Annotated in this window: 58 protein-coding genes and 2 tRNA genes (1 of these 60 cut by a window edge); 21 read left to right on the plus strand and 39 right to left on the minus strand. The window is 65.8% G+C overall.

What is annotated here, in order from left to right:
• The 3 genes from PMN64_RS05390 to PMN64_RS05400 form a co-directional block, all read left to right on the plus strand.
• The coding region (locus PMN64_RS05390; RefSeq protein WP_411779963.1) for a TCP-1/cpn60 chaperonin family protein at positions 1-516 on the plus strand (516 nt) is incomplete at its 5' end.
• A gap of 699 nt (positions 517-1,215) precedes the next feature.
• The gene (locus PMN64_RS05395) at positions 1,216-1,431 is read left to right on the plus strand and encodes a hypothetical protein (RefSeq protein WP_016840464.1); all 216 of its coding nucleotides are present in this window, start codon (positions 1,216-1,218) and stop codon (positions 1,429-1,431) included.
• Positions 1,432-1,471: 40 nt separating this feature from the next.
• The gene (locus tag PMN64_RS05400) at positions 1,472-1,669 is read left to right on the plus strand and encodes a hypothetical protein (protein ID WP_028339954.1); all 198 of its coding nucleotides are present in this window, start codon (positions 1,472-1,474) and stop codon (positions 1,667-1,669) included.
• Positions 1,670-1,686: 17 nt separating this feature from the next.
• Here the strand turns inward: PMN64_RS05400 and PMN64_RS05405 are convergent, their stop codons facing one another.
• The 6 genes from PMN64_RS05405 to PMN64_RS05430 form a co-directional block, all read right to left on the minus strand.
• Positions 1,687-2,466, minus strand: coding sequence for a Crp/Fnr family transcriptional regulator (locus PMN64_RS05405; protein WP_411779964.1), 780 nt, complete (start codon positions 2,464-2,466; stop codon positions 1,687-1,689).
• Between the two features lie 293 nt (positions 2,467-2,759).
• Positions 2,760-6,122 (minus strand): adenylate/guanylate cyclase domain-containing protein, encoded by a 3,363-nt coding sequence (locus tag PMN64_RS05410; RefSeq protein WP_411779965.1) that lies wholly within the window; start codon positions 6,120-6,122, stop codon positions 2,760-2,762.
• 227 nt (positions 6,123-6,349) lie between these two features.
• Positions 6,350-7,501, minus strand: coding sequence for an SPFH domain-containing protein (locus PMN64_RS05415; RefSeq protein ID WP_411779966.1), 1,152 nt, complete (start codon positions 7,499-7,501; stop codon positions 6,350-6,352).
• A 337-nt stretch (positions 7,502-7,838) separates the two neighbouring features.
• A tRNA-Val gene (locus tag PMN64_RS05420) sits at positions 7,839-7,905 on the minus strand.
• Positions 7,906-7,907: 2 nt separating this feature from the next.
• Positions 7,908-7,979: transfer RNA gene (locus PMN64_RS05425), tRNA-Phe, on the minus strand.
• 204 nt (positions 7,980-8,183) lie between these two features.
• The gene (locus PMN64_RS05430; RefSeq protein WP_411779967.1) at positions 8,184-9,023 is read right to left on the minus strand and encodes a LysR family transcriptional regulator; all 840 of its coding nucleotides are present in this window, start codon (positions 9,021-9,023) and stop codon (positions 8,184-8,186) included.
• Positions 9,024-9,146: 123 nt separating this feature from the next.
• On the opposite strand from PMN64_RS05430, the gene PMN64_RS05435 reads away from it, so the two are divergent.
• Entirely contained in the window at positions 9,147-9,740 is a 594-nt protein-coding gene (locus PMN64_RS05435) for a cysteine hydrolase family protein (protein ID WP_411779968.1), read from the plus strand.
• A 19-nt stretch (positions 9,741-9,759) separates the two neighbouring features.
• Here PMN64_RS05435 and PMN64_RS05440 read toward each other — a convergent pair whose 3' ends face one another.
• From PMN64_RS05440 to PMN64_RS05470, 7 genes are all read right to left on the minus strand, one after another.
• Positions 9,760-11,256 carry an AMP nucleosidase gene (locus PMN64_RS05440; protein ID WP_411779969.1) on the minus strand — a complete coding sequence of 499 codons (1,497 nt, stop codon included), beginning with the start codon at positions 11,254-11,256 and terminating at the stop codon, positions 9,760-9,762.
• Between the two features lie 129 nt (positions 11,257-11,385).
• Entirely contained in the window at positions 11,386-12,528 is a 1,143-nt protein-coding gene (locus PMN64_RS05445; protein ID WP_411779970.1) for a DUF2778 domain-containing protein, read from the minus strand.
• 425 nt (positions 12,529-12,953) lie between these two features.
• Complete coding sequence (locus PMN64_RS05450) at positions 12,954-13,649, minus strand: DUF899 family protein (RefSeq protein ID WP_411779971.1); 696 nt, start codon at positions 13,647-13,649, stop codon at positions 12,954-12,956.
• Between the two features lie 78 nt (positions 13,650-13,727).
• On the minus strand, positions 13,728-15,230 hold the full coding sequence (locus PMN64_RS05455; protein WP_411779972.1) for a glycosyltransferase family 39 protein: 1,503 nt from the start codon (positions 15,228-15,230) through the stop codon (positions 13,728-13,730).
• Between the two features lie 7 nt (positions 15,231-15,237).
• Positions 15,238-16,371: a glycosyltransferase gene (locus tag PMN64_RS05460; protein ID WP_411779973.1), complete on the minus strand. Its 1,134-nt coding sequence runs from the start codon at positions 16,369-16,371 to the stop codon at positions 15,238-15,240.
• Positions 16,372-16,619: 248 nt separating this feature from the next.
• A complete protein-coding gene (locus tag PMN64_RS05465; RefSeq protein ID WP_057018442.1) occupies positions 16,620-16,826 on the minus strand; it encodes a hypothetical protein in 207 nt (68 codons plus the stop codon).
• A 67-nt stretch (positions 16,827-16,893) separates the two neighbouring features.
• Complete coding sequence (locus tag PMN64_RS05470; protein ID WP_038388298.1) at positions 16,894-17,265, minus strand: hypothetical protein; 372 nt, start codon at positions 17,263-17,265, stop codon at positions 16,894-16,896.
• Between the two features lie 241 nt (positions 17,266-17,506).
• Here PMN64_RS05470 and PMN64_RS05475 point away from each other — a divergent pair, with 241 nt between their 5' ends.
• Entirely contained in the window at positions 17,507-18,340 is an 834-nt protein-coding gene (locus PMN64_RS05475; protein ID WP_304496019.1) for a DUF72 domain-containing protein, read from the plus strand.
• 10 nt (positions 18,341-18,350) lie between these two features.
• Positions 18,351-18,812 (plus strand): DUF488 family protein, encoded by a 462-nt coding sequence (locus PMN64_RS05480; protein ID WP_411779974.1) that lies wholly within the window; start codon positions 18,351-18,353, stop codon positions 18,810-18,812.
• Here the strand turns inward: PMN64_RS05480 and PMN64_RS05485 are convergent.
• The 6 genes from PMN64_RS05485 to PMN64_RS05510 all read right to left on the minus strand — a co-directional run bounded on the left by PMN64_RS05485 (position 18,809) and on the right by PMN64_RS05510 (position 24,786).
• On the minus strand, positions 18,809-19,726 hold the full coding sequence (locus PMN64_RS05485; RefSeq protein WP_411779975.1) for a PhzF family phenazine biosynthesis protein: 918 nt from the start codon (positions 19,724-19,726) through the stop codon (positions 18,809-18,811). The two genes, PMN64_RS05480 and PMN64_RS05485, sit on opposite strands and share 4 nt — an antisense overlap.
• Positions 19,727-19,865: 139 nt before the next feature.
• Positions 19,866-21,179: an adenylate/guanylate cyclase domain-containing protein gene (locus tag PMN64_RS05490; protein WP_411779976.1), complete on the minus strand. Its 1,314-nt coding sequence runs from the start codon at positions 21,177-21,179 to the stop codon at positions 19,866-19,868.
• 63 nt (positions 21,180-21,242) lie between these two features.
• Positions 21,243-22,406, minus strand: a complete 1,164-nt coding sequence (locus PMN64_RS05495) for an ABC transporter permease (RefSeq protein WP_229190555.1) — start codon at positions 22,404-22,406, stop codon at positions 21,243-21,245.
• Positions 22,407-22,424: 18 nt separating this feature from the next.
• A complete protein-coding gene (locus tag PMN64_RS05500; RefSeq protein ID WP_304496022.1) occupies positions 22,425-23,384 on the minus strand; it encodes an ABC transporter ATP-binding protein in 960 nt (319 codons plus the stop codon).
• Positions 23,381-24,166: an HlyD family secretion protein gene (locus tag PMN64_RS05505; protein WP_411779977.1), complete on the minus strand. Its 786-nt coding sequence runs from the start codon at positions 24,164-24,166 to the stop codon at positions 23,381-23,383. Before PMN64_RS05505 ends, PMN64_RS05500 begins: the two co-directional genes overlap by 4 nt.
• Positions 24,163-24,786: a TetR/AcrR family transcriptional regulator gene (locus PMN64_RS05510; RefSeq protein ID WP_310881229.1), complete on the minus strand. Its 624-nt coding sequence runs from the start codon at positions 24,784-24,786 to the stop codon at positions 24,163-24,165. The genes PMN64_RS05505 and PMN64_RS05510 overlap by 4 nt, the downstream gene beginning before the upstream one ends.
• Between PMN64_RS05510 and PMN64_RS05515 the strand changes: the two genes are divergently transcribed.
• Both PMN64_RS05515 and PMN64_RS05520 read left to right on the plus strand, forming a co-directional pair.
• Positions 24,698-24,904 (plus strand): hypothetical protein, encoded by a 207-nt coding sequence (locus tag PMN64_RS05515; protein WP_411780015.1) that lies wholly within the window; start codon positions 24,698-24,700, stop codon positions 24,902-24,904. The genes PMN64_RS05510 and PMN64_RS05515 overlap by 89 nt on opposite strands.
• Before the next feature lie 157 nt (positions 24,905-25,061).
• A complete protein-coding gene (locus PMN64_RS05520) occupies positions 25,062-26,039 on the plus strand; it encodes a hypothetical protein (RefSeq protein WP_411779978.1) in 978 nt (325 codons plus the stop codon).
• A gap of 29 nt (positions 26,040-26,068) precedes the next feature.
• Here PMN64_RS05520 and PMN64_RS05525 read toward each other — a convergent pair whose 3' ends face one another.
• Positions 26,069-26,479, minus strand: coding sequence for a DUF2000 family protein (locus PMN64_RS05525; RefSeq protein ID WP_411779979.1), 411 nt, complete (start codon positions 26,477-26,479; stop codon positions 26,069-26,071).
• A gap of 309 nt (positions 26,480-26,788) precedes the next feature.
• Between PMN64_RS05525 and PMN64_RS05530 the strand changes: the two genes are divergently transcribed.
• Entirely contained in the window at positions 26,789-28,006 is a 1,218-nt protein-coding gene (locus PMN64_RS05530; protein ID WP_411779980.1) for an NAD(P)/FAD-dependent oxidoreductase, read from the plus strand.
• 69 nt (positions 28,007-28,075) lie between these two features.
• On the opposite strand, the gene PMN64_RS05535 is transcribed toward PMN64_RS05530, so the two are convergent.
• From PMN64_RS05535 to PMN64_RS05575, 9 genes are all read right to left on the minus strand, one after another.
• The gene (locus PMN64_RS05535) at positions 28,076-28,483 is read right to left on the minus strand and encodes a DUF4189 domain-containing protein (protein ID WP_411779981.1); all 408 of its coding nucleotides are present in this window, start codon (positions 28,481-28,483) and stop codon (positions 28,076-28,078) included.
• 224 nt (positions 28,484-28,707) lie between these two features.
• Positions 28,708-30,312 (minus strand): NTP transferase domain-containing protein, encoded by a 1,605-nt coding sequence (locus tag PMN64_RS05540; protein WP_411779982.1) that lies wholly within the window; start codon positions 30,310-30,312, stop codon positions 28,708-28,710.
• On the minus strand, positions 30,309-31,010 hold the full coding sequence (locus PMN64_RS05545; protein ID WP_411779983.1) for an XdhC family protein: 702 nt from the start codon (positions 31,008-31,010) through the stop codon (positions 30,309-30,311). The genes PMN64_RS05540 and PMN64_RS05545 overlap by 4 nt, the downstream gene beginning before the upstream one ends.
• Before the next feature lie 2 nt (positions 31,011-31,012).
• Positions 31,013-31,336 carry an XdhC family protein gene (locus PMN64_RS05550; RefSeq protein ID WP_018272401.1) on the minus strand — a complete coding sequence of 108 codons (324 nt, stop codon included), beginning with the start codon at positions 31,334-31,336 and terminating at the stop codon, positions 31,013-31,015.
• Between the two features lie 28 nt (positions 31,337-31,364).
• Positions 31,365-32,567, minus strand: a complete 1,203-nt coding sequence (locus PMN64_RS05555; protein WP_411779984.1) for a vWA domain-containing protein — start codon at positions 32,565-32,567, stop codon at positions 31,365-31,367.
• A 120-nt stretch (positions 32,568-32,687) separates the two neighbouring features.
• The gene (locus PMN64_RS05560; protein WP_016840416.1) at positions 32,688-33,596 is read right to left on the minus strand and encodes an AAA family ATPase; all 909 of its coding nucleotides are present in this window, start codon (positions 33,594-33,596) and stop codon (positions 32,688-32,690) included.
• Between the two features lie 48 nt (positions 33,597-33,644).
• Entirely contained in the window at positions 33,645-34,451 is an 807-nt protein-coding gene (locus PMN64_RS05565) for an FAD binding domain-containing protein (protein WP_016840415.1), read from the minus strand.
• Between the two features lie 82 nt (positions 34,452-34,533).
• Complete coding sequence (locus tag PMN64_RS05570) at positions 34,534-35,019, minus strand: (2Fe-2S)-binding protein (protein WP_016840414.1); 486 nt, start codon at positions 35,017-35,019, stop codon at positions 34,534-34,536.
• Positions 35,020-35,186: 167 nt separating this feature from the next.
• Positions 35,187-35,633, minus strand: coding sequence for an SRPBCC family protein (locus tag PMN64_RS05575; RefSeq protein WP_375763128.1), 447 nt, complete (start codon positions 35,631-35,633; stop codon positions 35,187-35,189).
• A 209-nt stretch (positions 35,634-35,842) separates the two neighbouring features.
• Here PMN64_RS05575 and PMN64_RS05580 point away from each other — a divergent pair, with 209 nt between their 5' ends.
• The 3 genes from PMN64_RS05580 (at position 35,843) to PMN64_RS05590 (ending at position 38,568) form a co-directional block, all read left to right on the plus strand.
• A complete protein-coding gene (locus PMN64_RS05580; RefSeq protein WP_411779985.1) occupies positions 35,843-37,198 on the plus strand; it encodes a 3-carboxy-cis,cis-muconate cycloisomerase in 1,356 nt (451 codons plus the stop codon).
• A gap of 83 nt (positions 37,199-37,281) precedes the next feature.
• Entirely contained in the window at positions 37,282-38,064 is a 783-nt protein-coding gene (gene pcaD, locus PMN64_RS05585; RefSeq protein ID WP_069279692.1) for a 3-oxoadipate enol-lactonase, read from the plus strand.
• A 111-nt stretch (positions 38,065-38,175) separates the two neighbouring features.
• Positions 38,176-38,568, plus strand: coding sequence for a carboxymuconolactone decarboxylase family protein (locus tag PMN64_RS05590; RefSeq protein ID WP_028339924.1), 393 nt, complete (start codon positions 38,176-38,178; stop codon positions 38,566-38,568).
• On the opposite strand, the gene PMN64_RS05595 is transcribed toward PMN64_RS05590, so the two are convergent.
• Positions 38,548-39,075, minus strand: a complete 528-nt coding sequence (locus PMN64_RS05595; protein ID WP_028339923.1) for a hypothetical protein — start codon at positions 39,073-39,075, stop codon at positions 38,548-38,550. The genes PMN64_RS05590 and PMN64_RS05595 overlap by 21 nt on opposite strands.
• Positions 39,076-39,268: 193 nt before the next feature.
• Between PMN64_RS05595 and PMN64_RS05600 the strand changes: the two genes are divergently transcribed.
• A complete protein-coding gene (locus tag PMN64_RS05600; RefSeq protein ID WP_028339922.1) occupies positions 39,269-40,027 on the plus strand; it encodes a hypothetical protein in 759 nt (252 codons plus the stop codon).
• Positions 40,028-40,121: 94 nt separating this feature from the next.
• Here the strand turns inward: PMN64_RS05600 and PMN64_RS05605 are convergent, their stop codons facing one another.
• Entirely contained in the window at positions 40,122-40,268 is a 147-nt protein-coding gene (locus tag PMN64_RS05605) for a hypothetical protein (RefSeq protein ID WP_162832451.1), read from the minus strand.
• Between the two features lie 368 nt (positions 40,269-40,636).
• On the opposite strand from PMN64_RS05605, the gene PMN64_RS05610 reads away from it, so the two are divergent.
• The 6 genes from PMN64_RS05610 to PMN64_RS05635 all read left to right on the plus strand — a co-directional run bounded on the left by PMN64_RS05610 (position 40,637) and on the right by PMN64_RS05635 (position 46,928).
• A complete protein-coding gene (locus PMN64_RS05610) occupies positions 40,637-41,554 on the plus strand; it encodes an ABC transporter permease subunit (RefSeq protein ID WP_028339921.1) in 918 nt (305 codons plus the stop codon).
• Between the two features lie 10 nt (positions 41,555-41,564).
• The gene (livM, locus tag PMN64_RS05615; protein ID WP_028339920.1) at positions 41,565-42,890 is read left to right on the plus strand and encodes a high-affinity branched-chain amino acid ABC transporter permease LivM; all 1,326 of its coding nucleotides are present in this window, start codon (positions 41,565-41,567) and stop codon (positions 42,888-42,890) included.
• Entirely contained in the window at positions 42,887-43,720 is an 834-nt protein-coding gene (locus tag PMN64_RS05620) for an ABC transporter ATP-binding protein (protein ID WP_411779986.1), read from the plus strand. The genes livM and PMN64_RS05620 overlap by 4 nt, the downstream gene beginning before the upstream one ends.
• The gene (locus tag PMN64_RS05625; protein ID WP_018272406.1) at positions 43,717-44,466 is read left to right on the plus strand and encodes an ABC transporter ATP-binding protein; all 750 of its coding nucleotides are present in this window, start codon (positions 43,717-43,719) and stop codon (positions 44,464-44,466) included. The genes PMN64_RS05620 and PMN64_RS05625 overlap by 4 nt, the downstream gene beginning before the upstream one ends.
• Positions 44,467-44,633: 167 nt before the next feature.
• Positions 44,634-45,752, plus strand: coding sequence for a branched-chain amino acid ABC transporter substrate-binding protein (locus tag PMN64_RS05630; protein WP_411779987.1), 1,119 nt, complete (start codon positions 44,634-44,636; stop codon positions 45,750-45,752).
• A 180-nt stretch (positions 45,753-45,932) separates the two neighbouring features.
• Positions 45,933-46,928: a P1 family peptidase gene (locus tag PMN64_RS05635; protein WP_411779988.1), complete on the plus strand. Its 996-nt coding sequence runs from the start codon at positions 45,933-45,935 to the stop codon at positions 46,926-46,928.
• A gap of 130 nt (positions 46,929-47,058) precedes the next feature.
• On the opposite strand, the gene PMN64_RS05640 is transcribed toward PMN64_RS05635, so the two are convergent.
• Positions 47,059-47,841 (minus strand): EF-hand domain-containing protein, encoded by a 783-nt coding sequence (locus PMN64_RS05640; protein WP_411779989.1) that lies wholly within the window; start codon positions 47,839-47,841, stop codon positions 47,059-47,061.
• Between the two features lie 252 nt (positions 47,842-48,093).
• Between PMN64_RS05640 and rpe the strand changes: the two genes are divergently transcribed.
• Positions 48,094-48,795, plus strand: a complete 702-nt coding sequence (rpe, locus tag PMN64_RS05645) for a ribulose-phosphate 3-epimerase (RefSeq protein ID WP_411779990.1) — start codon at positions 48,094-48,096, stop codon at positions 48,793-48,795.
• A gap of 13 nt (positions 48,796-48,808) precedes the next feature.
• On the opposite strand, the gene PMN64_RS05650 is transcribed toward rpe, so the two are convergent.
• The 7 genes from PMN64_RS05650 to PMN64_RS05680 all read right to left on the minus strand — a co-directional run bounded on the left by PMN64_RS05650 (position 48,809) and on the right by PMN64_RS05680 (position 54,560).
• On the minus strand, positions 48,809-50,287 hold the full coding sequence (locus PMN64_RS05650; protein WP_411779991.1) for a serine/threonine protein kinase: 1,479 nt from the start codon (positions 50,285-50,287) through the stop codon (positions 48,809-48,811).
• Between the two features lie 5 nt (positions 50,288-50,292).
• The gene (locus PMN64_RS05655) at positions 50,293-51,033 is read right to left on the minus strand and encodes a metallophosphoesterase family protein (protein ID WP_411779992.1); all 741 of its coding nucleotides are present in this window, start codon (positions 51,031-51,033) and stop codon (positions 50,293-50,295) included.
• 107 nt (positions 51,034-51,140) lie between these two features.
• Positions 51,141-51,734, minus strand: coding sequence for a TetR family transcriptional regulator (locus PMN64_RS05660; protein WP_304496038.1), 594 nt, complete (start codon positions 51,732-51,734; stop codon positions 51,141-51,143).
• Complete coding sequence (locus PMN64_RS05665) at positions 51,731-51,865, minus strand: hypothetical protein (RefSeq protein ID WP_016843141.1); 135 nt, start codon at positions 51,863-51,865, stop codon at positions 51,731-51,733. The genes PMN64_RS05660 and PMN64_RS05665 overlap by 4 nt, the downstream gene beginning before the upstream one ends.
• Before the next feature lie 625 nt (positions 51,866-52,490).
• On the minus strand, positions 52,491-53,099 hold the full coding sequence (locus tag PMN64_RS05670; protein WP_411779993.1) for a hypothetical protein: 609 nt from the start codon (positions 53,097-53,099) through the stop codon (positions 52,491-52,493).
• The gene (locus tag PMN64_RS05675) at positions 53,092-53,781 is read right to left on the minus strand and encodes a hypothetical protein (RefSeq protein ID WP_411779994.1); all 690 of its coding nucleotides are present in this window, start codon (positions 53,779-53,781) and stop codon (positions 53,092-53,094) included. The genes PMN64_RS05670 and PMN64_RS05675 overlap by 8 nt, the downstream gene beginning before the upstream one ends.
• Entirely contained in the window at positions 53,778-54,560 is a 783-nt protein-coding gene (locus tag PMN64_RS05680; protein ID WP_411779995.1) for a MotA/TolQ/ExbB proton channel family protein, read from the minus strand. The genes PMN64_RS05675 and PMN64_RS05680 overlap by 4 nt, the downstream gene beginning before the upstream one ends.
• 244 nt (positions 54,561-54,804) lie before the next feature.
• Here PMN64_RS05680 and PMN64_RS05685 point away from each other — a divergent pair, with 244 nt between their 5' ends.
• On the plus strand, positions 54,805-55,792 hold the 5' portion of the coding sequence (locus PMN64_RS05685; RefSeq protein ID WP_028339907.1) for a histidine kinase. Its footprint extends 383 nt past the window's final position; the window shows 988 of its 1,371 coding nt (coding positions 1-988); its start codon is at positions 54,805-54,807; its stop codon lies off the right edge, out of view.

The raw sequence follows: 55,792 nt of genomic DNA on the forward strand, positions 1-55,792 counted from the left end.
GTCGCGGTGATCCGCGTCGGCGGCGCGACCGAGGTCGAGGTGAAGGAGCGCAAGGATCGCGTTGATGACGCGATGCACGCGACCCGCGCGGCTGTCGAGGAAGGCATCGTCCCGGGCGGCGGCGTCGCCCTGCTCCGTGCGTCCGAGCAGCTCAAGGGCCTGCGCACCAAGAACGACGACCAGAAGACCGGCGTCGAGATCGTGCGCAAGGCGCTGTCGGCTCCCGCTCGCCAGATCGCGATCAACGCCGGTGAAGACGGTTCGGTCATCGTCGGCAAGATCCTGGAGAACAAGGCCTACAACTACGGCTTCGACTCCCAGACCGGCGACTATGCCGACCTCGTCAAGAAGGGCATCATCGACCCGACCAAGGTCGTCCGTACCGCGATCCAGAACGCTGCCTCGGTTGCCGCGCTCCTGATCACCACGGAAGCGATGGTTGCCGAGCTGCCGAAGAAGAACGCCGGCGGCCCCGCGATGCCTCCGGGCGGCGGCATGGGCGGCATGGACTTCTAAGGCGACGAAGTCGTCCCGGACGCGGTGCAGCGCAAAGCGGTGCACCGCAGAGCCGGGATCTCGCTCAGCGAAAACGGAATGCAGAACCCCGGCAGCGATGCCGGGGTTTTTGTTTGGGGCGAGCTGCAGCGCGGCCAATGCGGATACTTTGCACAACCTCACGCTGATGCAGGGGCCTCACGCGGCTCTCAGCATGCACGTTATGCACAACACTCTCCGTAAATATACGTTGGTCTGAGTTGACAATCTCAAAAAAAATTTCGTGCGAGAGTCGCAAACCGAACCGACACTGTCGCCTTCGTCCCGCACAGTAAGCTCGGGACGAGATCGAACTTCACTCTCAAAAATCTGAATCGAGCACGGAGCGTCAGCTCCCGTGACGCGGGCAAGCGTTGCGGAGAATGCTCTCACTTGCAAGGGAGGCTGTGCCGTGGGCGAAAGCGAAGAGGTTCTCTGCCAAGCCGCCTGAAGAAGCGGAATTGAAGTCACATCGAGGATTCGTTCAAGGAGGGACCTGGCCGGTTGGAAGAAGCCCAGTGACGAGCGTGCAGCCCCCACTGCCGATGCTCCGTCAAACGCCGCAGGTGCGCGATGCCCCCCTACTACCCCGCGCACCGATCTGGGGCCAATCCAACCGGCCGGACTATTTCTGCAAGGCAAAAGGCAAAAAGCAAAAGGCAATATGGGAGGGAGGCGCTCATGGGCATGGTGATGGTCAGATGTCCGCAAACCGGACACGCGATTTCCACCGGAATCAAGACCGATCGCGAGAGCTTTCGACGCAGTACCGTGTTCTTCGCGCGCACGCCCTGTCCGTTTTGCCGCGCGGATCACGCCTGGTTTGCGCGGGACGCCTGGGTCGACGAGCCGAGCATCCGCGTGCGGCGACGCCGCGGCGGCGGTTCGCCGGCCTGACAATGGCCACCACTTTTGACGACCGCGATGGAGGGACACCATGGCGCATGTGCAGATCTCGACGGAAACGTCAGCCTGGCTGCTGCAGGCCAAGGACTTTCTCGATGAGGCACGACGGCTGAAGCCGGGCCCGAAGCGCAATGAGTTGCGCGAGACCGCAAAGGTGCTGCGCGAGATTGCGGAGCTCGAAAGGGTATCCTCCCCCACACGGGAGCTTGATCGGCGGCCGGGAAGCTGATCGCACCAGGAACGGGCTTACACGGCGTCGTCCGCCTCGATTTCCGGGATGCGCGGATCGTTGGCCGGCGCCATTCCGCGCGTTCGAACCTTGTCGCCCGAGAAGATCTCCTCGGCCTCGAGACGCATGACGCGATGGCATTCGCACGCCGCGGCCAAGAGCCGCGCCTGGTCGATCTCGATCCGGCCTCGTTGATCCGACCTGATCGCACCGCGCTTGCGCAGATTGCCCATCAGCAAGGTCACCGTCGTTCGTCGTACGCCGAGGATTTGCGACAGCGCGTGCTGGGTCAGCGGGAGGACGTCGCTGTCGACGCGGTCGCGAAGCTGAAGCAGCCAGCGCGCCATCCGCGCCTCGACCGGGTGGAGCGCATTGCAGGCGGAGCCGAGCTGAAACTGGATCAGCATCGACCTGACGTGCTTCTGGATCGCCTGCCGAATCCCGGGACTGCGGCCGAAAGCGGCATGAAAGCGCGCCGCCGGGATCCGCGAGGCGGTACCAGCCGCACGAACGACGGCGGTAATGCCCGACGGCGAGGCTCCGAGAACCGAAAGACTGCCCACGGCCCCTTCGCATCCGACCACGCCGGTCGCGACCGTCTGCCCATCCGCCATGTCGATCATCAACAGGATCGCGCCGCTGTGAGGAAAGAAGACGTAGTCGATCTCGTCACCGGCGCGCGCCAGGACTGCATCCTGTTCGAGCGCGACAGTCTCAAGTTCCGGTTTCAGGAGGTCCAGATCCGCCGGCGACAATGTCGCGAGAAGGCGATTACGAGTTCCACTGGAAATGCTCACCTGCGGGAACGTCAACGGTCGCACAGCTTACTCACTCGAACACAGGATCAAAAACAAATTCCAAACGATTGACCGCAAGGCGGAATTCTCCGCGGCAGCGTCCTTAAAGTTAGATGCAAATGCGCCGCCGGACGCAATAGCAAAATGCGCATCGTCGCACCGTAGAACTTCGGGAACTCAACAGTTCCAGTTTCGCATCGCTCGCGCCGCGCGCGACATCCGAACCTTCTCTTTCACCACCTGCGCAGGCGTGGGGCGGACGCGGTGCGACCGCGCCGCTGCGACGGCACCCGTCAAGACGCGCGCGAGTGGCGATCCGGCCACCGATGCGCCTGCGTGAGCAATTCCTGCGCGTCCTTGATCTCGGCAAGATCGAGCGCCGGATCGAAGCCGGCGAGCACCGGCGCCAACAATTGAGATATCTCCTCTGCCCGGCCGCTGCGGCTGTAAAGACGTGCAAGTCCCAGCGCGCCGCGCAGCTCGAACGTCCTGGTCTGCTGCCTTCGCGCAATCTCGAGGGCACGGCGGAAGGCGTCCTCGGCGCCGGGCATGTCAGGGCTGTTGCGGCGCGACCGCAGTTCGCCCTGCACGCGGTACAGCTCGGTATCCAGCCAGTGCTGCCCGGACTGCTCCGTCGCGTCGATCAACCCATCGATGATGTCGAGCCCGGCATCGACATGCCCGGCCTCCGCATTCGCCACGGCAATCTGCAATCCCCAGAACGGTTCACAGAGGTAGCAGTCGTTCTCGTGAAGCAACGTCCAGCCACGCTGCATCTCCGCGAGACCTGCGGCCCGGTCGCCGGCACGCCACTTCTCCAGACCATTGAGATAGGTGCCCGCGGCGACATAGAGCGGCATCGTGTGGTCCTGCGCCAGGCCCAGGGCAAGGATCGTCTCGGTCTGGCGCAACCTGCTGCCGCACAGCCCGTCGAAGACTGCCTTGTGAACCAGCGCATTGGCGCGCGCGAGCGCGCGCTGTTTCCCGGCGACGTTCACCGCTGCGCCCGCGAGCTGCAGGGCCCGATCGATCTCGCCACGCGGCCAAAGCACCAGGGCGAGAAATCTCATGATGACGAACGGCAGGTCGAGTGTCGACGCCTTGAAGGTTGCCGGATCCGGCTCGGTCGCATAGGCCGCGAAGGCCTGCTCGAGATGGATGCCCGCATTCACGTACTCGCCCGCGAACCAGGAGGTCACCCCGCTGGCCCAGCGCGCGACGATTGTCGCCACCGGCGAGTCCGGATGCCGCTCCGCTGCGCCCATGATCGCCTCCGCCAACTCCCGCATCGGCGCGAGCTCGCCGTGGGTCAAGCAGGCGTTGAAGAGGCCCGACTGGATCGGCGCCAGCTCGATTGGATCATCGATGTCGGAGGCGAACTGCCGGGCGCGCGTCCAGGCGGCCACCGTCTCGGGGGCGCTGTGCCCAAGACTGCCCCGCAGCGCGCGGCCGTAGGCGATTTGCAGATGGAGCCGGCCGATCATCCGATCCGGCTCGTCGGGCAGTTCATCGGCGATGGCGACCGCCTTGCCGAGATGCGCGATCGCCTCGCAATAGGCCGAGCGCTTCAGTGCCTGCTGACCGGCCTTGCGCCACCACGCCAGCGCGGTCTCGCCGAGCCCCGCCTCGGTGAAATGGTAGGCAACGACTTCCGGCTCGATCTCGGCCATCTCGGCAAATTTGTCGCGCAACACATCGCCGATATGCTTGTGAAGCAATTGCCGGCGGCTCTTGAGCAAGCTCTCGTAAGCCGCTTCCTGAACCAACGCATGCTTGAAGCTGTAGCTTGCATCCGGCGGCACGCCTCGGCGCAGCAGCAACTCGGCCTCTTCGAGCTGGGCAAGCGCCGCGGCAAGCGTCAGATCATCGCGCCCGGCCACGCTGCGCAGCAGTGCATATGAGAACTCACGGCCGATCGCCGCACCGATCTGCGCCACCTCCTTGACCGGCGCCAGCCGGTCGAGCCGGGCCATCAGCGAGTCCTGCAGCGTCGCCGGGATCGCCAGCGGCGGCAGCGGATTGTCGAGGCGGTAGCGCCCGGCATTCTCGACCAGCAGCCCCGACTCCATGACCATCTTGGTCAGCTCCTCGACGAACAGCGGGACACCGTCCGTCCGCTCGACGATCTGCGTCATCATCTCGCCGGGCAGCAACCGGCCGACGGTCACCTGCTCGATCAGCGCGCGCGTGTCCTGCCGGTCGAGCCGATCGAGCCGCAGCAGGCTGACATTGGCGAGCCCCGCCCATGGCGGCTCGAACTCCGGCCTGAACGTCATGAGCATGAGGATCGGCAGCCCCCTGATCCGGTCGACCGCGAGGTCGAGCAATTCGAGCGACGTCGCATCGGCCCAATGCACGTCTTCGCAGACGACAAGCACCGGCTGCTGCCGGGCGAGGCCCTCGAGCTGGTCGAGCAGCGCTGCGAATGTCTGCCGCCGCTGCTGCGCCGGGCTGAGGCCGAGCGGCGGATAGCGCTCGCCGGTCGGGATCGACAGCAGCGCTGCGATCAGCGGTGTCACGGTGGGCACGTGCTGCGTGCCGAGCGCCAGCATGGCTTCGAGCTTGTCCAGCTTCTGCTCCGGCGCATCCTCCGACCTGATGCCGGCGGCACGCTCGAGCTGGGCGACAAACGGGTGCAGCGCGCTGTTGGTGTGATAGGGCGAGCATTGATACCGCACACGGCGGTGTGTCCCGGACGCCAGGCTGTCGGAGAGCATCGCCACGATGCGCGATTTGCCGATACCCGCTTCGCCCGATATCAGCACCGCCTGGCCCTGGCCCTGCCACGCCAGTTGCTGGCGCGACAACGCAAATTCGATCTCCGCCTTGCGGCCGACGAAGCCGATCGAGCGCGCGGTGCGCACCGCCTCGAAACGGCTTTCCGAGGCCGGCTCGCCTTCGACGGCCCACACCGCGATCGGCTCGGAGATGCCCTTGACCTCGCGGCGGCCGAGGTTGCGAAGCGTGAACAGATTGCCGAGCAGCCGGCGGGTCGAGGCCGCCACGACGACCACGCCCGGCTCCGCCAGGCTCTGCAGCCGCGCCGCGATGTTCGGCGCATCGCCGACCAGCGCCTGCTCTTCCGACGCGCCGCCGGAGACGAGGTCGCCGACCACGACGAGCCCGCTCGCGATCGCGATCCGAACCGCAACGCCCTCTTTCGCGCGGGTCTCGAGCTTGCCGATTGCAGCGATGACATCGAGGCCGGCACGCACCGCGCGCTCCGCATCATCCTCGTGGGCACGGGGATAGCCGAAATAAGCAAGGATCCCGTCGCCGATAAATCTGGCAACGGCGCCGTCATATGTCGTGATCACCTGCGCACAGGCTGCGCGATAGGCGCGGATCACCTCCCACATGTCCTCGGGATCGAGACGTGCCGACAAGGCCGTCGAGCCGACCAGGTCGCAGAACATCACGGTGAGATGGCGGCGCTCTGCATCGTGCGGAGAAACCGGCGCGGCGATCAGTTCGGCTCGACTGAAGTCGGCGATCGCACGCAGCATCTTGCGGCGATGGCCGAGCAGGACGCCGAGCCTGTCGAAGTCTTCATCCGTCAGTTCGGGAAGAACGCCTAGGTCGATGCCGTTCTCGGCAAAACGCAGCGCGTATTGCCCAAGTCCCAGCTTCTCGAGCCATTCCGCAATCTGCTGCATTGGCTTCACCGACGGGTTGACGGCTGGCCGAATGGACCACGGTGCACAAACGTTATCCCAATCTGCCCGGGGTGGCACCTCTGTTTTGCGGCGTGGCGCAGGACATGGCAATTGTGGCGTGGCGGTGCCCCGTTACAGCCGTCTGCACGCTAACATTCGTACGAGTGGCTGGCGGTCCGTCCCGGCGAGAAAAATCGAAGGGCCGCCCGTGGGCGGCCCTTCTTGTCTTACGCGCTCTCGGGCGCCTTGAGGCGGACCAGCTTGGTCAGGAGCGCATCGAGGCCCTGACCCTCGCCCGCATGCAGGTCGATGCGGCCGACCTTCTCGACCAGACGCTCGAGCGACTCCAGCTCCTTGAGCCGCAGCAGCAGAGGGTTCTCCTCCATCAGCCTGGCGGTGTTCAGGAGCGAACGCGTCGCCGCGGTCTCCTCCTGGCGGCGGATCAGGTTGGCCTTCGCCACCCGCTCCGCCTCCACCACCTTGTTGACCAGCTCGCGGATCTCGCCGGGCAGGATCACGTCCTTCACGCCGAGCTCGGTGACCTCGACACCGCTGTCCGCGACACGATCGCGGACGAAGTCACGAAGCTCCGTATCGAGCGCCGTCTTCGCAGACAGCACCTCGTCCAGCGTGCGGCCGGCCACCGCCTCGCGGATCGCGAACTGCACCAGGCGGTACAGCCACGCATCCACGTCGGGCACCGTGGCCACGACCCGCTCGGGATCGACGATCCGGCGGAACGCGGTCAGCGTCACGCGCAGCGCGATGCGATCCTTCGTCAGCATCTCCTGCGCCGTGATCTCGACCGCCTGGGGACGCAGGTCGAGGCGCCTGACCTCGATCTTGCGGCCCGCGATCCAGAACGCGTGCCGGCCGGGCGCGAGCCGCTCGACCAGCTTGCCCTCGACCGTGAGCAGACCGGCCTCGTGGTTCTCGACCACCGCCTCGGTGATGACATCGGCCCGGTTGGGCTGGATCATCGCGAGGTGGCGTGCCGTGACCCTGGGATCGCTGCTGACGTCGATGCGCTCGACCTCGACCGACGTCGCGACCTTCCAGTACACGCGCGTCTGCCAGGGCGTCATCAGTTGCACGGGACGGCCGTCGAGGCTGACGATCGCGATCTCGTTCGCGCGGGTTTCCACCGCCTCGAACAGCTCGTCGGCGAGATCAGGACGCGCGGCCTTGATCACCGCGAAGCGATCCGCTGGGAATTCGGTCCGCACGACGCTGAACAGCTCGGCCTTGAGCTGATGCAGGGGATCGAACAGGCGGTGACGTCCGGGCGCGAGCACCTGCTCGAGCCGGCCGTTGCGCGTCAGCAACGCGCGCTCGCCATCCTTCACCGTCAACTTGGTCGTCAGGAAGTGCCAGGTCATGACACGCCTCCATTGTTGCTCCGAGGCCCATGGGCCGAAGAGCGGGTTGCATTTTGCAAAGGACGTGAGGACGCGAACGCGGCTTCCTGTCAGCCAAGCGGGCCGTGGCTTGAGGCTTGCGCGATGACGGGCGCACGCGCGCGTTCGCGCGACGAAAGTCGCGCGGCCGAGCGGAGCCACCCGGCATCAGCGCAAGCGGTATCCACCGCGGCGCAAAGCCGGTCTCACAGTGTCGATGTTCGGACGAAATGCCTTGCGGCAGGACGGCCGGACTGCGACTGAAGCGCGCGTCCGGTCCCCTTCAGAGGTATCAGCTTTTCAGGCTGAAACGGAGCGCTTGGAGCGGGAATCGAACCCGCGACACGATGAGTGTCATTCACCTGCTCTAACCAACTGAGCTATCCTTTGTGAGAGACCGGATTCGAACCGATACCTTCGGGATTTCACCCCCGACGCTCGCCCATGAGCTTCATCTCGCGATCTTCATTTCGGCGGAACACGACACCGCAAAGCGGCTCGCGCCAGTCGGGATCTCAACGAGCCCGAACCCATGGCCGAAGCGAAGGAGCGGGCTAATAGACGAAGCACGTCCGGGTTGCAAGGGGGCTGCGTGTGATTTTTTCTTGACGGGGCGGAGCTGTGACCCAGGCGTCGCAGCACGTCCCGTCATTGCGAGGGCGCGTTACCCCCTCTGCGCAACGTCCTGGAAGCAGCCGCGCAGCCAGTCGATGGCGACGCGCGTTGCCGCGTCGCGCTTGAGATGGTTCTGCACCAGGAGCCAGACGTCGCGCCGCTTCGGCAGCAGCGTGGCGCGCAGACGGCGATCGGTCAGCAGGTCGGCACAGCTGTGCTCCGGCAACACGCCGACCGCGTGATGCGACTGGATGAGCGTGTGGATGATACGGACATTGTCGGTCACGCAGCGTGCGCGAAGTCGCTTCGTGCGCAGGAACTGCATTTCCGGAATCCCTCCGAGCTCGTCGGGATAGGCACACAGCATCGCTTCTCCCGCCGTTGTCGCAGCCGGCTCGAAGAAATACGACCTGACCTCGGCGAGCTTCGAGATCGCAAAGTCGCCCTTGTCGGGCTTGCGCAAGCGGATCGCGAGATCGGCCTCCCAGCGCGAGAATTTTACGTTGTCGCTCGACGTCAGAAACTGCAGCGTCAGGCCCGGATGGGCACGCAGGAATTCACTTGCCCGCGGCGCCAGCACCTCCTCGGCGATCGCACTGGTGGAGGCGATGCGCAGCCGCCCGACCGGACCAGGCAGGCTTTCGCCGATCCGGCCGATCTCCTCGGCATGCGCCGCCATCGCCTGGATATGCGCGAGCACCATGTCGCACTGCCGGGTCGGCTTGCGGACGCCATCGACGGCCTCGAACAGGCGCAAGCCGAGCGCGCGCTCGATACGCGCCAGCCTGCGCCCGACCGTGGTCTCGTCGATGCGCAGCCGCGCGCTGGCGCCGGCGTAGGTGCCCTCGTCCCTGACGGCCGCGATGATGCGAAGATCGTCCCAATTCATGGCGGCAGGCTACATCGCGCGCCGGCCGCCTGCAATAACGCAGCCACCGGCTGCAATATCCCTGCATAACGGCAGGCCGATCCCGGGCTATGTTTTCGGCGACACATCCGCTGGAGAACGACCATGACGTCAGCCAAGACATTGATGCAGCTTGCCGGTATCGACCTCACCCCGCCCCGCCTCGCCGACAGCTGCCTGGTGCTGATCGATATCCAGAACGAATATCTTGCAGGTCCGCTGGCGCTGCCCGACGCCAACCCGGCGATTGCGCGCGCCACCGCCTTGCTGTCGCGCGCGCGGGAAAGCGGCGCCGCCATCATCCACATCGCGCACAAGGGCCAGCCGGGCAGCCTGTTCGACCGCACCGCGGAGCGTGGCGCGATCGTCGCGCCGCTGGCACCGCGGCCGGGTGAGATCGTGATCGAGAAGCAATTGCCGAACGCCTTCGCCGGCACCGATCTCAACGCGCAGCTTGCCGCGACCGGCCGCAAGGAGCTGGTGCTCGCCGGCTTCATGACGCATATGTGCGTGAGCTCGACGGCCCGCGCCGCGCTCGATCTCGGCTTCCGCACCACGATCGACGCCGACAGCTGCGCCACCCGCGATCTGCCCGACGGCGTCGGCGGCACGATTGCCGCAAGGCTGATTCACGACGTCGCGCTTGCCGAACTGTCCGACCGCTTCGCGATCATCGCCCGCGGCAACGCGCTCGCCTGAGGGCCGCCCCCTCTGTGCGCTACTGAAACGCGACCTCGGCGAAGCTGCGCAGCTTGCGCGAATGCAGGCGTTCGGATTCCTGCTGCTTGAGCCGCTCCAGCGCCCTGAGACCGATCTCGAGGTGCTGGCCGACGCGCTGGCGGTAGAATTCGCTGGCCATGCCTGCGAGCTTGATCTCGCCATGCAGCGGCTTGTCGGAGACGCACAGCAGCGTGCCGTAGGGTACGCGGAAGCGATAGCCGTTGGCAGCGATCGCCGCCGATTCCATGTCGAGCGCGACCGCGCGCGACTGCGACATGCGCCGGATCACCTGCGGCCCGCTGATCTCCCAGTTGCGGTTGTCGACGCTGGCGACCGTGCCGGTGCGCATCAGCCGCTTGAGCTCGAAGCCGGTGAGCCCGGTCACCTCGCCGACGGCTTCCTCGAGCGCGACCTGCATTTCCGCAAGCGCTGGGATCGGCACCCAGAGCGGCAGCTCGTGGTCGAGCACGTGGTCCTCGCGCACATAGCCGTGGGCGAGCACATAATCGCCGAGCCGCTGCGTGTTGCGCAGTCCGGCGCAGTGCCCGATCATCAGCCAGGCATGCGGCCGCAGCACCGCGACGTGGTCGGTGATGTTGCGCGCATTGGACGGACCGATGCCGATGTTGATCAGGGTGATGCCGCGATAGCCGGGCCGGACCAGATGAAAGGCCGGCATCTGCGGGACGCGTTCGGACGGGGTCCCGGTGGTGCCGCCGCCGAGCCGCGCATTGTGCGTGATCACATTGCCGGGCGCGACAAAGGCCTCGAGACCGGCCTCGCCCGACGCAAGGCGCTGCTGGGACAGCTGCACGAAGGCATCGACATAGAACTGGTAGTTCGTGAAGATCACGAAATTCTGGAAGTGCTCCGGATCGGTGCCGGTGTAGTGGTAGAGCCGGCGCAGCGAGTAATCGACCCGCGCCGCGCGGAACAGCGCCAGCGGCTCCGGCGCGCCCGGCGTCAGCTCAAAGGTGCCGTCGGCGATCGCGTCGTCCATCGCGGCAAGATCGGGGGTATCGAAGATGTCGCGCAGCGACCGGGTGAACGCCGAACTGTCGGCGATGGTCAGCGCCGCCTCGATATTGATGTCGCGGCGGTAGGCGAAATGGATCGGGATCGGCTCGTTCGACTCGCCGATCTCGACCGCCACGCCATGGTTCTTGATCAGGAGCCCGATCTGCTCGGTGAGATAGGTCCGGAAGATATCGGGCCGCGTGATGCTGGTCTCGTGGATGCCGGGCCCCGCGACGAAACCATAGGCAAGCCGCGAGTCGAGCCGCGCATGTGACGAGGTCGTGATGCGGACGAACGGATAATGTGCCCGTACCCGCGTCGTGAACGGCACGCCGTTGACATAGGCCTCAAAGCGATTGCGCAGGAATTCAGTGTTGCGCGCGTAGATCTCTTCGAGGCGGGCAACCGCCGCGCCGGCATCGACGAATGCTTCGGTCGTGATCGGCGACGGGGTTTGGACGGAAGATGCAGGAGACATGTCGCTTCGCGTCAGATCGGTTGTCGAGCTTGGACTCGCTCTGGATCAGCGCAGTATAGCGACTATGGCATCGAGTTCCAGACGTCGATCACGCCGCAGCGGTGGGATGCTGCCCGTTGACCATTCTGCCTACTGAATCCGCGCCAGCACCGCGAGACGGCGGATGCCCTTGTTACGGTAGGCGTCGAGGAACGCGTAATAGTCCTTGAACGAGACGCAGCCGTTGGAGTCGCCGTTCGGACCGAGCATGAAGGTGTGCGCGAGCAGGCCGTCGCGGTTGAAGATCTTGCCCTCGCCGCCAATCGGATTGAGCCGCAGTGCCGGCACGCCGTGGAACAGCGCCTCGCGCGGCTTGAGCTCGTAAATGTGCGGCGGCGTCACGCCGACCATCTTCAGATGCGAGGACCGGGGGTCGTCGAGCCTGGAGCCGAGGCCCGAATGCGCCTCGAGGCGCGTGCCGTCGGGCAGGTACACGGTCTTGGCTGAGATGTCGTACACCGCGGTCTGACGGTCATAGGGCGGCGAGCCGCCGAGCATCGGGTTCTGGTCCAACGTCGAGGGGATGCTGCCGGTGACATTGGCGTCGGCCGAGGCGAACGACAGCAGCCCGCCGCCCGACTCGCGCTTGCCCCACAGCTTTTCGACCATGCTCTGCCGCTCGTTCGATGCGATCGACATCACCGCGGCCTTGGCGCGCGCGGCCATGTCACGGACGCCGCCGGACTTGGTCGCCTGCTTGGCCTCGGCAGGCTTCGCCTCGGACGCCTTATCGGCACCCTTGGGCTGAACGTCCGCAGAGGGATCGTTGAGCGCCACCTTCAGATTGGCGGCGGCCTGCTTCTTGGCGGCTTCGACCGACTTCGGCGCCGGCAACGGCTTCGATGTCTCGGCGAGCTCTGCGGAGGCGACCGCCCTCGCCGCTTCGGCGAGCTTGGGCGCAGCGGCCTGCTTGATCGGGTCGATCTGCGGTGCGGCGTCAGCCACGACGCTGGACGCCACGCCCTCGGGTGCGGCGGCCGCAAACCGATCGTTAAACATAAGCGACGATGCCGGCGCTTCCGACTTCGCGACCTCGGTCTTCGCGGGAGCCACCGGCGCCGGCGTCAGGGACGCGAACACCTCGTTGAAGGCAGGCGCCGGCCGCGCAGCGACCGCGACGGGCCGCTTGACCACCGGCGCATCGAACGACGCATTGCCGACCGACGGATAGACGCTCGCGGCAAAGATGTTGGCGTAGACGGTCCAGGCGCAGCCAAGCACCAGCCCCGCCACCGCGGCGCTGCCGAGGAAATGCTGTCGGAGAATTTTTCGGGAGGATTTCTTGCGGCTTGGCGCCCCAAGAACATACGCACTCGCACTCGTACCCATACGCCCGGCGCTCAAAACAGGTCCACCTTTGTACCTCACTCGACGCGGGGTCGAACGATGTTCGGCTCAACGTCGCGCGGGGGCACAGACGGCCATTAAGGCGACTTTTAGTTAAATGCGACTTAACCGGATGCGATCCCCTGCAGCGCGGGAAGTGCCTGTGGCGTAGGGCTTTTTTAAGATGACATTGGACCGCCAAAGCGGCTTTTCTGTCCCATGATGGGACATTCCGGCATGCCGCTCCAGCGCGGCATGCCGGGGTGAAACCTAGGGAGAATTTCCTTCCCGATCGCCCCGTAGTCACGCGGGGATCGAGCAAAAAACATCTCTCAGTAGCTGAGCTTCGGATACCAGTCCTTGCCGCGTCCCTCTGGCGTGGTGTCGAGCACCGTCCAGAGCGGATCCATGTCCGGCGCGCCGCGCGGGTCCTGACCGGGGTCCATCGTGCCCGCGCCCATTTCGCCGGCCCAGAAATGACGGATGGTGCCGTTGTGGCGCGTGAAGACATTGTAGCCCGGCAGGTCGCTGTCATCCTTGTTGACATAGTCGCGCGTGTAATCGCCGGATGCATCCGAGTAGATCCTGTGACGCGTCCAGCCGCGCGCCTTCTTCGCCTCGATCAGCCGTGCGATCGGCGAGCGCGCCACGAACACGAACGACACGCGCCGCTCGATATCGGGCAACTTCTCCTCCCACGTGCCCATGAACGACGTGCACATCGGACACGGCTTCTCGCGCTGCGGGCCGTACATGTAGCTGTAGATGATGAGCGTCGGCTTGTCGCCGAACAGATCGGCGAGCGAGGCCGCACCGGCCTCGCCGGTGAACTCATAGGGCTTGGTCACCTCGCCGCCGGGCGGCAAGGCGCGGCGCAGCGCGGCGACGCGCTCGATATGCCGGCGCAGCTCGATCTCTTCGACGAGCAGCGCCTGGCGGGCGCGACGATACTCGGCGCTCTCATTGGGAAAGCGCCTGACGTTGGTCTTGGCGAGTTCGGCAGCAGGCTTGAGGACGGAACTGGTCATGTTGGAACCTCGAGTGGTTGACGGGCTGTCTGGAAGACGACCCGGACCCGGACGATCCGACACTTAACGGCGAGAGTTTTACTGCAGTTCCGGGGGCGGGGAACGGTCGAGGACCTCGCCACTTGCGCCTTCCAGCAGGTCGAGCGCGTAGGTTTCGATGGTCAACGGTCCGCGCATGCGCTTGGCCTCGGCCACCGTTTCGACACGGGCGAAATTGTCGCGCAGCGAGGCCGGCATCGCCTGCTCGACCTCATGCACATACAACAGCTTGCCGGACAGCTGCTCAGGGCTCGGCTCTTGCATGTTGACCCAGCGAATGCGCTGGCCCTGCTGGGCGACGCAGGTGCCCTTGGGGAGATAGAAGGCGAGCCAGCCCGTGGTGCCGTAGTCCGCCGCCAGCACGCAGCTCGCGCCGGTCCGCGTCCGCACCGCCTCGATCTCGCCCGCGAGCTCCTGCCAGCCGACACCGACGCTGCGCACGGTGGCGTCGCGGCGGTAGCCCGAGAGCAAACCGGTGTTGGCCTGCACGATCAGCAGCGCGAACAGCACGACGCCGACGGGCGCGGCCCAGCGGCGGCAGAAATCGATCGTGCGCTGCTCGCGCGGCGCCCACTGCACCTGGACTGCCGCGACCGCGGCCGCCACGGCAAAGGCGGGATAGACCGGCGCGAACCAGTTGGCCTCGACCCGCGCATGCAATGCGTGCCAGGTGAAGTAGACGACGATGGTCCAGAACATCGTGTTGACCAGCACACGCGCCTCCAGCGCGCCGGCGCGGCGCCGATAGAGCGCGTAGAGGCCCATCACGCCGAGGATGAAGACCAATGGCGTTGCGAACGCAAACTGGGTCGGGATCAGCTCGGCGATGTAGGTCGGCCGGAAATCCTCGATCCGCGCGCGGCCCATCTGCTTGATGAAGGACACCCAGTGATGGTCCGCATTCCAGCGGATGACCGGGCTGAACAGGCCGAGCGCGACCAGACCGCCGAGATAGAGCCAGGGCGAGAGAAACCAGCGCCGCAGCTTCGGCACCACCGCAAGCCAGATCAGGATCGCCGGACCAAAGAACAGCGCTGAGTATTTCGACAGCAGCGCCGCGCCGGCCCCGGCGCCGACCGCAAGCCACCAGGCGCCGCGACCGCTCTCCAGTACCTTTGCGAGCGCGTACAGCAGGAGGCTGGCAGCGACCAGCAACGGCGCGTCCGGCGTCACGATCAGCGTGCCGACGGCGGCCATCAGCGTGACATTGAGCAGGATCGTTGCGCTCGCCGCGATGCGCCGGCCGCCGAACAGGATCTCGGCCGCCCGGTAGATCGCCCAGCTCATCGGCAGTGCGAGCAGGATCGACACCAGCCGCACGCCGAACGGCGTATCGCCCGCGATCATGGTGCCGAGCCGGATCACGATCGCCACCATCGGCGGATGGTCGTAATAGCCGCCGGCGAGCGACTTCGACCACATCCAGTAATAGGCTTCGTCGAAGGTCAGCGGCGTCCATGCGGCGGCGGCCAGCCGCAACACGACCAGCGCGCACACCGCAAGCGCGGTGTTTCGGGCAAGCCGCGCCTTGTTCGCGTTCATGCCACCGTCATCGCTTGCGCCAGACGAACAGCCCGGACATCGCGTAGTTCCACACCACGCCCATCAGTGCGCCGGCTGCGCCCGCCAGCCACCAGATCGGCTCCTGGTCGTAGACCGAGAACGCGACGCCGACATTGGCGAGCAGGCCGACGCTGCAGACCAGATAGAACAGCAGCAGGCCGCGCAGGATGCCGAAGCCCTTCAGCCGCTGGTCGCGGTAGGTCAGGAAATTGTTGAGGATGAAGTTGCTGGTCATGGCGACGATCGCACCAGTGGCCTGGGCCTCCGGAAATGGCGCCTTGAACAGTTCGAGCGCGATGAACAGCACGGTGAGATGCACCACCAGGCCGAGCCCGCCGACGGCTGCGAACAGAATGAAGCGCAGCGAGATCAGATCATTGGTGAGCTTTGCCAGCACCAGGCCAAGGAAGTCGAGCGCGACCATGGAGTCGAGCTTGCTCTCGCCATGCTGGCGCGCACCGAAGGTGTAGGGAATTTCGACCGCGCGCAGCTTGCCCTCCGCCGTCGCCACCACGTCGAGCAGGATCTTGAAGCCTTGCGTGGATAGCTGCGGCGCGAGCTGCTCGAAACGGTCGCGGCGGACCATGAAGAAGCCGCTCATGGGGTCGGCGATCTCGACCTTCAGCGCGCGTCGGGCGATCTCGGTGGCAAACGCGCTGGCGCCGGCGCGCTGCTTGTTGAAGCCGTCGGCCTTGTAGCCCTCGATGTAGCGGCTGCCGACCACGAGCTCGGCCTCGCCGCTCTGCAGCAGCGCCACCATCTTCGGCAGCTGGGTCTCGTCATGCTGCAGATCGGCATCCATCACCGCGGCAAACGGCGCGCTCGACGCCAGGATGCCCTCGATGCAGGCGCCGGACAGGCCGCGCCGGCCGATCCGGCGGATGCAGCGCACGCGGGAATCCTTCCGCGCCAGCGCGCGCACCACGTCCCAGGTTCCGTCGGGCGAGTTGTCGTCGACGAAGATGACTTCCCAGGACACGTCCTTCAGGATCGCGTCGAGCCGGCGGTACAGCACCGTGACATTGTCACGTTCGTTGAAGGTCGGGACGACCACCGAAAGCAGCGGCAAGCTTGCTGCCTGCGATGAGGTTTCGGGGCCCGGCTTGATGGCTTCGTTCATGAGCGCCAGCGTATAGCCGCAGCCTCACCCGCTGCCAAGCAGGCCGACCCAAACGCACGCTCGGAAAGCGGGAAAACGGGGCAAAATCCCCCTGAAAATACCAACGACCACGAACAAGGGGCGCGCGTACATCCGGCGCAGCCATCAATGTCGTGGTCGTCCCAGCGCCGGAGCCCTGAAGCTGCAACGTCGCCGTTGGAAGCAAGATAGGAACCCTCCGGGCGATCCGCAAGGGGCGCAGGAGGGCGCTAGTTGTTGGGGACTTCCCGGATCACCGGGCCGCGTGGCGCCGGGGCCGCCGGCGCGGCTTCCGCGGCGGGAGCCGCCTGCGGTTGCGCCGCGGACCGGGTCGGGTTGCGGAGCTGGCTCGGCGACGGCCCGTAGATGAACGCCGCCGCCAGCGCGACGGCCGCGACCAGTGCGCCCAAGAAACCTGCCGTCGATTGTGATCTCATGCCGATGATCCCCTCGCCTGCGCGGATTGATATCAAAAATCGGCCGGCCGCAACAGGATTTGGGAACCTATTTGGCCGCGGCCTTGCGCCGGGTGAAGGCGGTCACGATGTCCTTCTGCGCGAGCTCGATCGCGCGGTTGGCAGTCGTCAGATTCGCATCGGCATCCTGTTTCGGAAATTGCAGCGACAGGAAGTCGATCAGCGAGACCCGGAAGTTCTGCCGCTCCGAGGGACAGACATTGGCGATCAGCGAGGTGAATTCCTGGTCGGACATCGCCTTGTTGCTGTCGCGGGGATATTCGCGGGCGAGGCAATTCCAGTAAGCGTCGCGGCCGGTGATCGCGAGCTTGTGCGCATCGTCGACCTCGTCGGCCATCGCGGCGGACGATATGGCGGCGGAGGACATGATCAAGAGGGCGGCCGCAACCAGCATGCGCATTTGTTGTTCTCCATTTTGGCGCATCGTAGCGAAGAGCGACAGAGACGATAAGCACTGCCGCGCCAATCTGGCAAACTGGCCAATCACGATTATTTTGACCAGAGCGTTTTCAAGCGAAGTGGGTACCGGTTCGCGTAAGAAAACGCGTCAAAGCATGAATCTAGAGCCCCGTTCCGATTCCATCGGAACGGAAAAGGCTCTAGTCTTGCTTCCTGTTCCCTCCCTCACGATGAGTGCAGTCGTGGCCAAAGCTCCCACCAAGGCGACCAAGACCAAGACAGACGCAGGCAACATCTATATCGGCATCGGCGGCTGGACCTTCGAGCCGTGGCGCGGGGTGTTCTATCCGGAGAAGCTCGCGCAAGCGAAGGAGCTGTCCTACGCCGCCTCGAAGCTGACCTCGATCGAGATCAACGGCACCTATTACGGCTCGCAGAAGCCGGAGAGCTTTCGCAAATGGGCCAGCGAAGTGCCCGACGGCTTCATCTTCTCGCTGAAGGGACCGCGCTTCGCCACCAACCGCCGCGTGCTCGCCGAGGCCGGCGATTCGGTGAAGCGGTTCTATGATTCGGGCGTGTTGGAGCTGAAGGACCGGCTCGGGCCGGTGCTCTGGCAGTTTGCGCCGACGAAGAAGTTCGACGGCGCCGATTTCGGCAAGTTCCTCGAGCTGCTGCCGCGCAAGCTCGACGGCCGCGCGCTGCGCCACGTCGTCGAGGTGCGCCACGACAGCTTTTGCGTGCCCGAATTCGTCGCCCTCATTCGCGAGCACGAGGTGCCGGTGGTGTTCGCCGAGCACGGCAAATATCCGGCGATTGCCGACGTCGCGAGCGACTTCGTCTATGCCCGGCTGCAGAAGGGCAATGACGAACTGAAGACCTGCTATCCGCCGAAGCAGCTCGACGCCTGGGCCAAGCGGTTTCAGGACTGGGCCGGCGGCAGCGAGCCCGACGACCTGCCGAAGGTCGAGAAGACCGCGCCCAAGAAGGCGCCGCGCGACGTGTTCGCCTATGTGATTCACGAAGGCAAGATCCGCGCGCCGGCGGGCGCGATGGAATTGATCGAACGGGTGAAGTGAGGGAGAACCGATGGCGAAGGCGAAAAGGCTGTTCACCATCGGCTACGAGCAGACGCCGTCCAAGGCGGTGCTCGACGAGCTCCAGCACGCCGGCGTCAAGCTGCTGGTCGACGTCCGCGCGATCGCCTCCTCGCGGCGGCCCGGCTTTTCCAAGACCCAGCTCGCCGCTGATCTCGACGAGCGCGGCATCGCCTACGTCCATCTGCGCGGTCTCGGCACCCCGAAGAGCGGACGGGAGGCGGCGCGCAGCGGGCAATATGCGCTGCTGCACAAGATCTATTCGGCGCACCTGAAGACGGCGCAGGCCAAGGAAGAACTCGACGAGCTGTCGGCGCTGGTCAAGCAGTCCGGCCCGGTCTGCATCCTCTGCTACGAGCGCGACCACGAACATTGCCATCGTCGCTGGATCGCCGAGATCATCGAAGAGCGCGACGGCGTCAGGATCGAGAACCTGGCGGCGCCGCAGGTCTAGCCTGCCTCGCCCGGCACATTCAGCGTCCCCTCCATCATCTTCACGCAGCCGCCGCCGACATGCACCGACGTGATCGCGCCGCCTTGCTTGCGCACCCGCGTCAGCAACAGGCTCGGCCGGCCCATGTCGACACCCTGCCCGATCCGCAGCCGCAATTCGCCGTCGCGCGCGGGATCGATATCGGCGAGCAGCGCCGCACAAGCCGCGGTCGCGCTGCCGGTGGCGGGGTCCTCGGACAGGCCGCTGGCGCCCGGATGGAACATGCGCGCCTGCAGGTCGAGCGGCTGCTCGCTCGCTGGCATGTCACGGGTGTAGAAATAGACGACGTCGCGGCCGATCTCGGCCAGCGTCCTGGCGAACGCCGCCGCATCCGGCCGGGCGCGCCTCAGCGCCTCGCGCGAGGCGATCTCAACCACCAGGAACGGCAGGCCGACCGAGACGACCTGCGGGGCGTGCCGATCGGTCTTCACATCAGCCGCCGTCAGCGACAGGCACGCGGCGGCCGCGGCCGCGCTCACCTCGTTGGTCCGCTGCAACGCCTGCGGCGCCGTCAGCTCGGCCCCAACCACATTGCCGCCATCGGACAGGATCTCGACCGGCACGAGGCCCGCCTTCTCCTCGAACCTCAAGCGCGCCGGTGCCTTCGCGGCCCGGCTCGACAGCACGAAGGCGGTGCCGACATTGGGATGGCCGGCGAACGGAATTTCCGAGCGCACCGTGAAGATGCGAACCTGGGCGTCGTTGGCCTTGTCCTGCGGCGGCAGCACGAAGGTCGTCTCGGAATAGTTGAACTCGGTCGCGATCGCCTGCATCGCTTCGGTCGACAGCCCCTCGGCGTCGAGCACCACGGCGAGCGGGTTGCCGCCGAAGGCGCGGTCGGTGAAAACGTCGACGGTGATATAGCGCCGCTGCATCTTGCTTGTCCTTGTGCTCCGGTCACCCGCGACCGATGACGTCATCGTAGCACAGCCCTGGCGATGCCCTTCAGAGCACTCGGTACAATCGCGGACGAGTCAGAGGCAGACAGCTCGCGCGGTTTGCGCGTGCTGCCGCCTACCCCAGCTGCCAGACGTGCACCGGGTGCTCGTAGCCGCGCACCGGAATCTCGCCGCGCGAGACGGCGTCGTTGCAATCGTCGCCGAGTGCCTCGCGCACCGCGGAGGAAATCAAAAACTGCGAGCCGAGCTCCTTATTGAGCGCCTCGAGCCGCGCGGCAAAATTCACGGTGTCGCCGATCACGGTGTATTCCTTGCGCCGGGGCGAGCCGATATTGCCGGCGACGACCTCGCCGATGTGGATGCCGATGCCGATGCGCAGCGGCCAGCTCGACGCCGCGTTGGTGCGCTCGTTCGCCGCGAGCATTTCGCGCGCGGCGGCGACCGCCTGATGCGCGGCGTCGCCGGTCTCGAACGGCGCACCGAACAACGCGAGAAAGCCGTCGCCCAAGAACTTGTTCACGATGCCGCCATGGCGATCGAGGATATCGACCAGCACGGCAAAGGCGCCGTCGAGCCTGTCCACCACCTCCTGCGGCGAGCGGGTGCGCGCGCCGGCCGTGAAGCTGCGGAAATCCACGAACATCACGGCGACGCGCCGGATGTCGCTCCCGGTGCCGGCGCCCTCCGTCATCAGACGTTCGACCACCTGCGGCGAGACGTGCTGGCCGAACAGATTGGTGATGCGATCGCGCGCGGTGGCGGCCGCGATGCTGGCCGCGAACTGCCGGCGCAGCTGCATGCCGACCGCGCCGGCCAGCACGCCGCAGATCAAGATGATCGCGCTCCGCGCGGCGTGATAGTAGATGCTGGTCTCGGCCGCGCCGCCGCCCGAGGGATGGAAGAACACCGCCATGTAGAACAGCTCGGTCGCCGCGACGAAGCCGGTGAAGGTCGAGAGCCAGAAGTCGAGCCGCAGCGTCGACAGGATGATGAAGACGAAATAGATCAGCGGCGCCACGAAGCCGAGCGCCTCCTGCGGCCCCATGCTGTTGATGTGCAGCGCCAGCACGACGGTCGGCAGCGACGTCTCGACCAGCACGCCGATGTAGCGCCGGACCACCGGCAGGTCGCGCCCCTTGCGCATGTGCCAGCTGATCGCCCCGTGCACCCAGAACTCGAACAGGATCAGCGGAACGGTGACGTAGAAGACGTAGACGGGGCTGAGGTTGCCATGCCAGACGCGGCTGACCGCGTCGGGCGCAAAGGAATACACCAGCAGACTGATCGCCGCGAGGGCAGCGGCGGTGCCGATCAGCACCTCGATGCGGAGCAACTCGGTGGTCATCACCTCGCGCATCAGGGCGTGATGGAAGTCCGTCGCGACCGCCGCGCCAGCCGCTGTGCTTTCCCTGTCTGGAAATTCCGTCAATCCCTCACCCCCGTCATTCCGGGGCGCGAAGCGAACCCGGAATCTCGAGATTCCATACTAGCCTCAATCGAGCGTGCGGCGGAAGCGCGTCACCGCGATCGTCATGGCGAACAGCATCAGGGCGACCAATGCGGCGGTGTCGTATTGCAGGTTCTGCATCGCCGCGCCCTTCAGCATGATGGCCCGGACGATGCGGACGAAATGGGTCAGCGGCAGCCCCTCGCCGATATATTGCGCCCAGACCGGCATGCCCGCGAACGGAAACATGAAGCCGGACAGCAGGATGCTCGGCAGGAAGAACATCATCGAGAGTTGCATCGCCTGCAGCTGGTTCTGCACGATGGTCGAGAAGGTGTAGCCGATCGACAGATTGGTGGTGATGAACAGCGTGGTGAGCAGCGCCAACAGCGTGAGGCTGCCGAGCACCGGCACGCCGAACAGCACGATGCCGATGGCGATGATGAGCGTAGCCTGGATGAAGCCGACCAGCACATAGGGGATGATCTTGCCGAACATCACCTCGACCGGCTTGATCGGCATCGACAGCAGGCTCTCCATGGTGCCGCGCTCGATCTCGCGCGTCACCGAGAGCGCGGTGAAGATCAGCATGGTCATGGTCAGGATGGTCCCGACCAGGCCGGGCACGATATTGAGGCGCGAGTCCGCCGCCGGGTTGTAGCGGGCGTGGGCGCGGATTTCGAACGGCATGTCCGGGGGATCGCCGACGTGCAGATCATGCGCCAGCGCCGATTGCACCAGCGGCCCGAGTGCGCCGAGCGCCGAGCCCGACGCGACCGGGTCGGTGGCATCGGCCGCGACCAGCAGCGCCGGTCTGTCGCCGCGCCGCACCGCGCGCTCGAAGCCGCGCGGGATCTCGACGCCGAACAGCACCTTGCCGGATTGCAGCAGCTCGTCGAACTCCTCGACGGTGTGGACCTCGCGGACAAAATGGAAATAGGCGGTGTTCTCCATCGCCTTCAGGATCGAACGGCCGAGATCGCTGTCTTCCTGGGTCAGCACCGCGGTCGGCAGATTGCGCGGCGTGGTGTTGATGGCGTAGCCGAACAATGTCAGCTGCATCACCGGCAGCATGATGATCATGGCGAACGAGACGCGGTCGCGGCGAAGCTGGATGAACTCCTTGACCAGCATCGCGTAGCTGCGCCGCCAGAAGCCGAATGCCGGCTCCCTCGCCTCGCTGTTCTGGATCGTTTCCGTTGCGCTCATCGCAATTATCCCTGGAAATTATCCCTGAAAGTTGTCCTTGGAGCGCCCCATCAGGTCGATGAAGACGTCCTCGAGCGACGGCTCGCTGGCCTGCCATTGCCATTTCGAATTGTCCCGATAGGGCGCGATCGCGGCCTCGAGCGCCGCCTTGTCGCGGCCGGAGACATGCAGGCTGGTTCCGAACGGCGCCACCATGTCGACGCCGGGCTTGTCCGTGAGTTCGGCCATCAGGCCGTTGAAGTCCTCGCCCGTCACCGTCCAGGTCGACAGCGCGGACGCGGCGATCACCTCGTCCACCGTGCCATGCGCCAACAGATGACCGTAGGCGATGTAGGCGATCTCGTGACAGCGCTCGGCCTCGTCCATGTAATGGGTCGACACCAGCACGGTGAGGCCTTCAGCGGCGAGCGCGTGGATCTCGTTCCAGAAATCGCGCCGCGCCTTGGGATCGACGCCGGCGGTCGGCTCGTCCAGCAACAGCAATTGCGGATTGGGCAGCGTGCAGGCGCCGAGCGCCAGCCGCTGCTTCCAGCCGCCGGAAAGGTTGGCGGCGAGCTGCTCCTCGCGGCCCTTCAGTCCGATCCGCGCGATCATGTCGGCCGCGGCGCCGCGCGCGTCCGGCATGCCGTAGAGCCGCGCCACGAATTCGAGATTCTCGCGCACCGACAGATCCTGGTAGAGGCTGAAGCGCTGCGTCATGTAGCCGACCTTGCGCTTGATCTTGTCGGCATCGCGCCGGATGTCGTAGCCGAGGCAGGTGCCCTCGCCGCTGTCGGGCGTCAGCAGGCCGCACAGGATGCGGATAGTCGTGGTCTTGCCGCTGCCGTTGGGGCCGAGGAAGCCGTAGATCGAGCCGCGCTTGACCTGCATCGACAGGTCATGGACCACCTCGCGGCCGCCAAACGACTTGGTCAGGCCCTTCACATCGATGGCGATGGAGGATGCGTCGGACCGCGCGCTGGTGGAGCCGCCGTTCATCTGCGGTCCGCCACCGGCGTCTTGGGATTGAGGTAGATGCTGATCGGCTGACCGACGCGCAGCACATCGGGCCGGCTCGGCCGCGCCTGGATCAGATAGACCAGCTTGTTGCGCTCATCGAGGCTGTAGATGACCGGCGGCGTGTACTCCGCCGTGGTGGCGATGAAGTAGATCTTTGCGGTGAGGTCGGCGGCGCAATTGTCGCAGGTCACCCTCACCTCGTCGCCGAGCGCGAGCTTCGGCAGCTCGGCCTCCGGCACGAAGAAGCGCAGCTTCATGTTGCCGGGCGGCATGATCGACAGCACCGGGCGCTGCGCCTGCACCATCTCGCCCTCGCGGAAATAGATCTGCTGGATCGAGCCCGCGATCGGCGCAAAGCCCTTGCGACGGTCGAGCCGGGTCTGCGAGGTGTTGACCCGCGCCTCCGCCACGCGCAGCGCCGAGACCGCGGAATCCAGATTGGCCTGGGTACCGGCGCCGGTGCCGCGCAGCGAGGCCGCGCGGTCATAGCTCTGCCGCGCGTTGGCCAGGGTCGCGTTGTTCTGATTGAGATCGGCGCGCTGCAGGTCGTCGTCGACCGAATAAAGCAGATCGCCGGGCTTGACCTCGTCGCCCTCGCGCACGTTGAGCTTGATGACGCGGCCGGATTCATCGGGGCTGACGAAGATCATGTCGGCCTCGACCCAGCCCTGGAAGCCGGGATCGCGCTTCTCCTGGCAACCGGCCAGCGTCGCCGCCAGCACGGCTGCCGTCACAAGCTTCATCATGCGCGAGCCGGTCATGGCTTGCTCCGTTCGCCGAAGATCAGATCGAGATGAACCTTGAACATCGCGAGGGCATCGAGCGGCGCGTGCCGGGCAAACAGGCTCTGCCAGATCACCGCGACGATCGCGGGCGCCACGACGAGCTGGGGAAACTGCGCGAGCTGGCGCTGCCTGATCTCGCCGCGCGTGATCGCGAGCTGGATCAGCGCCTGCATCGCGGCCATCCCCTTCGACACCACCTCGCGGAAATAGAAGTCGGCGATCGCCGGGAAGCGCGGCCCTTCGGAGACGATCAGGCGGATGATGTCGCCGCGCCGGGTGGACACGACCTCGCGGATGAAGGTCTCGGCAAATCTCTCCACCGCATCGCGCACCGGGCCGGTGATGGTCGGCGGCGCGGCCATGCGATTGACCAAGGGCACGACGGCGGTGCGGATCAGCTCCTCGAACATCGATTCCTTGTCCTTGAAGTACAGATAGAGCGTGCCCTTGGCGACGCCCGCCCGCTTGGCGACATCGTCGAGCCGCGTCGCGGCAAAGCCGCGCGCGATGAACTCGTCCATCGCCGCCTCGACGATCGCAGCGCGTCGCTCTGCCGATTTCTCGGCGCGGTTCGCGGCGGGCTTCGGCTCAGGCAGCTTTGCCGAGGCCACCTTCGTAATCCTCGCCGCGGCAGCCCGGATCGTGGTGGTCCGGCGCTTGGCGGACCGGGAGCGGGTCGTTTCTTCGGTGCGCTTTGTCATGGCCATAATATGACTGACCAGTCAGTCACTGTCAATGCGTTCAAGGAAAACGTCTGCCGGCCGGAAGCGTTCCTGTCCGCCTTTCCGGGTCCTTGGGGTGCGCACAGGTTCGCGATCTCGCGGCGCAAATGCCCGAGTTTGCTGCTTATTTCCGTCCCTCCGGAGAACAGATGGCGCAGGGAAAGTCGGTTGCCGATCGCACCCACGGGCCCTGTGCAACAAGAAGGCGCAGGGGTGGCACCACAGGTGTAACCGGAGCAATCCGGCTTTCCCTGCGCGATGCGCTACGGCTCACTTCGTGCTCTCCCCGGCAAGATCGGGGGGATTTTGATACAAGCGATCGGCTGGGGGAAACGCCTATGAGCGATTGGTTACACAATCTTTCCGTGCCGTGGATGGCCTTCATCGTCTTCGGCTTCACCTATCTTGTTGCCATACTGATTTTCGCAGGCGTTGCGATCCTGTCGACCAAGGAGCGCGCAACGTCCTTCAAATCGATCTCGCCCGGCATGTTGCCGGTGCTCGGCATCCTTTTCGGCCTGTTTGTCGCGTTCACCGCGGCACAGGTCTGGAGTGACAGCGACCGCGCCACCGCGGCGGTGAGCCGCGAAGCCAGTTCGTTGCGGGCGGTCATCTTGCTCGCCGGCGGCCTGCCGCCGGAGCAGGAGGCGCGCCTGCGCGGCCTCGTTCGCGACTACGTCGAGGAAACGGTCGCCGTGGAATGGCCGATGATGGCGCGCCAGGCTGCATCGCTCAAGGCAGCGCCTCCCGCGCTGACCGCGGCGTTGCGGCTTGTCGTATCAACGCCCGCGCAAAACCCTGGCCAGCAGACGACGCAGCACGAGATCATCACCAATCTGAATTCGGCACTCGATGCGCGACGACAACGGATCATCGTCAGCCAGACGGAAGTCGACTCGATCAAATGGTGGTGCCTCTACCTTCAGGCCATCTGCGAGCTATTGGTCATTGCCCTTGTTCACTGCGACGACCGGTTGGGATCCGCCATCGCGATGGGACTGTTCGCGACCGGCGTGGCAACATCGGTTCTGCTGATTGCCGCGCATGATCGACCATTCACCGGTCAGATATCGATTGCGCCGACGCCGCTGCTGCAGATCATGCCGGACAAGGAGGCGAGCCGATAAGCGCCGGACCGCACTACGCTCGCTGTCCGCTACGTGTGAAACTTCAGCCCGTCGAGAATCTTGTCGACCACCTTGCGCTCGGCGCGAATGGCGAGGCCGACCAGATTGAGCTCGCTGCGCGCAACCGCCTTCACCACCTCGCGGTTGGCGGCGTCGTGCGTGGTCTTGAACATGTCCTCGGTGTAAAGCGCCGGCTGCACGTTGCGCGCCAGCGCGCGCTCCAGCGCCCGCGACAGCGCGGGCCCGTCGGCGCCGTAGATCAGGATCGGCTGGCCGATCAGGGAGAGATATCTGGTCCCCGAGCCGTCCTGGTAATTCTCCCCGATGCATTCGGGAAAGGAAGCTGCGATGCCGCCGGCCAGAAACGACGCCACGTTGAGCTTCTGCCAGACTTCCAGGTCGGTGCGGATCACGACCGCGATCTTGGTGTCGAACTGCATGGCGATAAATCTATCCGCAGGTTGACGACAAACGCCAGTTCTGACCGCGCATCCCTCATCTGCCCGCCAGGCGCTGACGTTCGTTTCTTAAGCAACCCACGGGCGGACCCTGCCCGCCTGAAGGGCGACGTCGCGGCCGGCGAAGCTGATATCGCTGCGGCGAAGAAGCTCAACTCACACGTCGACCGCTGGCCATGTGCGCTGCAAGGCCCGGCCCCGTGCCGGGACGGAAAGCGATAGTCAGGTCCTGCGCCGCGTAGTAGGCTTCGGGCGTTCGATTATCATCAGCATATTTCAGGGCATTGCATCATGATCAGCAAGGCCGATGTTGTTGTTATTGGTTCGGGCGGATTGGGCGCGGCCACAGCCTATTACCTGAGCAAGCGTGAAGGTCTCAGCGTCGCCCTTGTCGACAAGCATGAGATCGGATCGCAAACCTCGCCCCGCGCGGCAGGCATGGTGAGCTGCGCGCGCAAGAGCGACCTGATGATCGGCCTCATCAAGGACGCATGTCGCAAGATCGAGACGTTCACGGAAGAAACCGGTCAGCCGCTCGACTGGGTGCATTCGGGCAGCCTGAAGGTTGCGCGCCGGCCGCAGGACGCCGAAGTGATCGAGGACGACTTCGAGCGCGGACGCCGCACCGGCCTCGATGTCGAGCTGATCTCTCCGGAAGAGGCGAGCGGTCTCAATCCGTTCCTGCAGCCGGCGGGTGTCGTCGCGGCGATGCGGATCGGCGACGACCGGTATTTCGACCCGGCGCAGGTTGCCGTCGGATTCGCCAAAGCCGCGGCGGCCAATGGTGCAACTTTGCTGCCGAAGACCGACGTGCGCGCCGTCAACATCGTCGGCGGCACCGTGATCGGTGTGACCACCGCGAACGGCGTCATTGAAAGTCCGGTTGTCGTCGATGCGGCCGGTGCGTGGACCCGGCAGGTCGCGGAGGCGAGCGGGATTCGCGTGCCGCTGGTGCCGACCCGGCAGCAATTGATCGTCACCGAGCCTTTGGATGGCGCGCGTGCCGACTTGCCGATGATCCGCATCATGGATGCCGCGGTGTATACCCGCCCGTGTCAGGGCGGTTTCCTGTGGGGTGTTTACGAGGAAACGCCGCGCTTCTTCGACATGCAATCGCTTGGGGCCGGCTTCGACGTCAAGGACATGCCGCTCGACATCGGCGTGCTTCATGCAGCCGCCGATGAGGTCAAGGACCAGCTCCCGTTCCTGCAAACCGCCAAGGTGCGGGAGTTTCGCGGCGGCATTCCGACGATGACCGCCGACGGCCATCATATTCTTGGCCCGGCCGCCGGCGTGGCCGGCTTCTATTTTGCGAGCGGATGCAACGTCGCCGGTCTGTCGATCTCGCCGACCGTCGGCGAGGCGCTCGCGACCTGGATCGTGGACGGCGAGCCGCCCGTCGATCTATCGCCGATGTCGGTCACGCGGTTCAAAGACCAATCGTGGTCTGAAGACCAATTGGAGCGCGACGCCGCCTGGCAATACCGACACTTCTACGGTGCCGTCTGAGCGCGGCTCGGACTGAGGGCTATCGGCGCGCCTTGCCAGCCAGGCGGACCTTGCGGATCGGCGGCCGCCCTACCCCTTGGCATCGCAGGCCCAGGCGCGGATCACGCATTCCTTGCCGCCATAGTCGTAGCACTTCTTGGTCGCGGCATTGAGCGAGCTCGAGATCTTCGGCGCTACGGCATAGCCATGGGCGCCGCAGGGATTCTTCATGTCGATCGAGAGCGCGGCGCAGGCGCGCTTCATGGTCACGGTGGTGCAATCGCCCTTGCACTGCTTCAGCGCCGCGGCACGCGCCGCGCCTTCCGCCGGATAGTCGTAGGCCTGGCCGTAGGCTCCGCACTTGCCGACGGCGAACGCGCCGGCCGCGCGCGCCTTGGGCACGAAGGTTTCCACCGAGAAACGCGTGGCGCCAAGCAGCAACGTTAGAACAAAAATCGTCAGCGCGCGACGCTGCGCGGCGGCGGTCGAAATGATCAAGCGGAAATCCCCCAAAGTCCGGCGCGGACTCTACGCAGGGGTCGTTTCCAGATGGTGAATGACGGGTTGAGAGCGACGCTGCTCCATCCCCTCGTCGTCCCGGCGAAGGCCGGGACCCATAACCACCGAACGTTGTTGTTGGCGGGGATGCGGCCGCAGCCGCGCAAGACAATCTGCATTTGTGGTAATGGGTCCCGGCCTTCGCCGGGACGACGCGGATGGAGCTAAACGCGCCTTGCCGCTTCCAGCGCCTGCGGCGTGTCGATGTCGAGGAAGGCGCTGTTGCCTTCGACCGGGACCTCGGCGACCACCTCGGCATGCTTGGTGATCAAATGACGGGCGCCGATGTCGCCGTCGAGCGTCATCAGCTCCTTGAAGAAGCGCCGCGACCACAGCACCGGATTGCCGCGGCGGCCCTCGCTAACGGGGACCGCGATCAGATGGCCGCGGTCGGGCGCGAAGGTCTCGATCAGGCGATCGATCAGCTTCGCATCGATCAGCGGCATGTCGCCGAGGCAGACGATCGCGCCGTCGGCGCTGTCCGACACCGCCGAGATGCCTGCCTTGACCGAGCCGGCGAGACCGCCGGCGAAATCCGGGTTGCGGACGAACTTGACCTTGAGGCCATCGAGCGCCTGCTCGACCAGCTCGGCCTGATGCCCGGTGACGACGATCACCTCGGAAGCCTTCGACGCCAGCGCCTGCTCGGCGACGATGCGCGCGAGCTTCTTGCCGTCGAGCTCGGCGAGCAGCTTGTTCGGGCCGCCCATCCGGGTCGAGCGGCCGGCGGCAAGCACGATTGCCGCGACGTTGCGGTTGCCTTCGGTGTCCGGCACGGTGCGCGGCTGCGGCCGCGTCACGATCTCCATCAGCAGGCCGCCGACGCCCATGCCGGTGAGATCCGACCGCTTCACCTTGATGCCGGCGAGCAGCCGCATCAAGACCCAGTCAAAGCCGTTCTCGACCGGCGAACGCGCGCAGCCCGGCGCGCCCAGCACCGGCACGCCGCCGACGCTGCCGATCAGCAGCAGATTGCCCGGATCGACCGGCATGCCGAAATGCTCGACGGCGCCGCCGATCTCGGTGATTGCAGCGGGAATGACATCGCGGCGGTCGGCGATCGCGGACGCCCCGAACACGATGACGAGCTCGGCGCCCAGCTCGAGCAATTCCTTGATCGAGTCGGCGAGCACCGCCTCGTCATGCGGCACCCGGCGCTCGGCGATGATGGTGGCGCCGGCCGGCGCGAGCCGTTCGGCGGTGACGCGCAGCGTCTTGTCGATCACCTTCGGCGCGAGGCCCGGCAGCAGCGTCGAGACCACGCCGACCTTCCGGATCACATAGGGCGCGATGCGCAGCGTGTCCTTGCCGGCCACCGCGACGGCGGCATCGCGTAAGCGCCCCTCGACGCCGAACGGGATCAGCTTGACGGTTGCGATCATCTCGCCTTCGACCACCGGCTTGAATGCGGCGAGGGTTGCGAAGGTGATGGCCTCGTCGACGTCGTTGATGCGGTCGACCGCGGCGCGATCGATCACCAGCACGCCGGGGCGCGCCGCGAACAGATTGGCGCGGCCGGTGAAAGCGCGCTCGACATTGACGCCCTCGCCGGCCACCGCCTGCGCGATGCTGGCGGCCGCGGCGTCCTCGGAAACGTCGCCCTCGTCGAGCCGCACCACGACGATCTCGTCGACGCCGGCCTTGGTCAGCGCCTCGACCTCGGCGGGGCCGATCGTGGTGCCCTTCTTGAGCACCAGCGTGCCCTGGCGGAGGGTATGAACGGTGACGCCGCCAATCGCGTCGGCCGGACTGGCGGGACCGAATTTCATGCCGCTTCTTCTTTTTGCTTGGGAGGCAGGCGCAGCTGCGCGGTGATCTCGGCCATGATCGCGACCGCGATCTCCGACGGCGACACCGCGCCGATATCGAGGCCGATCGGCGCGTGGATGCGCGCGATGTCGCTGTCCCTGGCGCCCTGCGCGCGCAGCCGCTCGGCGCGCTTGGCGTGGGTCTTCCGCGAGCCGAGCGCGCCGATATAGAAGCAGTCGCGGTCGAAGGCGTGCAGCAGCGCCGGATCGTCGATCTTCGGATCGTGCGTCACTGCGACGAAGGCGGTGTAGTGATCGACATTGAGCGGCGGCAGCGCGACGTCGGGCCATTCGGCGACCAGCGGCACGTCGGGGAAGCGCTCCGGGCTCGCAAACGCGGTGCGCGGATCGACCACCGTGACGTCATAGTCGAGCGAACGCGCCAGCGGCGCCAGCGCCTGGCTGATATGGACCGCGCCGATGATCACGAGCTTTGCGGTCGGCGCGTAGACGTTGAGGAACAGCTTCTTGGTGCCGACCTCGACATTGCCGCTCTTGCCCATCCGCAGCTGCTTTGAGAGCTCGGCGCGCAGCGGATCGGCGGCGATGTCCGCGGCCTTGACCAGGCGCTGATCGCCATTGGCGGTGTCGGTGACGATGATCACCGGGCGGCGCGCGGCGCGCTCGGCGTTCAGCTCTTTCAGGATCTCGAGTTTCACGGCTAACCGACCTTCTCGACGAAGACGCGGATGGTGCCGCCGCAGGACAGGCCGACATTCCAGGCCGTCTCGTCGGCAACGCCGAATTCGAGCATTTTTGGCTGGCCGCTCGCGATGACGTCGAGCGCTTCCGTCACGACTGCGCCCTCGACGCAACCGCCGGAGACCGAGCCGAGGAACGTGCCGTCGTCATTGATGACGAGGCTCGAGCCGGCCGGGCGCGGCGCCGAGCCCCAGGTCTCGACCACGGTGGCAAGGGCCACGCCATGGCCCTCTTTCTGCCAGGTCTCGGCGGCCTGCAGGATGTCTTCGTCGCGGTTCAGCATGGCGGCCTCCTGTGAAATTGGATGCTTCTTAGGCTACAGAGCGGATCAGGCTGCGGTGGTGCGCCGGCGGCGGGGATGACAGCGCCCCGATCAAGCCCTTGATGGACGTCAAGTTATGCACCGGGCGAAATTCGTCAACGTGGGGCAACATCATTTTGATACCCTGCGCCTTGGCCTCGAAGCCGGAGTAGCGCAGCAGCGGATTGAGCCAGATCAGGCGGCGGCAGGAACGGTGCAATCGGTCCATCTCGAAGGCCAGTTTCGCATCGGCCTCCCGTTCTAGTCCATCGGATATAAGGAGGACGATGGCGCCCTGCCCCAGCACCCGGCGGGCCCAGAGCTGGTTGAAGCTGTGCAGTGAGGTCGCGATCCGCGTCCCGCCGGCCCAGTCCTCGACCGAGGACGAGCAGCTCGCCAGCGCCTCGTCGGGGTCACGGGCCCGCAACGCCCGCGTCACATTGGTCAGGCGGGTGCCGAACAGGAATACCGAGACCCGCTTGCGGGCGTCGGTGATGGCATGCAGGAAATGCAGGAACAGGCGGGTGTACTCGCTCATCGAGCCCGAGATATCGAGCAGCGCCACGATCGGCGCCGGCTTCTCGATCCGGCCGAGCTTTCTGATATCGATGATCTCGCCGCCGGTGCGCAGCGAGTTGCGCACGGTGCGGCGCATGTCGAGCCGGAGGCCCCGCGCGTCCGGCTGGTAGCGGCGGGTCACGAGTTCGGCCTGCGGCAGCCGCATCTTGGCGATCTCGCGCGTCACCTCGGCGATCTCCGCTGCGGTCATCTGCGCAAAATCCTTCTTCTGCAGCACCTCCTTGTCGGAGACCGAGAGCTTGAGCTCCTGCTCCTGGGCCTGCGGCCGCTCCTCGCTCTTCGCCGGCTGCGCCATCGCCTCCTGGACCCGGCGCGAGGCCGGCGGCGGCTTTTTCCTGGCGTGGTCGGGCAGCGGCACCGAATCCAGCATGCTCTTCCACTCCTCGGCGGCGCGGAAGAACAGCATAAAGGCCTGGCGGAAGATCAGCGCGTGCTCATGGCGCTTGACGAAGATCGCTTCCAGCGTGGCGTAGAAATCGGAGCGATGCCCGACCTCGATCAGCTGCAGCGCGTCGAGCGCATCGATCACCGAGCCCGGCCCGACCGGCAGTCCGGCCGCCCGCAGCGCGCGGGCAAAGCCGATCACGTTGTCGGCCATGTGCCCGGTCGGAGGCGCGAGGTGGTTGATCGCCATTGTGATCCATTTCCCGTCGTTCCGGGGCGCGCGCGAAGCGAGCGAACCTGGAACCTCGAGATTCCGGGTTCGATGCTGACGCATCGCCCCGGAATGACGGACGTTGTTATGACGCGCGACTTACGTCTCGCTCGTCGCTTCCTTCAATGTCTTCTGCAACGCATCGCCCTGCATGCGCGCGATGTCGTCCTGATACTTCAAGAGCGCGCCCAGCGTGTCGCCGACCACCTGCGGCGTCAGCGAGCGGGCGTCGAGCTCGGACAGCGCGGTGGCCCAGTCGATGGTCTCGGCGACGCCCGGCGACTTGTAGAAGTCCTGGTTGCGCAGCGCCTGCACGAAGCGGACGACCTGCTGCGACAGCTTTGCGGAAATGTTCGGCACCCGCGACTTGACGATCGCGAGCTCGCGCTCGGCGGAGGGATAATCCACCCAGTGATAGAGGCAGCGCCGCTTCAGCGCGTCATGAATCTCGCGCGTGCGGTTCGAGGTGATGATCACGATCGGCGGCGCCGGCGCTTTCACGGTGCCGAGTTCGGGGATCGTGACCTGGAAGTCGCTGAGGATTTCCAGCAGATATGCCTCGAACGCCTCGTCGGCGCGGTCGAGCTCGTCGATCAGCAGCACCGGAGGACCTGCGACATCGGGCTCAAGCGCCTGCAGCAGCGGCCGCTTGATCAGAAAGCGTTCGGCGAAAATATCGCTCGCGAGCTGGTCGCGATCGGTATCGCCGGAAGCCTCCGCAAGGCGGATCGCGATCATCTGCGCCGCACTGCTCCACTCGTAGACCGCGGAGGCGACGTCGAGGCCCTCATAGCATTGCAGGCGGATCAGCTTGCGCCCGAGCGCTGCCGACAACACTTTTGCGATCTCGGTCTTGCCGACACCGGCTTCGCCTTCGAGGAACAGCGGCCGGCCCATCCGCAGCGCGAGATAGGTCACGGTCGCGAGCGACCGCTCGGCGAGATAGCCGCGCGAGGTCAAGAGATCCTCGAGCGCATCGACGGAAGTGGGTAACGCCGATGCACTCATGGAACAGCCAGTCTTCGAACGAGAGTGAGCAAAGTCACGCCTTGGTACTTAGTCCTTGGCGTTCGCGGTTTCCACCGCCCGGCGCGTCAAAACGCCGATCAGATGCGCGCGGTATTCCGCACTGCCGTGCAGGTCGCTGTTCAGCCCGTCGGCCGAAACCGCGATGCCGTCGAGCACCTTGTGCGAGAAGCGCTTCTTAAGAGCGTCCTCGAACGCGGTAACGCGGAATACGCCGTCGGAGCCCGCACCGGTGACCGCGACGCGCACGTCGGACGGACGCTTGGCCACGAACACGCCGACCAACGCATAACGCGAGGCCTGGTTGCGGAACTTGACGTAGGCCGCCTTCTTCGGCAGCGGGAACATCACCTTGGTGATGATCTCGTCGGCCTCCAGCGCGGTCGAGAAAAGGCCCTGGAAATACTCCTCGGCCTTGAGGCGGCGCTTGTTGGTGACGATGGTCGCGCCCAGCGCCAGCACCGCGGCCGGATAGTCGGCGGTCGGGTCGTTATTGGCGAGCGAGCCGCCAATGGTGCCGCGGTGGCGCACCGCGGGATCGCCGATCAGGCCGGCCAGCTCGGCCAGCGCCGGGATCGCCTCGCCCACGACCGCGGAGTTCGCGACTTCGGCGTGCTTGGCGGTGGCGCCGATGACCAGCGAGCGGCCCTTCATCTCGATCGTGTCGAGACCTTCGATATGGGAGAGGTCAACCAGATGCGGCGGGCTGGCGAGCCGCTGCTTCATGACCGGCACCAGCGTGTGACCGCCGGCGATCAGCTTGGCGTCCTCGTTCTTCACCAGGAGGTTGGCGGCCTGCCGCACGGTGCCGGGACGGTGATATTTGAATTCGTACATTGGAATGTCCTGATCGCAGATCGCGATATTACTGGGGCATGATCTTTTCGGAAAACCGCTTCACACTTTTCCGGATCATGCCCTAAGCGAGGTCCGACTTCGCCATCGCCTTGGCGCCGGCGGCGATCGAAGCGACGATGTTCTGGTAGCCGGTGCAGCGGCACAGATTGCCTTCCAGCTCCTCGCGGATCACCTCGTCGGAGAGCTCGTGGCCCTTGCGATGGACCAGGTCGACCGCGGTCATGATCATGCCCGGCGTGCAGAAGCCGCACTGGAGGCCGTGATGCTCGCGGAAGGCCTCCTGCATCGGATGCAGCGGCGCGCCATCGGCCGCCAGCCCCTCGATGGTCTTGACCTCATGACCGTCGGCCATCACCGCAAGCGTCGTGCAGGACTTCACCGCCTTGCCGTCCAGATGCACGACGCAGGCGCCGCACTGCGAGGTGTCGCAGCCGACATGGGTGCCGGTCAGCCGCAGGTTTTCGCGCAGGAACTGGACCAGAAGGGTACGGGGGTCGACATTCGCGTTCACGGGGTTGCCGTTCACGATCATTGAAATCTTGGCCATCAGCACTCTCTTATCTGCGCCACCGCATATCGGCGAAGCAGGCGGTTTTAAATCATTCCAGACGGCATAATATGGGCGCGCCCCGCGATGGGCAACCTTTCGAGCCACCCATCCAGGACATAACGGCAAGACATGGCCGGACCTGAATAATCCAGCCGAACGGCGGGCTAACCCTGCACCGCCTTGGCGAAATTTGCAAAGAATTCATCGGCCAGCTTCTTGGCGGCGCCGTTGATCAGGCGCTGGCCGAGCTGGGCGAGCTTGCCGCCGATTTGCGCCTCCACATTGTAGCTCAGAAGCGTGCCGCCATCCTTGTCGGCAAGGCCAACGGTGGCGCCGCCCTTGGCAAAGCCGGCCACCCCGCCCTCGCCTTCGCCTGAGATCTTGTAGCCGTTCGGCGGGTCGAGATCGCTCAATGTGACCTTGCCCTTGAAGCGGGCAGAGACCGGGCCGACCTTCATCTTGGCGGTGGCGCGGAAACCGTGATCGTCGGTCTTCTCCAGCTCTTCACAGCCGGGAATGCAGGCCTTCAACACTTCGGGATCGTTGAGTTTGTCCCACACAGCCTGGCGCGGCGCTGCAAGCTGGACTTCGCCGGTCATTGTCATGGCCATGGGGGATCTCCTCGATCGCTAGAACCTTTTCCCCAAGTAAAGCAGCCGGGGCGCAAAGGAAAGGGCACCTTCGGAGGATGAGCGATGCATATTCGCAACCGCAGCAAGCCAAGCCCGTTGTTCACGAAATCGCGCAATCCGCGGTGTTGAAAATGCAGGCAGCCCCGGGGCATTGGCAGGGACGCGCGGGAATGGTTAGGTCGCCGGCCATGAGCACAGCCCTCTCTCCCCTGCTCGCGCCGATGCTGTCGAGCGCCGCGATGCGCGCGGTATGCGACGACACCGCCACGCTGCAGAACATGCTGGATTTCGAGGCCGCGCTGGCCCGCGCCGAGGCGGCCTGCGGCGTGATTCCCGCAGCTGGCGCGGGACCGATCGCTGCGGCCTGCAAGGCCGAATCATTCGACCTGGCCGCGCTGGCCGACGCCGCGACGCGGTCCGGCAATCTGGCGATCCCGCTGGTGAAGGCCCTGACCGCCAATGTCGCCAAGGCCGATGCCGAGGCGTCGCGCTACGTGCATTGGGGCGCGACCAGCCAGGACGTCATCGACACCGCGACGATGCTGACGTTGCGCGCGGGGATCGACGCGCTGCTGGCCGACCTCGACCGCGCCGTTGCCGGCTTCGCCAGGCTTGCGCGCGCCCATCGCGACACCGCCGTGGTGGCGCGGACCTGGCTGCAGCACGCCCTGCCGATGCCGTTCGGCCTCAAGCTCGCCGAATATGCCGCGGCGCTGCATCGCTCCCGCAAGCGGCTGCAACACCTGCGCCGCGAGACGCTGGCGTTGCAATTCGGCGGCGCCGCCGGGACGCTCGCCGCGCTTGGCGACAAGGGCCTCGCGGTCGCCGCCGCCCTTGCGCAAGAGCTCGATCTGCCGCTGCCGGATGCACCCTGGCATACCCATCGCGACCGCATCGCCGAGGCCGCGTCGGTGTTCGCGATCCTCGCCGGCAGCTGCGGCAAGATCGCGCGCGATGTTTCGCTGATGATGCAGACCGATGTCGGCGAAGCCTTCGAGCCCGCAGGCGCCGGCCGCGGCGGCTCCTCGACCATGCCGCACAAGCGCAATCCGGTCGCCGCCGCAAGCGCGCTGGGGGCTGCGACCATGGCGCCGAACCTCGCCGCCACGATCTTCGCCGCGCAGGTGCAGGACCATGAGCGCAGCGCCGGTCCGTGGCATGCGGAATGGCCGACCTTGCCGGGCCTGATGCTGGTGACCTCGGGCGCGCTTGCCGCCATCGTCGACCTCTCCGAGGGGCTCGAGGTCGATGCGGCGCGGATGCGCAGCAATCTCGACGCGACCCATGGGTTGATCATGGCGGAAGCCGTCACCTTCGCGCTCGCCGACAAGATCGGCAAGAGCGACGCCTACCATCTGATCGAGGCCGCCAGCAAGCGCGCGGTCGCAGAGAAGAAGCATCTGCGCGAGGTGCTGTCGGCGGACGCCAAGGTCACCGCACATCTCGACGCGAAACGAATCGCGGAATTGTTCGAGCCGATGGCCTATCAGGGCGCCTCGCAGGCGCTGATCGACCGCCTGCTGGCTTCACTGGATGACAAATAGCGACGATGTCATTGCCGGACAAAAGCGCGAAGCGCGTCTTCGCGCAGATGACCCGGCAAGCGCATGACGAGAGGGACAAGACGATGCCGATGATCAACGCCGACGGGTGCCTGCTCAACGTCCAGGTGGACGGCCGCGACGGCGGACCGACCTTGATGCTGTCGAACTCGCTCGGCTGCACCTTGCAGATGTGGGAGCCGCAGATGCGGGCACTGACGCAGCTGTTCCGCGTCATCCGCTACGACCGCCGGGGTCACGGCAAGTCCGGCGTGCCGGCGGGCCCCTACTCCATGGAGCGCTTCGGCCGCGACGTGCTGGCGATCCTCGACGACCTCAACATCGAGAAGGTGCATTGGTGCGGGCTGTCGATGGGCGGCATGGTCGGACAGTGGCTGGGAGCGAATGCTCCGGAAAGATTCGGCAAGATCATCCTCGCCAACACCGCCTGCTACTATCCCGATCCGACCAACTGGCTCAACCGCATCAAGGCGGTGAAGGAAGGCGGCATCGCCGCCGTTGCCGACACCGTGATCGCGGGCTGGCTGACCGCCGATTTCCGCGAGCGCGAGCCGGAGACCGCGGCGCGCATGAAGGCGATGCTGGTTGCCTCGCCGGTCGAAGGCTATCTCGCCTGCTGCGAGGCGCTGTCGACACTCGACCAGCGCGCGCTGCTGCCCAGGATCAAGAGCCCGACCCTGGTGATCGCAGGAAAGCAGGACATGGCAACACCGGTGTCGGCGGGTGAGATGATCCGCAGCGGCATTCCCGGCGCCAGCATGACGCTGCTCGATGCCGCGCATATTTCCAATGTCGAGCAGTCGCACGCCTTCACCGAAGCCGTGGTCGGCTTCCTGACGCAGCGGTAATCCACAACCACAGACGTCATTGCGAGGAGCAAAGCGACGAAGCAATCCATGCCTCGTCAATCGGTGAGATGGATTGCTTCGCTTCGCTCGCAATGACGGGAGGAGACGTCAATGGACGACAATCAGCGCCGCGACGACGGCATGACGCAGCGCCGCAAGGTGCTCGGCAATGAATGGGTCGACAAGTCGATCAAGAACCGCAACGCGTTCAACACCGACTTCCAGGACCTGATCACGCGCTATGCGTGGGGCGACATCTGGACCCGGCCGCATTTCGATCACCGCACCCGCCGCGTGCTTGTGATCGGCACCATGGTCGCGCTCGGCCAGTGGGACGAATTCCGCCTGCATGTGCGCGCGGCGCTCGCCGAAGGCGGCTTCACGCCCGAGGACATCAAGGAGATCCTGCTGCAGCAGGCGATCTATTGCGGCGTGCCGGCGGCCAATCACGCCGTCAAGGAAGCCGGCGCAATCATTGCCGAGCTAGGGTTGTTGAAGGGATAGCTCGCTCGCAGGCGCGCCCGCCTCGACGACAGGCGCCTCGACGGCTCGCTTCGGCGAGGTCTCGAACAACATCACGATCGCGGTCCCGAGCAGCATCAGAAGCTCGGATGCATGCATGCGCAGCGCTTCGACCTCGCCGACTTTGGAAGCGATCATCATGCTGGCGAAGCTCAGCACGCTGCCGAGGCAGAGCGCCACCGCCAGCGCCTCGTCGGCGCCGCTGCTGCTCTTGCGCAGCGGAGAGAACGCGGTCATCGCGAGGAAGACGGCGAAGAACGCCACCACGGTGATCCGCGCCAGCGCGAGCAGCCACGCGAGCCGCACCGTCGCCATCTTGCCGAGGTGCAGATAGTCGCTGGCATAGAACGCGATCGACACGCTCGGCCGCTCATAGAGGCCATGGATCGGCGACACCATGATGCTGAAGGCAATGATGGTCCAGACCGGAATGAAATAGGCCGCAAGCAGCGCGCCATTGAAGGAGCTGATCCGCCAGTTGTTCGACATTGCCGCTTCCCGTGCTTCCCGCGCCTTATCCGATCGGCGACGATTCAGGGCGCGAGCTAACGCCGATCAATTGCCGGCAGCAATTTAAACCCTTTGTTAAGGTTAAGCGCGATGCGATGGTTCCGGATCGATGCGATCGGGGCCCGGCCGGGATCGGCGCGAGATCGGCGCCAGCCGGGATAAAGGGGGTAAAATGACCGAAAGAACGCGCGTTTTCGTCGCAACGCCCTGCTACGGCGGCGATCTGAAGATGGCCTATGTGTTGTCCGCCCTGAAGCTTCAGGCTGCGGCCACGGCCCGGGGCATCGACATCCAGTTCCATCTGATCGGAAACGAATCGCTGATCGTCCGCGCCCGGAACGAACTGGCCCACCAATTCCTTGCATCCGGCGCCAGCCATCTCCTGTTCATCGATGCCGATATCGGGTTCGAACCCGAGTCCGTGTTCCGGCTGCTGGATTGCGGCACTGACGTTTCGGCCGCGGCCTATCCGCTCAAGCACATCGATTGGGCCAAGGTGCAGCGGGCTGCGGAGGCCAAGCGCAAGAACCTCGCGTCATCCTCGCTGGACTATGTCGTCACATGGGAGGGCGACCAGATCACGGCGCGCGGCGACGGCTTCGCCAAGGTCCGATATGCCGGAACCGGCTTTCTCATGATGAAGCGATCCGCCCTCGTCAGACTGTGCGACGCCCATCCCGAACTCAAATATCGGGCGAACCACAAGTCCAACGACTTGAACACCGGCGACCTGGTTCGCGCCGACCTCGACCGCGTGTCGCTGTTCGAATGCATGATCGACAAGACGACCGGCGAGTATTTGTCCGAAGATTACGCGTTCTGCCGGCGCTGGATCGATCTCGGCGGCGAAATCTGGCTCGACCTTCGAAGCGAGCTCACGCATTTCGGTTCGTACGCCTTCCGCGGCCGCTTCGCCGACCAGTTGGCCTGAACAAGACAGCCCAAGCGAAAAGGATTTAAGCCTGAACAAGGAAGGCCTCGCCTTTCGGCGAGGCCTCCCCGCTAGTTCGGCTCAATTGTCCGAATTAGCGCTCCGGATTGGGCTTCTGGCCCTGCCGGCCCGGATCCTGCTGTTGCTGGCCGGGCTTCTGGCCGCCGCCCTGCTGCTGCTGGCCGGGCTTCTGATTGGGGTTCTGGTTCGGCTGTCCCGGATTCTGATTTGGGTTGCTCATTCAGCTACTCCCTTTGCTTTCATCAAGCTGGGGACAACGCGCGCGGCGGAAGCGCGGTTCTCGGGGAACACGGGTTCCGGCGTGATCATTGCAGGGCAAAGCCATGTCGGCCCTGTGACATCGGAACCGCATCCGCCAAACTAGTTATGTACAAGCCCTTTCTGCTGCTGCCACGCTGTTGCCGCGGCCGGGGTTCCACTGTTAGAAAACGACACGACGCGATGGATCAGGCTGCCGGGGCCCTCGCCGCGTCACCCTCGACGTAGCGTTTTCGAGCGAAGTGGGAACCGGTTCGCGTGAAGAAAGCGCGTCCAGATCAACACGAGAGCCTGGTCGGTTCTCAACCGAACAGGCTCTGACGGCAGCGTATGGATTATTTCGCCCAGCAACTGATCAACGGCCTCGTGCTCGGTTCGATCTACGGCCTGATCGCCATCGGCTACACGATGGTCTACGGCATCGTCGGCATGATCAACTTCGCGCATGGCGACATCTTCATGATCGGCGGCTTCATCGCGCTGATCTCGTTCCTGGTGCTGGTGTCGCTCGGCCTCACCGCGATCCCCCTGATCCTGCTGATCGTGCTGCTGGTCTCGATGGCGATCACCGCGCTCTATGGCTGGACCATCGAGCGCATCGCCTACCGGCCCTTAAGGCATTCGTTCCGCCTGGCGCCGATGCTGTCGGCGATCGGCATGTCGTTCGTGCTGACCAATTTCTCGCAGGTGTCGCAGGGCGCGCGGGTGAAGCCGGTGCCGCCGATCATCACCGGCGGCTATACGCTGCACGAAGGCTCGTCGGGCTTCGCCGTGCAGCTCTCCAACATCCAGATCATGGTCGTGCTGGCCACCATCGTCGTGCTGGCGCTGTTCACCTGGCTGGTCTCGCGCACCCGGCTCGGACGCGACATGCGCGCCTGCGAGCAGGACCAGACCATGGCCGCGCTGCTCGGCGTCGACGTCGACCGCACCATCTCGATGACCTTCGTGATCGGCGCCGCGCTCGCCGCGGTCGCAGGCATGATGTATCTCTTGTATTACGGCCTGGTCGATTTCTTCATGGGCTTCGTCGCCGGCATCAAGGCGTTCACCGCCGCCGTGCTCGGCGGCATCGGCTCGCTGCCGGGCGCGATGCTCGGCGGGCTCGCGATCGGCCTGATCGAGACGTTCTGGTCGGCCTATTTCTCGGTGGAGTACAAGGACGTCGCCGCGTTCTCGATCCTGATCGTGGTGCTGATCTTCATGCCGACCGGCCTGCTTGGCCGTCCCGAAGTCGAAAAAGTCTGACAGGCACTTCGTGAGCGCGACCTCAGCCCGCCCCTCGCACGCCGCGCAGCCCTCGGGCAGCGCCTTCATTCTCAAGAAAGCCCTGATCAGCGCCCTTGTCGCGCTGGTGCTGTTCTCGCTGATGATCGGCATTCGCACCGAGGCCGGGCCACAGGGCGGCCTGATCTACTGGACGCGGTTCGGCGACCTCGCAGCCCTCGTAGGCGCGGTGTTCGGCGGCAGCATCGTCGTCGAATTGCTGCGGCAATGGTGGGGACCGGTCGACAAGGACCGCGTCGTGCCGAAGCCGGTGCAATCGGCGATGTCGTTCGCCGGCCGCTGGCTGGCGCCGGCGCTCCTGGTGTTCACCTTCCTCGTGCCTGTCATCTTCTACAACCAGCGCTACATTCTCGACCTGTCGATCCTGGTCCTGACCTATGTGATGCTGGGATGGGGATTGAACGTCGTGGTCGGCCTCGCCGGCCTGCTCGACCTCGGCTACGTCGCCTTCTACGCGGTCGGTGCCTATTCCTATGCGTTGCTTGCGACCAATTTCGGATTGTCGTTCTGGGTCTGCCTGCCGCTTGCCGGCATCCTGGCGGCGTTCTGGGGCGTGCTGCTCGGCTTCCCGGTGCTGCGGCTGCGCGGCGACTATCTCGCGATCGTGACGCTCGCCTTCGGCGAGATCATCCGCCTCGTCATCATCAACTGGCAGAGCCTGACCGGCGGCCCCAACGGCGTCTCGGGAATTCCACGCCCGACCATGTTCGGCATTCCGCTGACGGCGGGTGATGACGGGCTCGCCGCCAAGCTCGGCATCGAATTCTCGCCGACCCATCGCCTCGTCTTCCTGTTCTACCTGATCCTGGCGATGGCGCTGATCACCAACTGGGTGACGATCCGGTTGCGGCGGCTGCCGATCGGCCGCGCCTGGGAGGCGCTGCGCGAGGACGAGGTCGCCTGCCGCGCGCTCGGCATCAACACCACGACGACCAAGCTGACGGCGTTCGCGACCGGTGCGATGTTCGGCGGCTTAGCCGGCGCGTTCTTCGCCACGCGGCAGGGCTTCATCAGCCCGGAATCCTTCACTTTCCAGGAATCGGCGCTGGTGCTGGCGATCGTGGTGCTCGGCGGCATGGGCTCGCAGCTTGGCGTGGCGCTCGCCGCGCTGACCATGATCGGCGGCTTCGAGCTGTTCCGCGGCCTCGATCAATACCGCATGCTGGTGTTCGGCATGGCGATGGTGCTGCTGATGATCTGGCGGCCGCGCGGGCTGATCGGCCATCGCTCGCCGACCGTGTTCCTGGAACGCAACCAGGCGATCTCGTCCGACCTCGTCAAGGAGGGCCACGGATGAGCGGCGACCACATCCTCACCGTCGACCGCCTGATGATGCGCTTCGGCGGCATCGTCGCGGTCAACGAGCTGTCCTTTGCCGCCGAGCGGCGCAAGATCACCGCGCTGATCGGGCCGAACGGCGCCGGCAAGACCACAGTGTTCAACTGCATCACCGGGTTCTACCGGCCGAGCGGCGGCGCGATCCGCCTCGCCCATGACGACGGCCGCACCATCCAGCTCGAGCGGCTGAACGATTTCCGCATCTCCAAGCAGGCCAAGGTGGCGCGCACCTTCCAGAACATCCGGCTGTTTCCCGGCATGACGGCGCTGGAAAATCTGATGGTCGCCCAGCACAACGCGCTGATGCGCGCCTCGGGCCTGACCCTGCTCGGACTGCTCGGCCTGCCGTCCTGGCGCGAGGCCGAGCAGCGCGCCATCGATCTGGCGCGGACCTGGCTCGCGCGCGTCAGCCTGCTCGACCGCGCCGACGATGCCGCGGGCAACCTGCCCTATGGCGACCAGCGCAGGCTCGAGATCGCGCGCGCGATGTGCACTGAACCTGCGCTGCTCTGTCTCGACGAGCCGGCGGCCGGCCTGAACGCACGCGAGAGCGGCGGACTCAACGAACTGCTGCTGTCGATCCGCAACGAACAGGGCACCTCGATCCTCCTGATCGAGCACGACATGTCGGTCGTGATGGAGATCTCCGATCACGTCGTGGTCATGGATTACGGCGTCAAGATCGCCGAAGGCCCGCCGCAGACGGTGCGCGACGATCCCAAGGTGATCGCCGCCTATCTCGGCGCCGACGAGGAAGAGGCGATCGCCGTGATGGAGAGCGGCACGTGAGCGCGGCACAGGCAACGACACCCCTGCTCGCGGTGCGCGGCGTGCGCGCGGCGTATGGCAAGATCGAGGCGCTGAAGGGCGTCGATATCGAGATCAATCGCGGGGAGATCGTCGCCCTGATCGGCGCCAACGGCGCCGGCAAGTCGACGCTGATGATGACGATCTTCGGCCGGCCGCGCGCCCGCGCCGGCGCCATCGAGTTCGACGGCCGCGACATCACCGGCGTGCCGACCCACGAGATCGCGCGGCTGCGCATCGCACAATCGCCGGAGGGCCGGCGGATCTTTCCGCGCATGAGCGTCGCGGAAAACCTGCAGATGGGCGCCGATGCCACCGAATGCAGCGAGGCCGAGCGCGCAGCCGGGCTGGAGCGGGTGTTCGCGCTGTTCCCGCGCCTGAAGGAACGGGTCGCACAACGCGGCGGCACGCTGTCGGGCGGCGAGCAGCAGATGCTGGCGATCGGTCGCGCCCTGATGAGCCGGCCACGCCTGTTGATGCTGGACGAGCCCTCGCTCGGGCTCGCGCCGCTGATCGCCCGCCAGATCTTCGACGCCATCCGCACGCTGAACCGGCAGGACGGCCTCACCGTGCTGATCGTCGAGCAGAACGCCAACCATGCGCTGAAGCTCGCCCATCGCGGCTATGTCATGGTCAACGGCCTGATCACGCTGGCCGGAACCGGCGCCGAATTGCTGCAGCGCCCGGAAATCCGCGCCGCCTATCTGGAAGGCGGCCGCCGCGGCTAGCTTGACGTTCCGTGCCGCCCCCGCAAGCAAGACGCGGCGGATGCAGCGTCGATTTGCCTGAAAATTGCCGGTGACTTCGCCGCGAAATCAGCTGAGAATGCCCGCGGTTTTGGGGCCCGGCGTGCCGGGCCCCTCCCGCAAGAGGCAACGACCACGAGGGACGTCTCATGAAATCACTGAAGCTCATCGGCCTGGCACTTGGCGCTTCGTTCGCATTATCGGCGAGCGCGTTCGCGCAAGACATCACCATCGCAGTCGCGGGCCCGATGACGGGCTCCGAATCCGCTTTCGGCCGGCAGATGAAGAACGGCGCCGAGCAGGCGGTCGCCGACATCAACGCCGCCGGCGGCGTGCTCGGCAAGAAGCTCGCGCTGGAAGCCGACGACGACGCCTGCGATCCGAAGCAGGCGCGCTCGATCGCGGAAAAGATCGGCTCTTCGAAGATCCCGTTCGTGGCCGGCCATTTCTGCTCGTCGTCCTCGATCCCGGCCTCCGAAGCCTATGCCGACGCCAACGTGCTGCAGATCACCCCGGCCTCGACCAACCCGCTGTTCACCGAGCGCAAGCTCTGGAACGTGGCGCGCGTCTGCGGCCGTGACGACCAGCAGGGCCTGGTCGCCGCCGACTACATCATGAAGAACTACAAGGGCAAGAACGTCGCGATCCTGAACGACAAGACCACCTACGGCAAAGGCCTCGCCGACGAGACCAAGAAGGCGCTGAACAAGGCCGGCTTCCAGGAGAAGATGTTCGAGTCCTACAACAAGGGCGACAAGGACTTCAACTCGATCGTCTCGCGCCTGAAGCGCGACAACATCGATCTGGTCTATGTCGGCGGCTACCATCAGGAAGCCGGCCTGATCCTGCGCCAGATGCGCGACCAGGGCCTGCAGACCGTGCTGATGGCGGGCGACGCCATGAACGACAAGGAGTTCGCCTCGATCACCGGCCCCGCGGCCGAAGGCACGCTGTTCACCTTCGGCCCGGACCCGCGCAACAAGCCGACCGCGAAGGCGATCGTCGAGAAGTTCAAGGCCAAGAACATCGACCCCGAGGGCTACACGCTCTACACCTACGCCGCGATGCAGGTCTGGACCCAGGCCGTCGCCAAGGCCAGCTCGACCGACGCCAAGAAGGTGATGGACACCATCAAGGCCGGCGAGTGGGACACCGTGCTCGGCAAGATGGCCTTCGATGCCAAGGGCGACATCAAGGCGATCGATTACGTCGTCTACAAGTGGGACGCCAAGGGCAACTATACCGAGATCAATCCGAAGGGCTCCTGAGCCTCTCGCGCGTCTGATCCAATCAGAGATACGAGAACGCCCCGGTCCGCCGGGGCGTTTTTTTGACCTGATGCCTGCAAGTCTTACCGCACGTCTCCGCCCGCCCGCGCGCCGGACGGTTGATGCATCCGTCGCGGCTGCTATACCGGATCGATCGGACAGCAGGCGGATGGACCCAGCGTGAAAAACCTTCTCACCGATATTGCCGGCGTTGCCGTCGGCCATGCCGACGATCCCACGGTCGCCTCCGGTGTCACCGCCATCCTGTTCGAGCGGCCGGCGGTCGCCTCGATCGATGTCCGCGGCGGCGGTCCCGGCACCCGCGAGGAAGCGCTGCTTTCGCCGCACAACGTCGTCGAGGCAATCGACGCCATCGCGCTGTCCGGCGGCTCGGCGCACGGGCTCGATGCCGCCGGCGGCGTGCAGGCCTGGCTCGCCGAGCGCGGCCGTGGCTTCCGCATCCGCGACGCGGTGATCCCGATCGTGCCGGGCGCGATCTGCTTCGACTTGCTCAACGGCGGCAACAAGGCGTGGGGACGCTTTCCGCCCTATCGCGATCTCGGCTACGCGGCGGCCAATGCGGCCTCTGATGCCTTCGAGCTCGGCAGCGTCGGCGCCGGCATGGGCGCGACCACGGCCAATCTGAAGGGCGGCCTCGGCTCGGCGTCCGACGTGACCGATGACGGTGTGAAGGTGGCGGCGCTCGCGGTGGTCAACGCGGTCGGCAGCGTCACGGTCGGCAGCGGCCCCTGGTTCTGGGCGGCGCCGTTCGAGGTCGGCGGCGAGTTCGGCGGGCGCGGCCTGCCGCCCTCGTTCACGCCGGACATGCTGAAGGCGCGGCTGAAGGGCGGCGCCGACGCCAGCGCCGCCGAGAACACCACCCTCGTCGTCGTGGTGACCGATGCGCAGCTGACGAAGCCGCAGGCGCGGCGGCTTGCGATGATCGCGCAGACCGGCATGGCGCGCGCGATCTATCCGGTGCACGCCCCGCTCGACGGCGACGTGGTGTTTGCCGCCGCGACCGGCGCCAAGCCGATCGATCCGCTGTTCGGCCTCACCAAGCTCGGTGCGCTCGCCGCCAACACGGTGGCGCGCGCCATCGCCCGCGGCGTCCATTCGGCGACCGCGCTGCCGTTCGCCGGCGCGTTGCCGAGCTGGCGGGACAGATTCGGTTAGTTCGAGTTGAAGCGACGCGCTCGCGGAGACTCCCCCTCACCCGGAACGCATCTAGCGATGCGTTCCGGCCTCTCCCCGCACGCGGGGCGAGGCGGAGACTGCCGCTCTATCCGATGCGAAGACTATCGCCTTACGCGCTGACCGAAATCGCAGCGAAGTTCTGCGCGGAGATCGCCTTCGCCTGGCGCTGGATCAGCTGCTCGACGATATTGTAGGACGAGGCCGCGTTGAGGGTCGCGGAGGATGCGGCCGGCGTCGTCATCGCCACCTTCGAGCCGTCGGCATAGGTCGTCGTCGTGGTGGTCGAGCCGTCGCTGTTGGTCACCGACGTCGAGGTCGCGCCGTCCAGCGCCTGCATCAAGGGATCGGAGCCCGATCCGCCCGCGCCGGAGCCGGAGCCATCGGTCGAGCCACTGGCCATGTGATGGCGATGATGGCCGCCCTTGTGGCCCTGCAAGGCCTGGGACATCTCGTCGAGGCTGACGCTGCCGTCGCCGTTGCTGTCGAGCTTGGAGAACACGTCGTCGGCCTGCGCCGTGTTGGTGCCGCCGGCGCCGAGCGCGTTCTCGAATTCGGACTGGGTGATCTTGCCGTTGCCGTCGGCATCGATCTGCGAGAACAGGTCCTTGAGCGCATCGGAGCGGCTGGCCGCCGTCCGGCTGTTTGAAACCGCGGTCTGGGATTGGCTTTGCGCGGAAATCAGCGCGCCCATCGTCAGCGGCGAGATCTGCGCGGAGCCGCTGCCGGTGCTGGTGCTGCCGCCGGTCGACGTCGATGTACCGGTCGAAGGGGCGAACAGGCCGGTGGTCTGACTCCCCTGACCGGAGCTGCCGGTCTGGGTCGTCGACTTCGACGACATCAGCGAGCTCAAGAGGTCAATGGCCGACGACGCAGCGCCAAGGGCGAACAGCATGGCAATACTCCAACAGGGCCGCGCCTGGCGGCTCAAACGCTGGTCAGTGGCTGAGCAAGGGGCGTGCCATGGCAAAAACCCAGTAAAACCAGGCGGTCCCGCGTCGAAGCGGGTTCCGCGCACCCGGCAAGAGCTGCCGCCGGCGGAAGAATTTTCCGGTCGCGGAGCGCCGTCCGCTCGCATTGCCCGCCACGCGTCCGCATGTTAGGCGGACTCACCCGTCGCCCCCTGAAGTCTTCCGGAACAGCTGACATGACTCAGTCATTCACCCCGCGTCCCCTCGTTATCGCTCCGTCGATCCTGGCGTCGGATTTCTCAAAGCTCGGCGAGGAGGTCCGCGCCGTCGATCAGGCCGGCGCCGACTGGATCCATCTCGACGTGATGGACGGACACTTTGTGCCGAACATTTCCTACGGCCCCGACGTCATCAAGGCGATGCGGCCGCACACCAAGAAGATCTTCGACGCCCATCTGATGATCTCGCCCTGCGACCCCTACCTGGAGGCGTTCGCCAAGGCGGGCTGCGACCATATCACGGTGCATGCCGAGGCCGGCCCGCATTTGCACCGCTCGTTGCAGGCAATCCGCGCGCTCGGCAAGAAGGCCGGCGTCTCGCTCAATCCGGCAACGCCGGCGAGCGCGATCGAATATGTGCTCGACCTGATCGACCTCGTGCTGGTCATGTCGGTCAATCCCGGCTTCGGCGGCCAGGCCTTCATCCGCTCGGCGATCGGCAAGATCAGCGATGTCAGGGCGATGGTCGCGGGCCGCCCGATCGATATCGAGGTCGACGGCGGCGTTGCGCCCGACGTCGCGGGCCAGCTCGCGGCCGCCGGCGCCAACGCCTTCGTCGCGGGGTCCGCCGTGTTCAAGGGCGGCACGGTCGAGGCCTACAAGACTAACATCGCCACGATCCGCCATGCGGCGGCCGAAGCTCGCGGCGAGGCGATCTGACGCTCCGGGGCAGCTAGAACACTACGGGCGGCGTGACCGCGGCATTCGCCGCCTGGTCCGCCGCCTCATCGCCCTCGCCGTCGTCCGCTTGCGATGCCAGCCGCGACGGCCGGACCACGGTCACCGTGCACGGCGCTTCCCCCGCGACCTTGGCGGACACGGTGCCGAGCAGCGCACGCCGCGGCGAGTTCTGCCGCGCGCCGATGATGATGTGGTCGACCAGATTGACCGCGGCAAATTCCAGGATCGCGGCGGCGGGATCGATCGCCTCCAGCACATGCACGGTCAGCCGCCCTTCCTCGAGCCCGAACGGCCGCGCCCAGTGCTGCAGCGCCACCAGGCGGTCGACGTGCTTGTTCTGGCCCTGCTCGTCATGGGTGCGGTCGATCGCCAGGCGATTGAGCTTCAGCACGTTCACGCAAGCGAGTCGCGCCGACGGCGAGGTCGACAGCACGCGCTCGGCGGTGTCGCGGATGGTGTCGTTCAGCGCCTCGGCCCCCTCGCCGATATCGAGCGCGACGGCAACGATCGGGCTCGAGGCGAGCTGGGCCGCGACATCGGACTTCGGCCGCGGCGGCACCGCGCCGAGATTGAAACGGCGGCGCCAGACCGTGCCGAGCGGATCGCGGCTCAGCCGCTGCGCCCGCGCCGTCAGCTTCACCTGATCGGGATGGCCGAGATCGAAGGCAAGCTGCGCCGCGGTCGGATAGCGCGCCGCGGGGTCGATCTCCAGGCAGCGCAGCACGATCTCCTGCAGCCATGGCGGATAGTCGGGCCTCAGCTGGCGCGGCGGATAGGGGTCACGCCACAGCCGCCGGCGCATGCCGCGCAGGCTTTCGGTCTCGCCGAACGGGCGGACGCCGGTGGTGAAGAAGTAGAGCAGCACGCCGAGCGAAAACAGATCGCTGCGCGGATCGTCGCGCACGCCGAGCAGGCGCTCCGGTGCCATGTAGGGCGCGGTGCCGTAAGGCAGGCGAAACTCCTCCTGCAACAGGTCGGGCAGATGCCGGTGATGCGAGAGGCCGAAATCGATCAGCACCGCCTCGCCGCGCTCGCGCAACATGATGCTGCTCGGCTTGATGTCGTGATGGATGACGTTCTGCCGGTGCAGGCTGGCGAGCGCGGTGGCGACCTTGCCGCCGATCACCCTCGCCTCCTCATACCGCATCGGCAGCTCGCCGAGCCGCTTGTAGAGCGTCTGCCCGGGGATGCGCTCCATCACCACATAGGCCTGGCGTTCGAAGTCGCCGGTGCCGAAACAGGCCGGCACATGCGGCCCCGACAGCCGCGGCAGGATCATCTGCTCCATCTCGAAGCTGACGATCGCGGCCGGATCCTCGCCCTCCGAGGTGAGCGGCACCTTCATCAGCAGCGGCACGGTGATGCCGGGATGGGTCACGCTCCACAGCGTTGCCATGCCGCCGCGATGCACGCGTTCGCCGATGGTGAAGCCATCGATCTCGGCGCCCGCCTGCATCGCCAGCGCCGCCATCGGCGTCACCGGCCGAGCGGCAGACGGTCGGCGAGCCTGTGCGGCAGGCCGCTCGCCTTGATCCGCGCCGCCGCGGTTGCGACGTCATAGGGCACGCGATGGTAGGTGATCTCGCGGCTTATGGTGTCGAACACCGCAAACGACGCCGCGGGATCGCCGTCGCGCGGCTGGCCGACCGAGCCGAGCACCGCAAGCCAGCGCCGCCCCGGCAGCAACTGGACAGCGACGCCCGAAGTCGGAACGAAGCTCGTCATCTTGGCGGTCGAGGACATCGAATAGAGGCCGGGACGATGGATGTGGCCGCAGAACGTGATCTGCAGCTCGGTTGCCATCATGCTGCGCGCGGCGTCGGCGGTGTCGCGAACATAGCGCCATTTCGTGGGCTCCGAAGCTTCGGAGTGCACGTAGAGCCTGTTGTCCTCCTGCCGCGACATCGGAAGCCCGGCAAGGAACGCAATCTGCTCGCCGCTGAGCCGGCCGCGAGTCCAGTCGATCGCGGTCTGCGCCTCGGCATTCATGCTGTCGCTCGGCACGCCGATCGCATTGTCATGATTGCCGCGCACCGCGATCGCGCCCTTGGCGACGAGGCCCATCACCGTGTCGACAGCCCATTCCGGATCGGCGCCGTAGCCGACGATATCGCCGAGGCAGATCAGCCGCTCGGCGCCGCGCGCACGCGCAGCATCGAGGCAGGCGGCGAAGGCCTGCCGGTTGGCGTGAATATCGGCGAACAGTGCAAGCCGCATCGTGGTCCGCGTTGCTGATCCCTATCCGGTATCAAGCACACGCGGCCCCGGGCTCGCAATCGGGCCAAAGGCATCAGGTGGTCAGAGGATGTCGGCAGAAAGGTCGGTCAGGGCTTGCAGACCCGCAGGCCCTTCAGCAGCAGGGCCAGCAGCGCATCGATCCGTCCCGGACATTCCGGCTTGGCCCATTCCTCGGCATGCGCCGGGTGATGGTAGCGGACGGTGGCGTCGAACACGGCACGCGCGGTCGCCTTCACATTGTCGATCTCGAACACGCCCTGCGCGACACCGTCGGACAGGATTTTCGCGATCAGGTCGACCTGCTTGTCCTTGTAGGCTTCCACCACCTCACGCGCGTCCTGCGCCAGCGCCAGATAGGTCGCGAACATCTCGGGATCGTCGCACACCTTCTTCTGCTTGATCGTGAAGGCGGTGCGCAGCCATTGCTCCAGCCGCTCCGGCGCGGGGCCATTGCCAGCTGCGATCTTGCACAGCGGCTCGTTGGCGCGGTCGAGCCAGCGCTTGGCGACGGCATCGCGCAGCGAGGCTTTGCTGGGGAAGTGACGGTAGACGCTGCCGTGGCTGACATCCAGCGCACGGGCAACGTCGACAACGGTGGCCTTGGTCAGCCCGAAGCGCCTCAAGACATCCTCAGTTGCCTCGAGGATCCGCTCGGGTGTCAAAACCACCGCCTCGTTCATGCGTTTACCGTCTGGTTATCGCTGTCCTGCCCGCGGGTGAACTTGGCGGCCTGGGCAGCCAAATGGCGGGCGACGCGAAGATTGAGCCACTGTTGAATCTGGGCGGTCAATTGAAAGATTTCTATGGTCATGGAGGTAGTCCTTCGAGGTAGTCAAATTAAGTCCGGCTCCCCGGCCAAACGCCGGAACAGCCACTGGGCGCCCTCCTCCCTTCGGCTGATGAGTATATACACCATCCCGCTGACAGATTTCAATATCTGTCAGACAATATTTTGTGAAATGACAGCCGTGGCCCGGGAAGGGCCCACCCCTGGCTTCTGGGCGCTACAACGTTCCGTGAGCAGCCGGGGCGATCTGCCAGTCCGCGCCTATGTCTCGCTCAGGGCTACCCAGGAGAGGTTTGCATGGACCGGCCAATGACCTTGAAGGAGATCGCCAAGATCACCGCGGGCGCGGTGGTCTCGCTCGTCATTGTCGGGTGGCTGATGGTTCTCGCGATCGCATTCCTGACGGTGCTGTGAGCCCGCCTGACCGCGCCGGCCCCCTCACCGAGCCTGCCGCCGGAATCGAAAGGGGCCGCTTCACGCAGCGGCCCCTTTGCCGGGAAAAATGGCTTGGGGATAAAATCTAGCCCCGGTTAGCCCCAAGACTACACACTTCAGGGAATTGAGGAATTCCGGATGATTACTGTCCACCCCGCTGACTGATTATTGCCGATCCCTATTTTTATGCCACCCTTCCTGGGTAGGCATCCCGCTATTGCTGCGCGTCCTTGGGCGGCATCCGGGGCGGCGGCAGCGGCGTGAACACCGACCCTTGCGCGCCGGCCGGCGGGGGCACGAACGTCCCCGTGGTGGAATCACCGCCCGTCGTCTCCAGGATCGTCTTCGGCGTGATGTACTCCCTGACGAAGTCCATGATGGTGCCGTCGCCGCCTCCGAAATCCGCCGCCCGCCCGCCTTGCGGATGCCCGGCCTTGATCTCGTTCTCGGCGGTGTGGGTCTGCTCCGCCAACGCCTCGCTATAGGGAATGCGGAAAGCGCGCGGGATCGCGCTCGGCCTGTTGTCCTCGTCGAGCTCCTCGACCCAGAGATAGATCGAGCCGGGGTCGCCCTCCAGCGAATGCGGCTCCACGATCCGCGTCGACAGCAGCTTGAAGTTCGCCGGCAATTTTTCCGCGGACGCCCAGCCGAGCAGACCGCGCATGCCGCCGAAGCTGACGAAGTAGAACGCGCTGGTCACGACGATGACGACAGCCTTCAGCGACCAGTGCAGTCGCGCATAGACCAGCACGATCAGGAGCAGCGCACCGACCACCGCGTATGCGATCGCAAGCGTGAGAATGACCGACTGCAAGCTAATCATTGCGGAGCACCCTGACGCGGCTTTTCGGGACACCGGTTTTCGGATCGAGGTCGCCGCCGTTGCGCCAGCTGCTGCGGAAGGTTTCGAGCAGCGACTTCGGCCGCCGGTCCACGTTGATCACCTTGCCCTCGGCGTCGAGACGAAACCTGACCGCGGTCTTCTCGTCGCCCGTGTGATCGACGGTCAGCTTGTCGTCGAAGATCACCTGCGCCGTCGGATTGAGCTTCTGCACCTTCACATTGGCCTGCACCGGCTCGCCGGTCGTCGCCTGGAAATGCGAGACGTTGACGGTGTATTCGCCGGCGACGATGCCGCGCAGCGTGACGATCTCCTCGCGTATTGGCGAGGCGATCTTCTTGCCGTTGACGATGATGAAGTCGTTGGCGCCACCACGATCGTCGCGATCGAGCGTCAGGAAGCCGGCTTCGCGATGCCGGTACCAGGCGATGTTGCCGGCCGGATCCTGCACGAACAGGTCGAGATCGTCAGGATGGTTGTCCGGCCAGTCCATCGTGATGATGAACTCCGCCTTGGATTCGATCTTGCCTTCCTTGGAGTCCGGCGACACCGCAAGCAGCGCCAGGAAGAACAGGAAGGCGATGACCTGCAGCGCCTTGAATAGCATCACGCCGAGCGGATCGAACGGCTCCTCGCGCGGATAGAGCCCGAACTCATCCATCATGACGGCGTACCAAGGCGACGTTCCAGGGCCGGCGTGACGTGCGTCTCGGTCAGCACGACGGCGTCGGAAAACACCCGCTGGGTCGCAGAATCGAGCATGTAATACTGGATCCGCACCAGGATCGATCCAATCAGTCCGGCCAGCGTCGTGTACATCGCGACCGCCATGCCGTCGCTCATCAGGCCCATCGACGATTTCATCGCGACCTTGTCGGCGGCATCCAGCGAAGCGATCGGCGCCAGCATGATGATGAAGCCGATGATGGTGCCGAGCAGGCCGAGCTTCATCAGCGTATCGGAGACGAAGGCGCCAAAGCCGTTGGACCCGCGCAGCCGGTCCGCCAGCGTCCGCAGCAGCAGGGTCTGGTCGATGCGACCTTTGGCCTGCGCCTCGGCTTTCTGCACCAGGCTTTTGATGTGATCGGTGACGAGCCCGCCGGGCAGGCCGCGCGCATCCGATGCAAGCGCCCCTGATGCAAGGATCTTGGCACCATCGGGCGCGGCGAGGATGGTGCGGCAGGAGCGCGCGACCTCGCCTTCCCGCGCGATCGCCCGCGTCCGCCAGAAGCAATGGATGCAGGTGACGATGTAGAGGACGGCGATGAGGCTGGAAATGTAGGTGCGGTCGGAACTGATCATGAGGCGGATCAGCCCGTAGCGCCACAGCAGGAAAGCGGCGAACACCGAAAGGCCGGTGAAGATCATCCAGAGCAGCAGGGCGCTGCGCTCCGCCGCGTCCGTGCCGGCCGATGCGGCCGCGACGTCGACCTTGGCATCCATGCTGCGTGAGCTCCCTGTGTTCCGTGAGGCTCCGCGCGGGCCTCACGTTCCGTTAGAGCAGAGCCGGCCTGCGCCGTCCAAAGACATCTGCCCAGATTTCGTCGGGCAAATTTCCCGACCTGCATAGCCTCGCATGCTTGCGATTGGCGGGGAACAGCGGTGCTGTTAGCATCGCACCTCTCGTTTGAGCATGACCAGCCGCGTCTCTCCGTTCCGGATCATGCTCTGGCCGTGGAGTGATCGCATGCGCCTCGTGCTTCAACTGGTCGCCCGCCTGCTCGTGATCGTCGCGCTATGCCTCGGCGCAGCCACCGTCTGGGCCACGATCGACGCCTATCGCAGCGTCGATCGCGCCACGCAGGCGTCCGCCGAGCGGGTTTCGCAATCGCTCGAAGCGCTGTACTGGCGCGAATTGCTGCTGCGCAGCAACCGGATGCGCGAGCAATTGCTGCCGGCACCGGACTGGCGCACCATCGAAACCATGGGCCTGATCGCGCCCGGGATCTGCGTGCAGTTCGAACCGGCCGGCGCCTTCGAGAAGCCGCTCTGCGGCCAGAGCAAGGGGATCGGCAAGGCGCCGCCGCGCTGGTTCGCGGCCACCGTGCAGATGGTGCTCGGCGATCACGCCACCGTGGAGCGGCCGATCAGCGCCCGCGCCGCGACCGCGGGAACCGTCCGCGCCATCGCCGATCCGGACGCCGCGATCGCGCTCGCCTGGCAGCACATTCTCGACAACATCCATGTCGCGCTGTTGATGGCGCTCGCCATCGCGCTGCTCGCTTCGCTTGCGATCGCGCACACGCTGGCGCCCGCTCACTCGATCGTGTCGGCGCTGCGGCGGATGGCCGACGGCGAGTACCGTACGCCGCTGCCGCGCGTCCGCTCGATGGAGCTCGCGATGATCGGGCGCGCCGTCAGCGATCTCGGCGACCGCCTCGCGCTTGCCGAGGAGGAACGCACGGTGCTGACCCGGCGGCTGCTCGAAATCCGCAACGACGAACGCCGCACGCTGGCGCGCGAGCTGCACGATGAGTTCGGCCAGAATCTCACCGCGATCCTCGCCTTCGCCAACACGATCGAGGCAAGCGCCGGCGACAAGTACGCCGCCGGCACCGAAATTGCGCAGGATGCACGGATGATCTCGCAGGCGACGCGCCGCATCATGGCGTGCCTGCGCGATACACTGAACCGGCTGCGCCATCCGCCGGCCGAAGAGCTCGGGCTGGAGGCAA

The sequence above is a fragment of the Bradyrhizobium sp. UFLA01-814 genome (genome assembly GCF_046718885.1).
Lineage (GTDB): Bacteria > Pseudomonadota > Alphaproteobacteria > Rhizobiales > Xanthobacteraceae > Bradyrhizobium > Bradyrhizobium elkanii.

Coding starts and splice junctions, on each gene's coding strand:
- PMN64_RS05395 (WP_016840464.1), top strand. CDS start 1,216: ATGGGCATGGTGATGGTCAGATGTCCGCAAACCGGACACGCGATTTCC.
- PMN64_RS05400 (WP_028339954.1), top strand. CDS start 1,472: ATGGCGCATGTGCAGATCTCGACGGAAACGTCAGCCTGGCTGCTGCAG.
- PMN64_RS05410 (WP_411779965.1), bottom strand. CDS start 6,122: ATGCAGCAGATTGCGGAATGGCTCGAGAAGCTGGGACTTGGGCAATAC.
- PMN64_RS05415 (WP_411779966.1), bottom strand. CDS start 7,501: ATGACCTGGCACTTCCTGACGACCAAGTTGACGGTGAAGGATGGCGAG.
- PMN64_RS05430 (WP_411779967.1), bottom strand. CDS start 9,023: ATGAATTGGGACGATCTTCGCATCATCGCGGCCGTCAGGGACGAGGGC.
- PMN64_RS05435 (WP_411779968.1), top strand. CDS start 9,147: ATGACGTCAGCCAAGACATTGATGCAGCTTGCCGGTATCGACCTCACC.
- PMN64_RS05440 (WP_411779969.1), bottom strand. CDS start 11,256: ATGTCTCCTGCATCTTCCGTCCAAACCCCGTCGCCGATCACGACCGAA.
- PMN64_RS05450 (WP_411779971.1), bottom strand. CDS start 13,649: ATGACCAGTTCCGTCCTCAAGCCTGCTGCCGAACTCGCCAAGACCAAC.
- PMN64_RS05455 (WP_411779972.1), bottom strand. CDS start 15,230: ATGAACGCGAACAAGGCGCGGCTTGCCCGAAACACCGCGCTTGCGGTG.
- PMN64_RS05460 (WP_411779973.1), bottom strand. CDS start 16,371: ATGAACGAAGCCATCAAGCCGGGCCCCGAAACCTCATCGCAGGCAGCA.
- PMN64_RS05465 (WP_057018442.1), bottom strand. CDS start 16,826: ATGAGATCACAATCGACGGCAGGTTTCTTGGGCGCACTGGTCGCGGCC.
- PMN64_RS05470 (WP_038388298.1), bottom strand. CDS start 17,265: ATGCGCATGCTGGTTGCGGCCGCCCTCTTGATCATGTCCTCCGCCGCC.
- PMN64_RS05480 (WP_411779974.1), top strand. CDS start 18,351: ATGGCGAAGGCGAAAAGGCTGTTCACCATCGGCTACGAGCAGACGCCG.
- PMN64_RS05485 (WP_411779975.1), bottom strand. CDS start 19,726: ATGCAGCGGCGCTATATCACCGTCGACGTTTTCACCGACCGCGCCTTC.
- PMN64_RS05495 (WP_229190555.1), bottom strand. CDS start 22,406: ATGAGCGCAACGGAAACGATCCAGAACAGCGAGGCGAGGGAGCCGGCA.
- PMN64_RS05500 (WP_304496022.1), bottom strand. CDS start 23,384: ATGAACGGCGGCTCCACCAGCGCGCGGTCCGACGCATCCTCCATCGCC.
- PMN64_RS05505 (WP_411779977.1), bottom strand. CDS start 24,166: ATGACCGGCTCGCGCATGATGAAGCTTGTGACGGCAGCCGTGCTGGCG.
- PMN64_RS05515 (WP_411780015.1), top strand. CDS start 24,698: ATGAACTCGTCCATCGCCGCCTCGACGATCGCAGCGCGTCGCTCTGCC.
- PMN64_RS05520 (WP_411779978.1), top strand. CDS start 25,062: ATGGCGCAGGGAAAGTCGGTTGCCGATCGCACCCACGGGCCCTGTGCA.
- PMN64_RS05525 (WP_411779979.1), bottom strand. CDS start 26,479: ATGCAGTTCGACACCAAGATCGCGGTCGTGATCCGCACCGACCTGGAA.
- PMN64_RS05530 (WP_411779980.1), top strand. CDS start 26,789: ATGATCAGCAAGGCCGATGTTGTTGTTATTGGTTCGGGCGGATTGGGC.
- PMN64_RS05540 (WP_411779982.1), bottom strand. CDS start 30,312: ATGAAATTCGGTCCCGCCAGTCCGGCCGACGCGATTGGCGGCGTCACC.
- PMN64_RS05550 (WP_018272401.1), bottom strand. CDS start 31,336: ATGCTGAACCGCGACGAAGACATCCTGCAGGCCGCCGAGACCTGGCAG.
- PMN64_RS05555 (WP_411779984.1), bottom strand. CDS start 32,567: ATGGCGATCAACCACCTCGCGCCTCCGACCGGGCACATGGCCGACAAC.
- PMN64_RS05560 (WP_016840416.1), bottom strand. CDS start 33,596: ATGAGTGCATCGGCGTTACCCACTTCCGTCGATGCGCTCGAGGATCTC.
- PMN64_RS05565 (WP_016840415.1), bottom strand. CDS start 34,451: ATGTACGAATTCAAATATCACCGTCCCGGCACCGTGCGGCAGGCCGCC.
- PMN64_RS05570 (WP_016840414.1), bottom strand. CDS start 35,019: ATGGCCAAGATTTCAATGATCGTGAACGGCAACCCCGTGAACGCGAAT.
- PMN64_RS05575 (WP_375763128.1), bottom strand. CDS start 35,633: ATGGCCATGACAATGACCGGCGAAGTCCAGCTTGCAGCGCCGCGCCAG.
- PMN64_RS05580 (WP_411779985.1), top strand. CDS start 35,843: ATGAGCACAGCCCTCTCTCCCCTGCTCGCGCCGATGCTGTCGAGCGCC.
- pcaD (WP_069279692.1), top strand. CDS start 37,282: ATGCCGATGATCAACGCCGACGGGTGCCTGCTCAACGTCCAGGTGGAC.
- PMN64_RS05590 (WP_028339924.1), top strand. CDS start 38,176: ATGGACGACAATCAGCGCCGCGACGACGGCATGACGCAGCGCCGCAAG.
- PMN64_RS05595 (WP_028339923.1), bottom strand. CDS start 39,075: ATGTCGAACAACTGGCGGATCAGCTCCTTCAATGGCGCGCTGCTTGCG.
- PMN64_RS05600 (WP_028339922.1), top strand. CDS start 39,269: ATGACCGAAAGAACGCGCGTTTTCGTCGCAACGCCCTGCTACGGCGGC.
- PMN64_RS05605 (WP_162832451.1), bottom strand. CDS start 40,268: ATGAGCAACCCAAATCAGAATCCGGGACAGCCGAACCAGAACCCCAAT.
- PMN64_RS05610 (WP_028339921.1), top strand. CDS start 40,637: ATGGATTATTTCGCCCAGCAACTGATCAACGGCCTCGTGCTCGGTTCG.
- PMN64_RS05620 (WP_411779986.1), top strand. CDS start 42,887: ATGAGCGGCGACCACATCCTCACCGTCGACCGCCTGATGATGCGCTTC.
- PMN64_RS05630 (WP_411779987.1), top strand. CDS start 44,634: ATGAAATCACTGAAGCTCATCGGCCTGGCACTTGGCGCTTCGTTCGCA.
- PMN64_RS05640 (WP_411779989.1), bottom strand. CDS start 47,841: ATGCTGTTCGCCCTTGGCGCTGCGTCGTCGGCCATTGACCTCTTGAGC.
- rpe (WP_411779990.1), top strand. CDS start 48,094: ATGACTCAGTCATTCACCCCGCGTCCCCTCGTTATCGCTCCGTCGATC.
- PMN64_RS05650 (WP_411779991.1), bottom strand. CDS start 50,287: ATGGCGGCGCTGGCGATGCAGGCGGGCGCCGAGATCGATGGCTTCACC.
- PMN64_RS05655 (WP_411779992.1), bottom strand. CDS start 51,033: ATGCGGCTTGCACTGTTCGCCGATATTCACGCCAACCGGCAGGCCTTC.
- PMN64_RS05660 (WP_304496038.1), bottom strand. CDS start 51,734: ATGAACGAGGCGGTGGTTTTGACACCCGAGCGGATCCTCGAGGCAACT.
- PMN64_RS05665 (WP_016843141.1), bottom strand. CDS start 51,865: ATGACCATAGAAATCTTTCAATTGACCGCCCAGATTCAACAGTGGCTC.
- PMN64_RS05670 (WP_411779993.1), bottom strand. CDS start 53,099: ATGATTAGCTTGCAGTCGGTCATTCTCACGCTTGCGATCGCATACGCG.
- PMN64_RS05675 (WP_411779994.1), bottom strand. CDS start 53,781: ATGATGGATGAGTTCGGGCTCTATCCGCGCGAGGAGCCGTTCGATCCG.
- PMN64_RS05680 (WP_411779995.1), bottom strand. CDS start 54,560: ATGGATGCCAAGGTCGACGTCGCGGCCGCATCGGCCGGCACGGACGCG.